Source organism: Bradyrhizobium ganzhouense (assembly GCF_049949285.1).
GTDB lineage: Bacteria > Pseudomonadota > Alphaproteobacteria > Rhizobiales > Xanthobacteraceae > Bradyrhizobium > Bradyrhizobium ganzhouense.
Window position 1 is genome coordinate 3,330,587 of sequence record NZ_CP181318.1, and the last position, 56,693, is coordinate 3,387,279.

52 protein-coding genes and 2 pseudogenes (2 of these 54 running past the window's edge) are annotated in these 56,693 nt (G+C 64.6%); 44 read left to right on the forward strand and 10 right to left on the reverse strand.

Annotation, left to right across the window (positions count from 1 at the left end; translation table 11 throughout):
• The 6 genes from ACLFLU_RS15170 to ACLFLU_RS15195 form a co-directional block, all read left to right on the forward strand.
• Positions 1–64, forward strand: partial view of an NYN domain-containing protein gene (locus ACLFLU_RS15170; RefSeq protein WP_426412971.1) — the end only. 749 nt of this gene lie to the left of the window's left edge; only the last 64 of its 813 coding nucleotides appear in the window; its start codon lies beyond the left edge, outside the window; it ends in the stop codon at positions 62–64.
• An 85-nt stretch (positions 65–149) separates the two neighbouring features.
• Positions 150–1,952, forward strand: coding sequence for an adenine deaminase C-terminal domain-containing protein (locus ACLFLU_RS15175; RefSeq protein WP_426412972.1), 1,803 nt, complete (start codon positions 150–152; stop codon positions 1,950–1,952).
• A 151-nt stretch (positions 1,953–2,103) separates the two neighbouring features.
• Entirely contained in the window at positions 2,104–3,888 is a 1,785-nt protein-coding gene (gcl, locus tag ACLFLU_RS15180) for a glyoxylate carboligase (protein ID WP_426412973.1), read from the forward strand.
• Positions 3,889–3,900: 12 nt separating this feature from the next.
• Complete coding sequence (gene hyi, locus ACLFLU_RS15185) at positions 3,901–4,686, forward strand: hydroxypyruvate isomerase (RefSeq protein ID WP_426412974.1); 786 nt, start codon at positions 3,901–3,903, stop codon at positions 4,684–4,686.
• Entirely contained in the window at positions 4,586–5,587 is a 1,002-nt protein-coding gene (locus ACLFLU_RS15190) for a 2-hydroxy-3-oxopropionate reductase (protein WP_426412975.1), read from the forward strand. The genes hyi and ACLFLU_RS15190 overlap by 101 nt, the downstream gene beginning before the upstream one ends.
• 115 nt (positions 5,588–5,702) lie before the next feature.
• Positions 5,703–6,086, forward strand: coding sequence for a DUF1236 domain-containing protein (locus ACLFLU_RS15195; protein WP_334537337.1), 384 nt, complete (start codon positions 5,703–5,705; stop codon positions 6,084–6,086).
• Between the two features lie 75 nt (positions 6,087–6,161).
• On the opposite strand, the gene ACLFLU_RS15200 is transcribed toward ACLFLU_RS15195, so the two are convergent.
• Both ACLFLU_RS15200 and ACLFLU_RS15205 read right to left on the reverse strand, forming a co-directional pair.
• Positions 6,162–6,758 carry a thiamine pyrophosphate-dependent enzyme gene (locus ACLFLU_RS15200; RefSeq protein WP_426412976.1) on the reverse strand — a complete coding sequence of 199 codons (597 nt, stop codon included), beginning with the start codon at positions 6,756–6,758 and terminating at the stop codon, positions 6,162–6,164.
• 8 nt (positions 6,759–6,766) lie between these two features.
• The gene (locus ACLFLU_RS15205) at positions 6,767–7,333 is read right to left on the reverse strand and encodes a thiamine pyrophosphate-binding protein (protein ID WP_426412977.1); all 567 of its coding nucleotides are present in this window, start codon (positions 7,331–7,333) and stop codon (positions 6,767–6,769) included.
• Positions 7,334–7,588: 255 nt separating this feature from the next.
• Here ACLFLU_RS15205 and ACLFLU_RS15210 point away from each other — a divergent pair, with 255 nt between their 5' ends.
• The 3 genes from ACLFLU_RS15210 to ACLFLU_RS15220 all read left to right on the forward strand — a co-directional run bounded on the left by ACLFLU_RS15210 (position 7,589) and on the right by ACLFLU_RS15220 (position 9,522).
• Positions 7,589–8,638 (forward strand): hydroxyacid dehydrogenase, encoded by a 1,050-nt coding sequence (locus tag ACLFLU_RS15210; RefSeq protein WP_426412978.1) that lies wholly within the window; start codon positions 7,589–7,591, stop codon positions 8,636–8,638.
• A gap of 116 nt (positions 8,639–8,754) precedes the next feature.
• Complete coding sequence (locus ACLFLU_RS15215) at positions 8,755–9,204, forward strand: flagellar basal body rod protein FlgC (RefSeq protein WP_426412979.1); 450 nt, start codon at positions 8,755–8,757, stop codon at positions 9,202–9,204.
• A 105-nt stretch (positions 9,205–9,309) separates the two neighbouring features.
• Positions 9,310–9,522: a hypothetical protein gene (locus ACLFLU_RS15220; protein ID WP_426412980.1), complete on the forward strand. Its 213-nt coding sequence runs from the start codon at positions 9,310–9,312 to the stop codon at positions 9,520–9,522.
• 3 nt (positions 9,523–9,525) lie between these two features.
• On the opposite strand, the gene ACLFLU_RS15225 is transcribed toward ACLFLU_RS15220, so the two are convergent.
• The 4 genes from ACLFLU_RS15225 to ACLFLU_RS15240 all read right to left on the reverse strand — a co-directional run bounded on the left by ACLFLU_RS15225 (position 9,526) and on the right by ACLFLU_RS15240 (position 14,420).
• Entirely contained in the window at positions 9,526–10,104 is a 579-nt protein-coding gene (locus ACLFLU_RS15225) for an N-acetyltransferase family protein (RefSeq protein WP_426412981.1), read from the reverse strand.
• A 6-nt stretch (positions 10,105–10,110) separates the two neighbouring features.
• Positions 10,111–12,468 carry an Orn/Lys/Arg decarboxylase N-terminal domain-containing protein gene (locus ACLFLU_RS15230; RefSeq protein ID WP_426412982.1) on the reverse strand — a complete coding sequence of 786 codons (2,358 nt, stop codon included), beginning with the start codon at positions 12,466–12,468 and terminating at the stop codon, positions 10,111–10,113.
• 81 nt (positions 12,469–12,549) lie between these two features.
• Entirely contained in the window at positions 12,550–13,737 is a 1,188-nt protein-coding gene (locus ACLFLU_RS15235; protein WP_426412983.1) for a cupin domain-containing protein, read from the reverse strand.
• A 203-nt stretch (positions 13,738–13,940) separates the two neighbouring features.
• Entirely contained in the window at positions 13,941–14,420 is a 480-nt protein-coding gene (locus ACLFLU_RS15240) for an Lrp/AsnC family transcriptional regulator (RefSeq protein ID WP_426412984.1), read from the reverse strand.
• 133 nt (positions 14,421–14,553) lie between these two features.
• Here ACLFLU_RS15240 and ald point away from each other — a divergent pair, with 133 nt between their 5' ends.
• Positions 14,554–15,669 (forward strand): alanine dehydrogenase, encoded by a 1,116-nt coding sequence (ald, locus tag ACLFLU_RS15245; RefSeq protein ID WP_426412985.1) that lies wholly within the window; start codon positions 14,554–14,556, stop codon positions 15,667–15,669.
• 122 nt (positions 15,670–15,791) lie between these two features.
• Here the strand turns inward: ald and ACLFLU_RS15250 are convergent, their stop codons facing one another.
• The gene (locus ACLFLU_RS15250; protein WP_426412986.1) at positions 15,792–17,702 is read right to left on the reverse strand and encodes a flavin-containing monooxygenase; all 1,911 of its coding nucleotides are present in this window, start codon (positions 17,700–17,702) and stop codon (positions 15,792–15,794) included.
• A 281-nt stretch (positions 17,703–17,983) separates the two neighbouring features.
• Between ACLFLU_RS15250 and ACLFLU_RS15255 the strand changes: the two genes are divergently transcribed.
• Complete coding sequence (locus tag ACLFLU_RS15255; protein WP_426412987.1) at positions 17,984–18,202, forward strand: hypothetical protein; 219 nt, start codon at positions 17,984–17,986, stop codon at positions 18,200–18,202.
• Positions 18,203–18,314: 112 nt separating this feature from the next.
• Positions 18,315–19,373 (forward strand): YeiH family protein, encoded by a 1,059-nt coding sequence (locus ACLFLU_RS15260; RefSeq protein WP_426412988.1) that lies wholly within the window; start codon positions 18,315–18,317, stop codon positions 19,371–19,373.
• A 181-nt stretch (positions 19,374–19,554) separates the two neighbouring features.
• On the opposite strand, the pseudogene ACLFLU_RS15265 reads toward ACLFLU_RS15260, so the two are convergent.
• A pseudogene (locus tag ACLFLU_RS15265) lies at positions 19,555–19,984 on the reverse strand (ABC transporter ATP-binding protein); the annotation flags it as partial.
• Between the two features lie 14 nt (positions 19,985–19,998).
• Between ACLFLU_RS15265 and ACLFLU_RS15270 the strand changes: the two are divergent.
• From ACLFLU_RS15270 to ACLFLU_RS15415, 30 genes and pseudogenes are all read left to right on the forward strand, one after another.
• A pseudogene (locus tag ACLFLU_RS15270) lies at positions 19,999–20,433 on the forward strand (HEAT repeat domain-containing protein); the annotation flags it as partial.
• A gap of 134 nt (positions 20,434–20,567) precedes the next feature.
• The gene (locus tag ACLFLU_RS15275) at positions 20,568–21,740 is read left to right on the forward strand and encodes a fumarylacetoacetate hydrolase family protein (protein ID WP_426412989.1); all 1,173 of its coding nucleotides are present in this window, start codon (positions 20,568–20,570) and stop codon (positions 21,738–21,740) included.
• Positions 21,741–22,130: 390 nt separating this feature from the next.
• Positions 22,131–23,096 carry a galactofuranose ABC transporter, galactofuranose-binding protein YtfQ gene (ytfQ, locus tag ACLFLU_RS15280; protein ID WP_426412990.1) on the forward strand — a complete coding sequence of 322 codons (966 nt, stop codon included), beginning with the start codon at positions 22,131–22,133 and terminating at the stop codon, positions 23,094–23,096.
• A 116-nt stretch (positions 23,097–23,212) separates the two neighbouring features.
• On the forward strand, positions 23,213–24,754 hold the full coding sequence (locus ACLFLU_RS15285; RefSeq protein ID WP_426412991.1) for a sugar ABC transporter ATP-binding protein: 1,542 nt from the start codon (positions 23,213–23,215) through the stop codon (positions 24,752–24,754).
• A complete protein-coding gene (locus ACLFLU_RS15290) occupies positions 24,751–25,743 on the forward strand; it encodes an ABC transporter permease (RefSeq protein ID WP_426412992.1) in 993 nt (330 codons plus the stop codon). The genes ACLFLU_RS15285 and ACLFLU_RS15290 overlap by 4 nt, the downstream gene beginning before the upstream one ends.
• A complete protein-coding gene (gene yjfF / locus ACLFLU_RS15295) occupies positions 25,740–26,720 on the forward strand; it encodes a galactofuranose ABC transporter, permease protein YjfF (RefSeq protein WP_426412993.1) in 981 nt (326 codons plus the stop codon). Before ACLFLU_RS15290 ends, yjfF begins: the two co-directional genes overlap by 4 nt.
• Positions 26,717–27,487, forward strand: a complete 771-nt coding sequence (locus ACLFLU_RS15300; protein WP_426412994.1) for a FadR/GntR family transcriptional regulator — start codon at positions 26,717–26,719, stop codon at positions 27,485–27,487. The genes yjfF and ACLFLU_RS15300 overlap by 4 nt, the downstream gene beginning before the upstream one ends.
• A gap of 2 nt (positions 27,488–27,489) precedes the next feature.
• Positions 27,490–28,416 carry a Gfo/Idh/MocA family protein gene (locus ACLFLU_RS15305; RefSeq protein WP_426412995.1) on the forward strand — a complete coding sequence of 309 codons (927 nt, stop codon included), beginning with the start codon at positions 27,490–27,492 and terminating at the stop codon, positions 28,414–28,416.
• Between the two features lie 2 nt (positions 28,417–28,418).
• A complete protein-coding gene (locus tag ACLFLU_RS15310; protein ID WP_426412996.1) occupies positions 28,419–29,495 on the forward strand; it encodes an aldose epimerase family protein in 1,077 nt (358 codons plus the stop codon).
• A complete protein-coding gene (locus ACLFLU_RS15315) occupies positions 29,495–30,373 on the forward strand; it encodes an SMP-30/gluconolactonase/LRE family protein (protein WP_426413998.1) in 879 nt (292 codons plus the stop codon). Before ACLFLU_RS15310 ends, ACLFLU_RS15315 begins: the two co-directional genes overlap by 1 nt.
• Before the next feature lie 74 nt (positions 30,374–30,447).
• Entirely contained in the window at positions 30,448–31,521 is a 1,074-nt protein-coding gene (gene chvE / locus ACLFLU_RS15320; RefSeq protein ID WP_426412997.1) for a multiple monosaccharide ABC transporter substrate-binding protein, read from the forward strand.
• A gap of 89 nt (positions 31,522–31,610) precedes the next feature.
• Positions 31,611–33,188: a multiple monosaccharide ABC transporter ATP-binding protein gene (gene mmsA, locus ACLFLU_RS15325; protein WP_426412998.1), complete on the forward strand. Its 1,578-nt coding sequence runs from the start codon at positions 31,611–31,613 to the stop codon at positions 33,186–33,188.
• Positions 33,185–34,375, forward strand: coding sequence for a multiple monosaccharide ABC transporter permease (gene mmsB, locus ACLFLU_RS15330; protein WP_426412999.1), 1,191 nt, complete (start codon positions 33,185–33,187; stop codon positions 34,373–34,375). The genes mmsA and mmsB overlap by 4 nt, the downstream gene beginning before the upstream one ends.
• 196 nt (positions 34,376–34,571) lie before the next feature.
• On the forward strand, positions 34,572–35,813 hold the full coding sequence (locus tag ACLFLU_RS15335; RefSeq protein ID WP_426413000.1) for a sensor histidine kinase: 1,242 nt from the start codon (positions 34,572–34,574) through the stop codon (positions 35,811–35,813).
• Positions 35,814–35,852: 39 nt separating this feature from the next.
• Entirely contained in the window at positions 35,853–36,515 is a 663-nt protein-coding gene (locus tag ACLFLU_RS15340; protein WP_426413001.1) for an HAD family hydrolase, read from the forward strand.
• A 6-nt stretch (positions 36,516–36,521) separates the two neighbouring features.
• Complete coding sequence (locus tag ACLFLU_RS15345) at positions 36,522–37,472, forward strand: sugar-binding transcriptional regulator (protein ID WP_426413002.1); 951 nt, start codon at positions 36,522–36,524, stop codon at positions 37,470–37,472.
• A 309-nt stretch (positions 37,473–37,781) separates the two neighbouring features.
• Positions 37,782–39,092 (forward strand): ABC transporter substrate-binding protein, encoded by a 1,311-nt coding sequence (locus ACLFLU_RS15350; protein WP_426413003.1) that lies wholly within the window; start codon positions 37,782–37,784, stop codon positions 39,090–39,092.
• 87 nt (positions 39,093–39,179) lie between these two features.
• The gene (locus ACLFLU_RS15355) at positions 39,180–40,052 is read left to right on the forward strand and encodes a carbohydrate ABC transporter permease (protein ID WP_426413004.1); all 873 of its coding nucleotides are present in this window, start codon (positions 39,180–39,182) and stop codon (positions 40,050–40,052) included.
• A gap of 4 nt (positions 40,053–40,056) precedes the next feature.
• Positions 40,057–40,887, forward strand: coding sequence for a carbohydrate ABC transporter permease (locus ACLFLU_RS15360; protein ID WP_148755539.1), 831 nt, complete (start codon positions 40,057–40,059; stop codon positions 40,885–40,887).
• Positions 40,888–40,902: 15 nt separating this feature from the next.
• Positions 40,903–41,910 carry an ABC transporter ATP-binding protein gene (locus tag ACLFLU_RS15365; protein WP_426413005.1) on the forward strand — a complete coding sequence of 336 codons (1,008 nt, stop codon included), beginning with the start codon at positions 40,903–40,905 and terminating at the stop codon, positions 41,908–41,910.
• 20 nt (positions 41,911–41,930) lie between these two features.
• Complete coding sequence (locus ACLFLU_RS15370; RefSeq protein WP_426413006.1) at positions 41,931–42,704, forward strand: SDR family NAD(P)-dependent oxidoreductase; 774 nt, start codon at positions 41,931–41,933, stop codon at positions 42,702–42,704.
• 38 nt (positions 42,705–42,742) lie between these two features.
• On the forward strand, positions 42,743–44,389 hold the full coding sequence (locus ACLFLU_RS15375) for an FGGY-family carbohydrate kinase (RefSeq protein WP_426413007.1): 1,647 nt from the start codon (positions 42,743–42,745) through the stop codon (positions 44,387–44,389).
• A 5-nt stretch (positions 44,390–44,394) separates the two neighbouring features.
• Positions 44,395–45,330, forward strand: coding sequence for a carbohydrate kinase family protein (locus ACLFLU_RS15380; protein ID WP_426413008.1), 936 nt, complete (start codon positions 44,395–44,397; stop codon positions 45,328–45,330).
• Positions 45,331–45,444: 114 nt separating this feature from the next.
• Complete coding sequence (locus ACLFLU_RS15385; protein ID WP_426413009.1) at positions 45,445–46,866, forward strand: amidase; 1,422 nt, start codon at positions 45,445–45,447, stop codon at positions 46,864–46,866.
• Between the two features lie 86 nt (positions 46,867–46,952).
• The gene (locus tag ACLFLU_RS15390; protein ID WP_426413010.1) at positions 46,953–47,903 is read left to right on the forward strand and encodes an ABC transporter permease; all 951 of its coding nucleotides are present in this window, start codon (positions 46,953–46,955) and stop codon (positions 47,901–47,903) included.
• Complete coding sequence (locus tag ACLFLU_RS15395) at positions 47,900–48,793, forward strand: ABC transporter permease (protein ID WP_426413011.1); 894 nt, start codon at positions 47,900–47,902, stop codon at positions 48,791–48,793. Before ACLFLU_RS15390 ends, ACLFLU_RS15395 begins: the two co-directional genes overlap by 4 nt.
• A 2-nt stretch (positions 48,794–48,795) precedes the next feature.
• Positions 48,796–49,809 carry an ABC transporter ATP-binding protein gene (locus ACLFLU_RS15400; RefSeq protein ID WP_426413012.1) on the forward strand — a complete coding sequence of 338 codons (1,014 nt, stop codon included), beginning with the start codon at positions 48,796–48,798 and terminating at the stop codon, positions 49,807–49,809.
• The gene (locus ACLFLU_RS15405) at positions 49,806–50,810 is read left to right on the forward strand and encodes an ABC transporter ATP-binding protein (protein WP_426413013.1); all 1,005 of its coding nucleotides are present in this window, start codon (positions 49,806–49,808) and stop codon (positions 50,808–50,810) included. The genes ACLFLU_RS15400 and ACLFLU_RS15405 overlap by 4 nt, the downstream gene beginning before the upstream one ends.
• 57 nt (positions 50,811–50,867) lie before the next feature.
• Complete coding sequence (locus ACLFLU_RS15410; protein WP_426413014.1) at positions 50,868–52,361, forward strand: ABC transporter substrate-binding protein; 1,494 nt, start codon at positions 50,868–50,870, stop codon at positions 52,359–52,361.
• A 363-nt stretch (positions 52,362–52,724) separates the two neighbouring features.
• On the forward strand, positions 52,725–53,699 hold the full coding sequence (locus ACLFLU_RS15415; protein ID WP_426413015.1) for a magnesium transporter CorA family protein: 975 nt from the start codon (positions 52,725–52,727) through the stop codon (positions 53,697–53,699).
• A gap of 46 nt (positions 53,700–53,745) precedes the next feature.
• Here ACLFLU_RS15415 and ACLFLU_RS15420 read toward each other — a convergent pair whose 3' ends face one another.
• A complete protein-coding gene (locus ACLFLU_RS15420) occupies positions 53,746–54,366 on the reverse strand; it encodes an alpha/beta hydrolase (RefSeq protein WP_426413016.1) in 621 nt (206 codons plus the stop codon).
• Positions 54,363–55,301 (reverse strand): ring-cleaving dioxygenase, encoded by a 939-nt coding sequence (locus ACLFLU_RS15425; protein WP_426413017.1) that lies wholly within the window; start codon positions 55,299–55,301, stop codon positions 54,363–54,365. The genes ACLFLU_RS15420 and ACLFLU_RS15425 overlap by 4 nt, the downstream gene beginning before the upstream one ends.
• A gap of 129 nt (positions 55,302–55,430) precedes the next feature.
• On the opposite strand from ACLFLU_RS15425, the gene ACLFLU_RS15430 reads away from it, so the two are divergent.
• Positions 55,431–56,345 (forward strand): LysR substrate-binding domain-containing protein, encoded by a 915-nt coding sequence (locus ACLFLU_RS15430; protein WP_426413018.1) that lies wholly within the window; start codon positions 55,431–55,433, stop codon positions 56,343–56,345.
• Between the two features lie 330 nt (positions 56,346–56,675).
• Positions 56,676–56,693, forward strand: partial view of an aldo/keto reductase gene (locus ACLFLU_RS15435; RefSeq protein WP_426413019.1) — the start only. Its footprint extends 837 nt past the window's final position; the window shows 18 of its 855 coding nt (coding positions 1–18); the start codon lies at positions 56,676–56,678; the stop codon falls past the right edge of the window.

Consider the following 56,693-nt stretch of genomic DNA (forward strand, 5'->3'; position numbering starts at 1 on the left):
GCGCAGGCCTTCAAGTCGACATGCAAAGTCAGGGCCGGCGGGCGGTTCGCCGCCTAAGGCATAAGCAGGGCCTGCCGTTATATTTGAGCTTGCCCCGTCTGGCGCCCGGCGTAACCATCGCCCGGCCGTAACGCCACGCGAGGGTCCTGATGACCAGACTTACCCGCTTCGCCGTCGCTCCGCTGCATACGATGACCCGGCGCCTTGCCGACGTCGCCTCGGCGCGCCTCGCGCCCGATCTCGTCATCACGGGCGCGCGGGTGCTCTCGACCTATTCGGAGCGGATCCATCCGGGACGGGAGGTCTGGATCACCGGTGGCCGCATTGCCGCGGTGAAGGCCGCTGGCACGGCGAAGAAGGCGTGGAGCGACGTCGCGGTTTACGACGCCACCGGCGGTATCATCGCGCCGGGGCTGGTCGATCCGCACATCCACATCGAATCCTCCATGGTGACGGCCTGCGCCTATGCCGAGGCCGCGCTGCTGAACGGCACCACCACGATCTTCTGCGACAGCCACGAGATCGGCAATGTCATGGATGTCGCCGGCGTTGAGGCGATGCTGGAGGACGCACGTGAGGCGCCGCTCTCGATCTTCTTGACGGTGCCGTCGACCGTGCCGGCAACTTCGGCCGCACTGGAGACCGCGGGCGGCGATCTTACGCCGGACAAGATCGCCGGCCTGTTCGACCGCTGGCCGGAAGCCGTCGGGCTCGGCGAGAAGATGGATTTCGTGCCGGTGACGATGGGCGACGAGCGCAGCCACGCGATCCTCGCAGCCGCCCTGAAGCGCGGTCGGCCGGTGTCCGGCCATGTCTACGGCCGCGAATTCGTCGCGGCTTATGCGGCTTCCGGTGTCACGGACACGCATGAAGCGATCGACCGCGACATCGCCGACGATCTGCTCGATGCCGGCGTCTGGGTGTTCCTGCGCGGCGGGCCGCCGACGACGCCGTGGCATTCGCTGCCGCAAGCGATCCGGACGATCACCGAGCTCGGCGCCTCGCACAAGCGCACTGCTGTCTGCACCGACGACCGCGACGCCGACGACCTCTTGCTGTTCGGCCTCGACTGGGTGGTGCGCGAGGCGGTGAAGACGGGGATGTCGCCGGAGCAGGCCTGGTCGATGGGCTCGCTGCATGGCGCCACGCGCTTCGGCATGGAGGGCGACATCGGCGGGCTCGGCGGAGGCCGTCGCGCCGATCTCGTGCTGATGGACGATCAGCTCAAGCCGCAATCGACCTGGTATGGCGGCGAGCTGGTGGTCGAGAACCGCAAGATTACGCCTCGGCTCGATCAGGCGCTGTCGCAGCGCTATCAATATCCGAAGTCCGCCTATGTCACCGTGAAACTGCCGGAGAAGCTGAAGCTGACGCCGGAGCTGCCGGTGAAGGCCTGCATCGTCAACGCGATCAAGACCGCGCTGCCCGGCATTACGCTGATCCATGAAAAGGTCGCGATCGAGCCGGCCCAGGACTGGCCGTCGCTGTTTGCGCGCTACGGCCTGTGCTTCGTCACCGTGGTCGAGCGTCACGGCAAATCGGCGGGCAATGTCGCCTATGGCCTGCTCAAGGATTTCGGCCTGAAGCGCGGCGCGGTAGCCTCCAGCGTTGGCCACGACAGCCACAACATCATCGTCGCCGGCACCAACGAGCCCGATATGCAAGTCGCGATATCAGCCATCAAGGAGCAGCAAGGCGCCGTCTGCGTCGTCGCCGACGGTAAGGTGAGGGCGCTGGTTCCGCTGCCGATCGCAGGCCTGCTCTCCGACAAGCGCGTCACCGAGGTCGCCGAAGAGGTCAAGGTGCTGAAGAAGGAATGGGCGGAGGCCGGCTGCACCATCCCCTACATGGGCTTTAATCTCATTCCGCTATCGGTCATTCCGGAAATTCGCATCACCGACAAGGGCTTGGTGCTGGTACCGCAGATGAAGCTGGCACCGCTGTTCGAGTGATTTCTTTCATCCGCTTCTCGATGTAACCAATTGAGGCTGCCGCGATTTTTCCACGGCTGCCGCATCGTGGAAAATAAAATCGATCTCGTTGAGATCGCATCTCGCGCACCCGATGATCTCGCTCGCTGACTTAAACCGAGCGAGGTCCGATATGGCGAAGATGCGAGCCATCGATGCAGCTGTCCGTATTCTGGAGAAGGAAGGTGTCTCCACCGCCTTCGGCGTTCCCGGGGCTGCGATCAATCCGCTCTATTCGGCGCTGAAGAAGCGAGGCTCGATCCGCCACATCCTCGCGCGCCATGTCGAGGGCGCTTCGCACATGGCGGAGGGCTATACGCGGGCCAAGGCCGGCAATATCGGCGTGTGCATCGGCACCTCGGGGCCGGCCGGCACCGACATGATCACCGGGCTGTATTCTGCGATCGCCGATTCCATTCCGATCCTCTGCATCACCGGGCAGGCGCCGCGGGCGCGGCTCTACAAGGAGGATTTCCAGGCGGTCGACATCGAGTCGATCGCAAAGCCGGTGACCAAATGGGCCGTGACCGTGCGTGAGCCGGCGCTGGTGCCGCGCGTGTTCAGCCAGGCCTTTCATGTCATGCGCTCGGGCCGGCCGGGGCCGGTGCTGATCGACATGCCGCTCGACGTGCAGCTTGCCGAGATCGAGTTCGACGACGAGACCTATGAGCCGCTGCCGGTCTACAAGCCGACCGCCTCGCGAAAACAGGTCGAGAAGGCGCTGGAGATGCTCAATGTGGCCGAGCGGCCACTGATCGTGGCGGGCGGCGGCGTCATCAATGCCGATGCGTCCGACCTGCTGGTGGAATTCGCCGAGATCGCCAACGTGCCGGTGGTGCCGACCCTGATGGGGTGGGGCGCGATCCCCGACGATCACGTGCTGATGGCCGGCATGGTCGGACTTCAAACGAGCCACCGCTACGGCAATGCCACGCTGCTGGAGTCCGACTTCGTGCTCGGCATCGGCAATCGCTGGGCCAACCGTCACACTGGCTCGGTCGAAACCTACACCAAGGGCCGCACCTTCGTACATGTCGACATCGAGCCGACCCAGATCGGCCGCGTGTTCAATCCCGATCTCGGCATCGTCTCGGATGCAAAAGCTGCACTCGAGCTCTTCGTCTCCGTCGCCAGGGAGTGGCGGCGGTCAGGCAGGCTTCGCGAGCGCCAGGCGTGGCCCGCGGCCTGCCGCGATCGCAAGCGCTCGATGCTGCGCAAGAGCCATTTCGACAACGTGCCGATCAAGCCGCAGCGCGTTTATGAGGAAATGAACAAGGCGTTCGACCGCGACACCACCTATGTCACGGTGATCGGCCTGTCGCAGATCGCCGGCGCGCAATTCCTCGGTGTCTACAAGCCGCGCAACTGGATCAATGCGGGGCAGGCGGGGCCGCTCGGCTGGACACTGCCGGCAGCGCTCGGCGTGCGCGCGGCGTGTCCGGATCGCGACATCGTCGCGCTGTCGGGCGATTACGACTTCCAGTTCCTGATCGAGGAGCTTGCGGTCGGGGCGCAGTTCAATCTGCCTTACATCCACGTCGTCGTGAACAATTCCTATCTCGGTCTGATCCGTCAGGCCCAGCGCGGCTTCGAGATGGACTATCACGTCCAGCTCTCTTTCGAGAATATCAACGCGCCTGAGCTGGGCGGCTACGGCGTCGACCATGTTGCAGTTGCCGAAGGCCTTGGCTGTAAGGCGATCCGTGTCACCGATCCCAAGGATTCGCAGGCCGCATTCGCCACAGCGCGCGAATTGATGAAGAAGCACCGCGTGCCCGTGGTGGTCGAATTCATCCTGGAACGCGTCACCAACATCGCGATGGGGACCGAGATCGACAACATCGTCGAATTCGAGGAGGTGCTGGACCTGCCGCTCGATGAGGTCGGAAGCACACGCGTGCTGCAGCCGGCGGAATAGGGGGACAACATCATGCCGAAATTCGCCGCCAACCTCACCATGCTCTTCAACGAGATGCCGTTCATCGACCGCTTTGCCGCGGCGAAAGCGGCGGGCTTTGCCGGGGTCGAGTATCTCTTTCCCTATGATTTCGACAAGGCGCTCCTGCGCGAGCAGCTCGAGGCCCACGGGCTGACGCAAGTGCTGCACAACCTGCCCGCCGGCAACTGGGCGGCCGGCGAGCGCGGCATCGCGATCATGCCCGATCGCGTTGCCGAATTCCGCGATGGCGTGTTCCGCGCCATCGACTACGCCAAGGCGCTCGATTGCGAGCAGCTCAACTGCCTCGTCGGCATCGCGCCTATCGATGCCGATCCGCGCGAGCTTCAGGAGACGCTGGTCGGCAATTTGCGCTTTGCGGCCTCGACGCTGGCGCGCGAGAACATCAAGCTGCTGGTCGAGCCGATCAACACGCTGGACATTCCCGGCTTCTTTCTCAACGGCACCGAGCAGGCGGTGCAGCTGATCTCCGAGGTTCGGTCGAACAATCTGTTCGTCCAGTACGACATCTATCACATGCAGATCATGGAGGGCGATCTCGCCCGCACCATGCAGGAATATCTCCCGCAGATCGCGCACATCCAGCTCGCCGACAATCCGGGCCGGAATGAGCCGGGCACCGGCGAGATCAACTATCCCTTCCTGTTCCGTCACCTCGATGCCGTCGGCTATCGCGGCTGGATCGGCTGCGAATACAAGCCGCGCACGACGACGCTGGAAGGCCTGTCCTGGCACGCAGCGCAGACATTCGATACTTGAGGAAACGCAGACCATGATTGACATCGGCTTCATCGGACTTGGCACCATGGGACGGCCGATGGCCGGCCATCTTCTGGCCGCGGGCCATCACGTTCTTCTGCACGACGTCGCGCCGGTCGCGTCGGATCTGATCGCGGCCGGCGGTGTCGCGTGCAAATCGGCGAAGGAGGTTGCGGAGGAGGCGGATGTCGTCATCATCATGGTGCCGGATACGCCGCATGTGGAGGCCGTGCTGTTCGGCAAGGACGGCGTTGCGAGCGGCATCTCCAAGGGCCAGATCGTGGTCGACATGAGCTCGATCTCGCCGCTGGCAACCAAGGAGTTCGCGAAGAAGATCGAGGCGCTCGGCGCGGACTATCTCGATGCGCCGGTGTCGGGTGGGGAGGTTGGCGCCAAGGCCGCGAGCCTCACCATCATGGTCGGCGGTCCCGAGCGGGCCTTTGGCACCATGAAGCCGATCTTCGACAAGATGGGCAAGAACGTCACCCATGTCGGCGCCAATGGCGACGGTCAGACGACAAAGGTCGCCAACCAGATCATCGTCGCGCTGACGATCGAGGCGGTGAGCGAGGCACTGCTGTTCGCATCCAAGGCCGGTGCCGATCCCGCGCTGGTGCGCAAGGCGCTGATGGGCGGCTTTGCCTCGTCGCGGATTCTCGAAGTGCATGGCGAGCGCATGGTGAAGCGCAATTTCGAACCGGGCTTCCGCATCGAGCTGCACCAGAAGGATCTCAACCTCGCGCTCGAAGGGGCGCGATCGCTCGGCCTGTCGCTGCCGAGCACGGCGGTGGCGCAGCAATTGTTCTCGTCCTGCACCGCGCATGGCGGCAAGGGCTGGGATCATTCGGCGATGGTGCGGGCGCTGGAACTGATGGCGGGCCACGAGATCGCCGCGGCCTGAACTGTTACGCGGTAACACTCTCCAGGTTTGGCGCGTCTTTCACCACGGGAGGAACCGGAACAATGCTCCGGCCCCGCGGTTGAAGGCGCATCTGCAAACACTGGAGAGTGTGGACATGAAGACCCGTCTTGCGATTTCGTTGGTTGCCGCGTCGTTGCTCGCGTCGAGTGCAGCCTTTGCCCAGTCGACGACCGAACAGGGCGCCAGGAACGGCGCACGCGCGGGCGGCGACGTCGGTGGTCCGGTCGGCGCGATGGTCGGCGGCACCGTTGGTGCGGCCGTCGGGGCTGGATTGGAAATTCCGAATGCGATTCTCGGCGGCATCCCGCGCGATGATTCCGTCGTGGTTCAGGAGCGCGTCGTGGTCGGCGAGCCGCTGCCCCCGACCGTGGTGCTGCGGCCCGTGCCGAACTACACCGAGTATCGCTATGCGGTCGTGAACGATCGCCGCGTGATCGTCGAGCCGCGCACGCGCCGCGTCGTCAAGATCATCGATTGATCGGCGAATAAGCAACTGGAATATCGAGCCCCGCGGAGCGACGCTCCGCGGGGCTCTGTCGTCGGTGACGAAAGCTTAAAGCGGCTCGCGCACGCCGAGGCCGTGCATGAAGCGCTCGCGGATCTGCACGGGATCCCTGCGGGTGGTGCCGACGCCGGGCTTGTCGTCGATGCGCACCGAGATCAGGCTGGGCTCGTCAGCCGACATCGCTTCGTCGACCAGCCGCTCGAAATCTTCCTCGTCCGCGGCCCAGGCGCTGTTGGTGAGCCCTGAGCCCGAGGCGATCGCGACGAGATCGGCGACACCGGCGGCCGGCGTCGGCTGCGCGCCGGTGATCTGGTAGATGCCGTTGTCCATCACGATCATGATCAGGTTTTTCGGCTTCAACGCCGCGATGGTCGAGAGCGCGCCGAGCTGCATCAGCAGCGATCCGTCGCCTTCGAGCGCGAAGACGCGGCGGTCGGGCTGTGCCAGCGCCACGCCAAGCGCGATCGGGAAGGCGAGGCCCATGCTGCCGAGCATATAAAAGTTCTGCGGGCGGTGGCCGGCGGCCCAGAGGTCGAAATTGGTGTTGCCGATGCCGCCAACGACCGCTTCCTCATGCTTGAGCTTTGCGATCAGGCGCTTCGTCACGTCGAACCGGTTCATCACCTTGGTGTTGCGCGTATCCATGGCGGGGCTCACTTGTCGAAGGTCTTGCCGCCGGTGAGCAGCGGGTTGAGGATCAGCGCCACCGGCGCTTGCGTGGTGACGGCCTGCTTGATCGAGCGGTCGGCGATGAATTCGAGCTCGTCGAGCCGGGTGATGGTGTGGTGCTCCAGCGCCAGCGAATCCAGCACCGGGCGCATGGTGCGACAAACCAGCGACTGGCCGTAATTGAACTCGCCGAGCGTGCCGCGCTCGGAGACGAACATGATCAGCGGGATCTGGTAGGGCACCGCGAGCGAGGCGAGCGTATTGGCGAGCGTGGCAAAGCCCGAGGTCTGCATCAGCACCGCGCCGCGCCGCCCGCCCATCCAGGCGCCCGAAACGATGCCGACCGCCTCTTCCTCGCGGGCGGTCGCAAAGGTCGTGAAGAAGGGATCGGCGTGCAGATTCTTGATCAGCGGCGTCAACACCCGGTCGGGCACGTAAGGGATGAGGCTGATCTCGTTCCGCTTCAAGGTTTGCAGGACGATGCTATGCCAGCTTCTGTCGCCGGACCCCGGTCCCGCCTGGGACGAGGTCTGCTGTTCCGCAACCGCCATCGTATTCTCCCTCGTGCCGCGCAGGTTTCTTGATCTTGACCATTGTCTTGGTCGTCGCGGCGGTCTGCCGAAACTTGACGGAGCGGGCAGGATTGTCAACATGTCCGGGCCGGCACCGTGATCTGCGCCAGACGGCCTGCCAAGGCCGGCACCGCCATGTCATAAGCGGGATAATGAGAAAACGGAGGGACGCAGGAACGGGGCGCGTATTGCGCTGACCTTGCGGGTCTCCATGAGAGAGCCGGAAGGGTCCTGATGTTGGTCAACAGCAAACGCGTCTTCTACGTTAAATACCTGGCCAACCCGATCTACATCGACATCCTGAAGGCACGGTCCGACGTCCGGCTCGACCGCATCGAGAACGAGAGCCCCGCGGATTTTTACGCCCCGATTCTGAGCGCGGCCCATGTCTACCAGATCGGCGCCGCCCGCGACGAGCTGGCGCCGCATTTCCATGTCGACGCTGCCTTCCTGAAGCGCACGCCGAACCTGCTGCTGGTCTCCAGCAACGGCGCGGGCTTCGACCCCGTCGACGTCGAGGCCTGCACGGATGCGGGCGTGCTGGTCGTGAACCAGTCGGGCGGCAATGCGCATTCGGTGGCCGAGCACGCGCTGGCGATGATGCTGACCTTGTCCAAGCGCATCATCCAGTCCGACCGCCGCTTGCGCCGTGAGCCCAATGTCAACCGCAACGAGCTCGTCGGCAACGAGGTCGAGCACAAGACGGTCGGTATCATTGGCCTCGGCAATGTCGGCCGCCGTATCGCCGCGCTATGCAAGGGTCTGCTCGGCATGAAGGTGCTTGCTTACGACCCGTACCTCTCAGCCGAGGTGATGGCCGAGCGGGGCGGCGAGAAGGTCGAGCTCGACGAGCTGCTGCGCCGCGCCGATTTCGTCTCGATCTCCTGCCCGCTCAACAAGGGCAGCCGCAACATGATCAGCGTGCGCGAGTTCGGCCTGATGCAGCCGCACGCCTATTTCATCACCACCGCGCGCGGCTTCATCCACGACGAGGACGCGCTGCTGCAGGCGTTGCGCGACAAGCGCATCGCCGGTGCCGGTCTCGACGTCTGGTCCAAGGAGCCGCCGCCGCCGGAGCATCCGCTGCTGCAGTTCGACAACGTGCTGGCGAGCCCGCACACCGCAGGCGTCACGATCGAGGCGCGTCAGAACATGGGCCGCATCGCCGCCGAGCAGGTCCTGGAGACGCTCGACGGCAAAAGGCCGCCGCGCATCATCAATCCCGAGGTCTGGCCTGTTTATGCCGAGCGCTTCAAGCAAGCCTTTGGCGTGACGCCGGGGTAGGGCGCGCGAAGGGCCGTTGCGCGCCAGTCATTGGTTACTGCGATGAAAATGCAATGCGCCGCATCTTAGTGATCGCATGAATGAACGCGTATGACTTGTCCCTGTAAATTGGGGGCATGAGCATACTTTCGATTGCGACATCCGGACTTTCTGCGGCGAGCTTGCGCGTGAACGTGGCCGCGAGCAACATCGCTAATATCAGTGCGACCGGCCCGCTACCCGCGTCAGGCGGATCGAGCACCTCGGCCGGTGCCGGCAGTTCGAGCACGAGTTCGACGTATCCCGCGGCTTATACGCCCTTGCGAGTCGATCAGGTCGACCAGTCGAGCGGCTCGTCGCCGGGTGGTACGGTCGCGACGGTGTCGACCGTTTCGCCGAGCTATACCGCGCAATCTGACCCGAGTGCTCCCTTCGCAAACCAGGACGGCCTGGTCGCCGCCCCGAATGTCGATCTCGCCAGCGAGCTCGTTCAACTGGCGGCCGCAAAGTACAGCTTCATCGCCAACGCGAAGGTGATTCAGGCCTATTCCGAAACGACAGAGTCGCTGATCGATATCAAGGCGTGATGGCTGGCGGATCGAACTCTCGCTGCTGTTGATCTCGGTCAAAATCTGCTTCCCCGAAACCGGGTAAATGGGATTAGATTGCTGCCAGGGCAGCAGGGAGGTCCCATGTCAACTTATGTCGTCAAGTTCATGAAGGACGTGCTCGGCCAGTATGGCCGGCAGATCGAGGTCTGTCAGGGCGCGCTCGAGATCGACGCCTCCGACGAGGACGAAGCCAGGGAGCGGGCGAAGGCCAAGTTTTGCAAGGACCAGGCGTTGTGTCACTGGTCGCTGCATGCCGACCGTATTCAGGTCAGGCCGGCTGACTTTTCCTCGTAAGGTTTAACGTCCCGGTGCCGTGAGCGATGGCGGCGCGGTGACGCCGGCGCCGAGCGAACGCTGCACCATGGCGGTATCGGACCAGTGGCCGTGCCGATAGGCGACGCCGCAGAGCAGGCCGACGCGCGAAAATCCAAATTTCTCGTGCAGCGCCAGCGAAGGGGCGTTGTCGGCATCGATATAGCCGATCAACTGGCGGAAGCCGGCCGCCGCACATGCGTCGATCAGCTCCTGTAGCAACAGCCGGCCGACACCGCGGCCGAGATGCTCGTGGTGGACATAGATCGAGTGCTTGGCCGTGTAGCGATAGGCCGGGCGCTTGCGAAACAGCACCGCATAGGCATAGCCGACGACCTCGCCGCGCCAGGTCGCGACCAGATGCGGCAGCCGGGTCTGCTTCAAATTCTTGCGGCGGTCGCGCAGATCGTCCGGCTCCGGCGCGCCGGTTCCTTCGACGTCACGGGGCACGCCGTTGCGGACGTGATGGCGGTAGATCGCCAGCATCGCCTCGATATCGCTCTCGCGCGAGGGCCGGACCAGGACCGGCTCGTCATCGGCGCGTGCAATCGCTGTTTCGTTCATCGGCGCCTACTCGGAAACGACGTAAGTATAGAGCCCGATGCGGCCGCGCGCATCGACCTCCTTGTAGACGCCCTGGATTTCCACATCGAAGCCCGGAAACGTATTGAAGCAGGTCTCGAACATCTTGAGATAATCCACCATGGGCTTGGCCCGCTCCGTCAGCCGCTCGCCGGGGACAATGGTGGCGATGCCGGGCGGATACACCACGAAGGGCGTGGTGGCGATGCGGCCGGCGATTGCCTCGATCGGCAGGTAGTCGACATCGTTCTTGAACAGGAAGCGCGCGGCATCGCGCGGAGACATGGCGATCTCAGGCATATGCTCGGGCATGAACTGCCGCGCTTGAAGCGCGCTGACATCGGCGGCGCGGAAGAAGCGGTGCATCTCGCCGCAGAGATCGCGCAGCCGCACGCCGGCATAGCGCGCCTGCCGCCGCTGATAGAATTCCGGGATCGCGTCAGCCAGCAGCGCATTGTCGTCGTGCAGTCTCTTGAACGCAACGAGACCGGAGATCAGCGTGCCGGCCTTGCTCGCCTCGACGCCCGGCGTGAGCAGGAAGAGTAGGGAGTTGAGATCGTTCTTTTCAGGGACGATACGGTTTTCGCGCAGATACTGCGCGACAACCGGGGCAGGGATGCCGTGCTCGGCATAGGCGCCGGTGGCGCGGTCGAAGCCGGGGGTGAGGAGCGTCAGCTTGTTCGGATCGGTCATGGCAAAGCCCTCGGCCATGCCGGGGAAGCCGTGCCAGTTGCTGTCGGGGCTGAGCTGCCAGAGCGCGGGATTGGTCGCGAGCTCATCGGTCGCCAGCGTCTCCCAGGCGACATTGTGTGCGGTGCCAGGGCGGCTCACGTCGGGGATGGCGACGCGATCCGGAACGAACGGCTCAAAGAACCAGCGCCGATCCGAATTCTGCTCCTTCTCCTCGAACTCCCGGCGCATCGCGCGGATTTTCTTTCGCAGCTCGATGCCCAGCCGGATCGTGTCGTCCCACAGCACTTCGCCGGAGCGGCCCTTCATCATCTGTGCGCCGACGTCGAGCGAGGCGAACAGCGGATAAAACGGCGAGGTCGAGGCGTGCTGCATGAAGCTTTCGTTGAAGCGGCGGTGCTCGACGCGCCGCTTCTGACCGCGGATGTGGCGGTCCTTGATATGGATCTGCGAGGCCTGCGAGAAACTGGCGAGCTGTTTGTGGGTCGATTGCGTCGCGATGATGCCCGGCGCTTCCGGAGGAAGATTTGACAGGCCCATTGCGAAGCGGCCGGCATAGAGCGGGTGGAATTTCATGAAGCCGGCCCAGGCCTCGTCGAACAGGATGTACTCGCAGAGATGGCCGATGCGCTTCAGGATCATTTCGGCATTGTGGATCGTGCCGTCATAGGTGCATTGCTCGACCACGGCGACGCGGAACGGCCGTTCCTTGCGCCAGGCGTCCTTGTCCGTGACCAAGGGATGGTTGCGGATCGCCTCGCGTAGCGCCTTCTCGTCCAGCACGTCCCAGCGCATCGGGCCGATCAGGCCCCAGGCATTGCGGATCGTCGGAACATAGACCGGGATGCCGCCATTGATCATCAGCGCGCCGTGATGGGCGGCCTTGTGGTTGTTGCGGTCGAACAGCACGAGGTCGCCGTCGGTGACGAGCGCGCCGAGCGCGACCTTGTTCGAGGTCGATGTGCCGTTGAGCACGAAATAAGTCTTTTCCGCGCCGAAGATCGCGGCCGCTTCCTTCTGCGCCTTCAGCGCCGGACCCTCATGGGTGAGGAGGTCGCCGAGATCGAGCACGGAATTGTCGAGGTCGTCGCGGAACACGGATTCACCGAGATGCTCGACGAAGACCCGGCCGATCGGGCTGCGGTTGTAGAACACGCCGCCATTGTGGCCCGGGCAGGTCCAGAGCTGGTTGCCTTCCTCGGCATAATCGACCAGCGCGCCGAAGAACGGCGTCTTCAGCGTCTCGGCATATTGCTTGAGCCGGCTGATCAAATTCTTGGCGATGAAGGTCGGCGTCTCCTCAGACAGAAAGACGTAGCCGTCGATGAAGTCGAGCACTTCGACCGGCAAATCCTCGAATCGCTTGCGCCGGATCAGGAGGATGATCGGGAAGTCGAGGCCGCGGCGCCGCATCAAATTGATCAGTGCCGAGGTCTTGCCCTCAAGCCCCTTCTTGCCCCAGTCCACCACCATGCAGCCGATCGCGGCATCGGTCTGCACCGCCATTTCCGCGTCTTCCAGCTTGCGGGCCCGGACCACCTCGAAGCCGGAGCGCTGGATCTCCTCGATGATCTGGTTGAAGCGGACGCCCTCGAGGTCGTCGGTGTCGAAAACAGGTGCGGCGAACAGAAAGTTGAAGCGCTTGAAATAGTCCATGTCAGGTCCCGAATGTGCCCAGTCACACGTCTCGGCACATTCGATGACAGTTCTATGACAGCATTCGGGTCGGAAGCGCGCTCAGCTCGCGCTGGCGATGATCATGCGCTTTCGCCCGAAATTCGCCACCGCCGCCTCCGGAACGCCGAAATTGTTGGCGAGCAGATGCCGCGGCGCCTTCGCCAGCCAATCGGTCAGGCTGCTTTCACGATACGTACCGCTGTCGAGCACGCCGACCATTTCGGCGTCCTCTTTGCCGATATTCTCGATCGAGTGGCCGCAATTGCGCGGGATATAGGCGCAGTCCCCGGGCGAAAGCTCGGCGACGGCGACACGCTTGTCGAATGCGAACAGTGTCACGCGCGTGCGTCCCTTCAGCACGTAGTGCCACTCGTTGGCCTCGGTATGCCAGTGTGGTTCGTGCATCGCGCCGGGCTTGAGCTTGAGGACCAGCCCGGTCATGGCGCTCGAAACCGGAAATTCCTTGGCGGAGGCCACATAGAGTGCGCCGCCGGGCGTGCTCACCTTCGGCTTCTGCGACATCAGCGGGAAGCGGTGCGTCCGATCGCGATCCAGCGGGCGGGCAATTTTCGCCTGCGGACCGTCAAGTGCCAGCACCTCACCCTGCATGATGTAGGTTTCGGCCTTTGGATTGGCACTGAATATCTCCGTGGAGACGCCCAGCGCCTGCGACAGGGTCGGGGCGTCGTAGCGGCTCATCCAGTCGCTGATCCCGAATGTGCCGTGCTCGGAGTAAAGTCCGTCATCGAAGGCGAGGACGGCGTGACAGGGCAAGGCCCCCAGCGTCTGGATGGCGTGGCCGTGGCCTGTCGGAAAATACCAGAGATCGCCGGGCCCCAGGTTGACGACCTCGAGCTGACCGTCGGGATCGACCACCGTCACCTGGCAGTGGCCGTCGACGACGTAGGCCCACTCGGCCGAATTGTGCCAATGCATCTCGCGGGCGCCGCCGGCATTGATGTAGAGATGGGCGCCGGCAATCCCGGTCGCGAGCGGAAGGCCTCGGGTCGTGACCTCGCGCGCCCAGCCTCCCGACGTGGCCTTGATCGGCCCCTTGTCGAGCGACGCCGTGAACACAACGGGGTCGCCGGATTTCCGCGGAATGGTCTTGAGGAATTCCGATGCCGGAGCAACATCGTACCCGGCCGCATGTCCGTCCGGGGACGCAAGAGCGGATTTGGTGGCGCCCAGGACGGCGGCACCGAACGCAACGGATTGAATGAAGATACGGCGGTTGGATTTGATCATCGAAGACCTCGAAATCAGATGGTTGTATGAAATGGAACCGCGAAATCGGCTACGTCGCGCGGCCTCTTCATTTGGGTCTGATGAACACCCCTTTGCGCCTCAACCGTTCGGATGAACGGCACCTCAAATATCGTTGATGAGGAAATGAAAGTGGCTGTGAAGTCACGCGCTTGACAGCGCGAACCGCGGCGCCGTCGACCTGATCAGCGCTTCGCCTCGCCGAACACCACGGTCGGCACCGCGCGGTTGACAACCTCGCGCAGTGCGAAGCTCGATTGCACGCGCGCCACGCGCGGCAACCGTGACAGCTCGGTGCGGTGAATGCGCTCGAAATCCTGGATATCACGGGCGAGCACGATCAGGATGTAGTCGTCGGCGCCCGACATCAGGAAGCAGCGCACGACGGAGGGGCACTTCACTACCTCGGCTTCGAACGCCTTCAATGCCTCGTCGCTCTGGCTCTCCAGCGCAATGCGCACCAACACCGTGGTGGTGAGACCGAACTGCGCCAGATCAAGCGCGGCCTGATAGGCCTGGATGTAGCCGTCATCCTCCAGCGTCTTCTGCCGCCGCGCGAGCGCCGTGCTTGACAGCCCGACCTTGGTGGCGAGTTCGGTGTGACTGGCCCGCGCGTTGGTCGTGAGTTCCGCGAGGATGGCGAGGTCTTTCCGGTCAAGGGCCAAGGTTCTGTTTCCGGCGTGAAAGGGCGTTTGCGCGCCCGAAATCGGCGCGGGACGGCCAAAGCTAGCGGATATTTGCACGAAACCAAACTGCCTGCGTCGCTACCATCACAGGGTGAATCAAAAGGAGCCCAGAATGCGTGTCGGTGTGCCCAAGGAGATCAAGGTCCAGGAATATCGCGTCGGGCTCACCCCGGGCGCAGTCCGCGAATATGTCGCGGCCGGGCATCAGGTCACGGTCGAGACCGGCGCCGGCAGCGGCATCGGCGCGTCCGACGAGGTCTATCAGCGGGCAGGGGCCTCCATCGCTGCGAGCGCGCGCGACATCTTCGCCGAGTCCGATATGATCGTGAAGGTGAAGGAGCCGCAAAAGAGCGAATGGGCCCAGCTTCGCGAAGGCCAGATCCTGTTCACCTATCTCCATCTTGCGCCGGATCCCGAGCAGGCTAAGGGCTTACTCGCCTCCGGCTGCACTGCGATCGCCTATGAGACCGTCACCGACGCGGCCGGTCACCTCCCCCTGCTCGCGCCGATGAGCGAAGTCGCCGGCCGCCTCGCCGTCGAGGCCGCCGGCGCCGCGCTCAGGCGATCGGCCGGCGGTCGCGGCCTGCTGCTGGGTGGCGTGCCCGGCGTGCAGCCGGCGCGCGTCGCCGTGCTCGGCGGCGGCGTGGTGGGAACGCAGGCCGCGCGGATGGCCGCAGGCCTCGGCGCCGAAGTCACCGTGATCGATCGCTCAATTCCCCGGCTGCGCGAACTGGATGATGTCTTCCTCGGGCGGGTGCGCACCCGCTTCTCGACCATCGAGGCGGTCGAGGAGGAGGTGTTTGCCGCCGACGTCGTGATCGGCGCGGTGCTGGTACCGGGCGCGAGCGCACCGAAGCTCGTCACGCGGGCGATGCTGAAATCGATGAAGCCGGGCGCCGTGCTGGTCGACGTCGCCATCGACCAGGGCGGCTGCTTCGAGACCTCACATGCCACCACGCACACCGATCCGACCTACGAGGTCGACGGCATCGTCCACTACTGCGTCGCCAACATGCCGGGTGCCGTGCCGGTGACGTCGAGCCAGGCGCTGAACAATGCGACCCTGCCGTTCGGCCTGATGCTCGCGAACAAGGGCTTTGCCGCGGTGCTGGAAAACCCTCACTTGCGCAACGGGCTCAACGTCCATCGCGGCCGCATCACCAACAAGGCGGTGGCGGAAAGTCTCGGGATGGACTTTGCGCCGGTGGGAAGCGGGCTCGCTGCCTGATAGGGCCGTCATTGCGAGCGTAGCGAAGCAATCCAGAACCCCTCAGCGGATTGCGTCGCTGCGCTCGCAATGACGATGCGGGACGAGCGCGGCGCAAGCCAGAGTCAGTGTTGGCGAATTGTCTACGCCTTCGTCAGCCTGTACTGCCCCAGGTCGGGATCGTGCGTCATGCGCCAGTAGTCCACGAACCGCCAGGGCATCGCCGAAAACACGCGGCCGCTCGAATTGCGGTAGTAGGTACTCATGCCTGGATGGGTCCAGATCATCGCCTCGTGCTCGGTATCGACCTTGCGGACATAGTCGTCGAGCACGTTCGGGTGGACGTCGATGGCGGCGACGTTGTGCTCGATCATGTCGACGAGACAGGCGGAGATGTAGCGGCTCTGGCATTCGGACTGGAAGATGACGCTGCCGCCATGGGCCGGCCCTGAGTTCGGGCCGAGCATGCAGAAGAAGTTCGGGAAGTCCGGCACGGTGAGGCCGAGGAACGCAATCGGATTGTCGTTGCTCCAGGCCTCGCGTAGGTCTTTGCCGTCGCGGCCGCTGATGTTGAGGCGAGCGGCCATCTCCGTGACCTTGAAGCCGGTCGCGACGACGATGATGTCGGCGGGACGCCGCTCCCCATCGGCGGTGACGATGCCGTTGTCATCAAAATGGTCGATCGCGTCAGTGACCAGCTCGACATTGTCCCGCCTCAAGGTCTTGAACCAGTTGTTGTCGAGCAGGATACGCTTGCCGTAGGGCGGATAGGTCGGCACGCATTTTTCGATCAGGTCGGGCCGGTCCTTCAGCTCGGTGAGGATGAAGTCGGTCAGCTCCTGGCGATGCCGGTCGTTGCCCTTGTTGACGGCGCGCTCCGGATGCGGCCAGGCCGGGTCCTTGCGCAGGAAGGGCAGCAGGCCGTCGCCATAGCGCCAGAACATGTTGAAGCGGTACCACTGCACATAGAACGGAAGGTGCGCGAGCAGCCAGCGGGCGCCTTCGCTGATCGGGTCGGCATAGCCCTTAACCGGCCGCGCCCATTGCGCGCTGCGCTGATAGACGGTGACCGAGGCGACGCGGCCGGCGATCGCCGGCACCAGCTGCATCGACGTCGCGCCGGTGCCGATCACGGCGACATGCTTGCCGTCGAGCTTGATGTCGTCCGACCACAGCGCCGAATGCAGGATCGTGCCTTTGAAGTTTTCTTCGCCCTTGAAGTGCGCGCGGGAGGGGTCGTTGAGCTGCCCGATGGCCGAGACCAAGGCGGTGGATTCGAAGGTTTCTTCGCCGTTGCTTGTCTTCAGCGTCGAGATCCAGCGCCTCTTGCTGTCGTCCCAGCGCGACGCCGTCAGCTCGGTGTTGACGCGCAGATGCTTGCGGATACCGTATTCGTCGGCGACCTTCAGGAGATAACCGAGCAGCTCCTCGCGCTGGCAGAAATAGCGCGTCCACGCATTGCCCGAGCCGAACGAGTAGGAATAGGAGTGGTTCGGCGTGTCGACGCCGCAGCCGGGATAGCGGTTGATCCACCAGGTGCCGCCAAGCTCGGCGTTCTTCTCGACGATCGTGTAGGGGATGCCGAGATGACCGAGGGCCACACCGAGTGCGATGGCGCAGACGCCGGCGCCGACGATCAGCACGTGCTGCGCGGCGAGCTTTTCGTCCGACGGACGCACCGTCCAGCGCGCCTCACGCGGCACAAAGCCCATCTCCTCGCGCATCAGCGGCGCATATTCCGGCGCGACGTTTTCGCCGAGGCAGGCGCGCATCATCTTCAGCAGCAGCTCTTCGCCGGGATCGGTGATGACGGGCTTCGGTGCGCGGTCGGCAAATAGCTCGACTACGGCGGCGCGGATTTCGTCCTGGATCTCGCGGGGCACTCCGGCCTCGGGATCGGGAATGAGACGGATGTCGCGCTTGGGCAAATAGGGCGGCTCGAGCCAGCGCGCGTCGCCGGTCATGTGCACCAGCACCATCAGCAGGCAGCGGATGTCGGCTTCGGCAATCGCGCGGGCGAGGTCGAGCGGCTGGCGGGGAGATGCGATGTTCATCGTCTTCTTCTGATCTCCGGCGCTCGCTTGCGTCCGATCCTGGAGGCGCGAACGAAGGACTTGCGGGCACAGCACGGTAGTCGACCAGCGCTGGGTCGTCTACGCGGGGGGCGTCCGGCCGCGCTGGCGTGTCCAAATAAGCCAAAAGAATAAAACTATTGCCTCATCGGCACCCAGCGGAAGGAGTTTCCCCTTCGGGGAGCAAATACGCCAATCGCTTCCATTGCCGTTTGGGGCCGAAACGACGACATTCCATCCAGAATTGATGGATTGGCATAGCCATGGAACGCACTGGATTTGAGCCCTTCGGCGAGCAGCTGGTATCCGCAACGGATACCCAGCCAAAGTCGCGCGCCGCCAAGCTCGTGCTGCGGGCCGGCACGGGCCTGTTTTGGTCGCTGGTCGCCGCCATCGTGGTGGCGCGCGCGGCCTTCTTCGAGCCGGGCGTCTATGACAGCTTCAGCCACGTGGCCTCGCTGGCCAAGAACCTGCTGTTCTGAGCCGGATTATTCCAGGGCTGAGGATAGAACTTCCCTCGGCCCTGATATGCCGAAAACTTATTCCCCAACCCGCGCGCCGTGCGTATAAATCTTTCTCCTCTGGGAGAGATTTGTGTCGCAGAATCAAGCATCCAGCCCGGCCGATTCCAAGCCGACCACTGCCGTCAGCCGCATCCTTGCGCTGATTCCCGGCATTCTCCTCTGCATCGCCGTGGCCGGCGTCTCGGCCCTGCTGGAGCGGGCCGAACTCGGCGTGTTCGAGCACCCCTATGTCGAGGCGCTGGTGATGGCGATCCTGCTGGGGATGGCCGTGCGCAGCTTCTGGAAGCCGGCGCCGCGCTGGCAGGCCGGCATCGCCTTCAGCGCCAAACAGCTGCTCGAAGTCGCCGTCATGCTGCTCGGCGCCTCCATCAGCTTTGCCGCGATCGCGGCCTCGGGCATCGCCCTTTTGGCGTCGATCGCGGCTGTGGTCGTGGTGGCCCTTTGCGTCTCCTTTGGTCTTAGCCGTTTGCTTGGCTTGTCGACGCGGCTCTCGATCCTGATTGCCTGCGGCAATTCGATCTGCGGCAATTCTGCCATCGCGGCGGTGGCGCCGATCATCGGCGCCAACAGCGACGAGATCGCATCCTCGATCTCCTTCACCGCCATCCTCGGTGTGATGATGGTGCTGGGCTTGCCGCTGCTGATCCCGCTGTTGCAGCTCACCGCCACGCAATACGGCATCCTCGCCGGCCTGACCGTCTATGCCGTCCCACAGGTGCTCGCCGCGACGGTGCCGGCTGGCCTGATCTCGACGCAGATCGGCACGCTGGTCAAGCTGATGCGCGTGCTGATGCTCGGCCCCGTGGTCGTCGGCCTCTCGCTGGTCGCCTCGCGCTGGCAGACTGGCGCCAAGAAGGCCAATGTCGGCTTCTTCCGCCTGGTCCCGTGGTTCATCCTCGGCTTCCTCGCGCTGGCGACGCTGCGTTCCCTGGAGATCGTGCCGGGCACGGTGGTGGCTCCGATCACGCGGATCACCGGCTTCCTCACCGTCGTGTCGATGGCCGCTCTTGGCCTCGGCGTTGACGTGAAGGTGCTTGCCAATGTCGGGGGACGGGTGACGGCCGCCGTCACGCTGTCGCTGATGCTGCTGCTGGGGATCAGCATCGCACTGGTGCATTGGTTCAAGTGAAAATCACACCGCGACGGCGGTGCACCCTCTCCCCCTGTGCGAGAGGGTGGCTTCGCGAGAGCGAAGCCGGGTGAGGGGTTCTATCCGCGAGCGACTCTGTTGCAGTAATTACGCGGAGATAACCCCTCATCCGGCGCTTCGCGCCACCTTCTCCCACAAGGGGATAAGGGAAGGAAGATCTCTAAATCACATCCGCGAGCGAGTGCCCGTGCAGCTCGATGTTGAGCCCCTGCATGCCCATGTCGTTAATCTCGCCGCCCATGGCTTTCAGGCTTTCCTCGCGGATCAGCGACATCAGCCCGCGGCGGAGCGCTAGGAATTCCGACGACATCATCATCGATTGCTGCCGCGGCCGCTCCAGGGGAATCGGGATTTCGGCCTTGATTGAGCCTGGACGCGCGGTCATGCAGTAGACTCGGTCGGTCGGAGAGGAAGATCGCCTCGTCGATGTCGTGGGTCACGAACAGCACCGAGATTTTCAGCCGCTGCCACATGTTGGTGAGGATCTGCTGCATGATGACCCGGGTCTGCGCGTCGAGCGCGCCAAAGGGCTCGTCCAGCAGCAACACCTTTGGGCCCGTCGCGAGCGCGCGGACGATGCCGACGCGCTGCGAACGCTGCATGCCGCGCCGCCGTGAGCGCGTTGGCCTTTTCGCAGATGAAGCCCGCGGCCGAGACGATTACGCGAGCCTTGAAGGACGCCGACTGGATGGTCCGCGAGATGGCGGCGGAAACGCTTGGTCTCAACGTCAACGGTTCGATCGCCGCCGACCAACTCGTCGGCGCGCTCACTGATGAGTTCTGGCAAGTGCGGTTGAAGGCGATCCGCAGCCTCGGCAAGATGAAGATCGAGCGCGCGGTGCGCCCGATCGGCCATTGCATCAATCACGATCAAGCGAATTTGCGCAAGGAAGCGGCCGCCGCGCTCGGCGAGATCGCCCATCCCGACGGTGAAGCGTTCCTGGCCGTCATCGCCGACGATGCCGATCCCGATGTGCGCAAGAATGCACGCTGGGCACTGCAGCAGATCGCGGCCCGCAAAGCGCGAGCGAGCGCATAAAGGCGCGGGGCAGGGGCATAGCGGCTCATCGCTGCCGGTCTGGACTTCCCCCGCCAGACGTTTATTTGTCTTCGCCAACGTGATCGGCCGCTGATTGAACGCGGCCGATCCGAAAAACAGCGAGGACGCCGGCCATGACGACACTGTCTGTTAAAGACCTTCTCCCCGAGGATGGAACGAAGGGAACACTGGTCGGCCGCGTCTGGCTGCCGCAGGTCAATGGCCCCGCCGTGGTCGCCGTGCGCAGCGACGGCGTCTTCGATGTCACCGCGAAATTCCCGACCGTCAGCGCGCTCTGCGAGGAAGACAATCCCGCCAAGGCGCTTGCCGCGACCAAGGGCGAGCGCATCGGCGATCTCGACGCCATCGTGGCCAATACGGCCCCCGATCGGCGCGACCCCAAGAAGCCATGGCTGCTCGCGCCGGTCGATCTCCAGACCTTGAAGGCTGCAGGCGTCACCTTCGCCATCTCGATGCTGGAACGCGTGATCGAGGAGCGGGCCAAGGGCAATCCGGCCTCGGCCGAAGCGATCCGGAAAGAGGTGACACGGCTGATCGGCGACGATCTGTCGAAGCTGAAGCCGGGCTCGGACCAGGCGATGCATCTGAAGCAGGTGCTGATCGACCAGAACGCCTGGAGCCAATATCTCGAGGTCGGCATTGGCCCGGATGCCGAAGTCTTCACCAAGGCGCCGACCTTGTCCTCGGTCGGCACCGGCATGGACGCTGGGCTGCATCCGAAGTCGACCTGGAACAACCCCGAGCCGGAGCTGGTGCTGTTCGTCTCCAGCCGCGGCAACATCGTCGGCGGCGCGCTCGGCAACGACGTGAATCTGCGCGACTTCGAGGGCCGCTCGGCGCTGCTCTTGTCGAAGGCCAAGGACAACAACGCTTCGTGCTCAATCGGACCGTTGCTGCGCCTGTTCGACGATACCTTCACGCTCGACGATGCGCGCAAGCTCGACATCAGTCTGAATGTGAAGGGCGCAGACGGATTCGTGCTCGACGGCCATTCCTCGATCAGCATGATCAGCCGCGATCCGACCGATCTGGTCGCGCAGACCATCGGCAAGGTGCATCAATATCCTGATGGCTTCGTTCTGTTCCTCGGCACGATGTTCGCGCCGGTCAAGGATCGCGATGCGCCGGGGCAGGGCTTCACCCACAAACGCGACGACATCGTCACGATATCAGCACCCCAGCTCGGCAAGCTCGTCAACCGCATGCGCACCAGCGACGAGTGCGAGCCGTGGACGTTCGGTATCGGCGCACTGATGAAGAGCCTGGCGCAGCGCAAGCTGATCTAGCGTTTCGTCTCGCTACGAGTCGATTTGGTCGACACACGCAGCTCTGTTCACGTCGTCGTTGCGAGCGCAGCGAAGCAATCCAGAGTCCGTCCGCGGACAGATTCTGGATTGCTTCGCAGCGCTCGCTATGACGAGGAGGAGAGGCTTGCGCACCGCCACATCCACAAACCTCCCTTCATCTCCGCGTTGCATCGGTGGAACAAGATCGCGCTTGGCGTGTCACCTCGCGCCGTCGTCGGCATCCCCGCGTCATTCGTCCTAATAGTCAAATAATATTACTATACGGCCGCGAGCTTCCGTGAAATAGTCCCTCCCGCCGCCTCAAAGGCCGGCCTGAGGGTGCCATGCTACCGATCGGCACTCGGGACAACATTTTGGGAGACACGCCTGATGACCTTCAAAGCCCTTTTTGCGGCCAGCGCCACGGCCGCGTTGTTGCTCGCGCTGCCGGCCAATGCGGCCGAGCTCACCGTCGGCTTCTCGCAGATCGGATCGGAATCCGGCTGGCGCGCGGCCGAGACGTCGGTCTCCAAGCAGGAGGCCACCAAGCGCAAGGTCAATCTCAAGATCGCCGATGCGCAGCAGAAGCAGGAGAACCAGATCAAGGCGATCCGCTCCTTCATCGCGCAGAATGTCGATGCGATCTTCCTCGCGCCCGTGGTCTCGACCGGCTGGGATTCGGTGCTGAAGGAAGCCAAGGAAGCCAAGATCCCGGTCGTGCTGCTCGACCGCGACATCGATCCGTCCGGCAAGGACCTCTATCTCACCGCCGTCACGTCGGACAGCGTGCATGAAGGCGCGGTCGCCGGTGAATGGCTGGCGAAGACCGTCGGCGAGAAGGCCTGCAACGTCGTCGAATTGCAGGGCACGGTCGGCGCCAGCGTCGCTGCCAACCGCAAGAAGGGTTTTGACACCGTCATTGCCAAGCATCCGAACCTGAAAGTGGTGCGCAGTCAGACCGGCGACTTCACCCGCGCCAAGGGCAAGGAAGTGATGGAGAGCTTCATCAAGGCCGAAGGCGGCGGCAAGGCGATCTGCGCGGTCTATGCGCATAATGACGACATGATGGTCGGCGCGATCCAGGCGATGAAGGAAGCCGGCCTCAAGCCGGGCAAGGACATCCTCACCGTCTCGATCGACGCGGTCCCCGATATCTTCAAGGCGATGGTGGCCGGCGAAGCCAATGCCACGGTCGAGCTGACGCCGAACATGGCGGGCCCGGCCTTCGATGCCGTTGCGGCGTTCAAGGAGAAGGGCACCGTTCCCCCGAAGTGGATCCAGACCGAATCCAGGTTGCTCACCGCCGCCGACGATCCGCAGAAGGAATACGACGGCAAGAAGGGCCTCGGTTACTGAGCTGGCGCCTTGCCGGACCGCTCTTTGCGGTCCGGCAACCCCCTTCGCATCCGCCGCACGAACGAATAGGCTGGGTGTCCGCAGCATAAGCGGGCGCCGGTGGGAGTGACGTCGTTATGGAGAATAGCCTTGATCCGGCTTCTTCCCTGTTGGAGGTGCGCGGGATCAGCAAGAGCTTCGGTGCGGTGCGCGCGTTGCAGGAGGTCGATTTCACGCTTCGCGCCGGCGAGATCCATGCGCTGCTTGGCGAGAACGGCGCCGGCAAATCGACGCTGATCAAGGTCGTCACCGGCGTGTTCCCGCGCGATGCCGGTGTCGTCCGTTTGGGCGGCGAAGGGGTCGCGCCGCGCTCGGCCAAGGCTGCACTGCAAGCCGGCATTGCCACCGTCTACCAGGAGGTCAACCTGCTGCCGAACCTGTCGGTGGCGCAGAACCTGTTCCTCGACCGCCAGCCGATGCGCTTCGGCATCGTGCGCGAAGGCGAGATGCGGCGCCGTGCCAAAGCGCTACTCACGGAATTCGGCCTCGATATCGATGTCGCCGCGCCGCTCGGCAATTATTCGGTAGCCATACAGCATGTCACCGCGATCGCGCGCGCCGTCGATCTTTCCGCCCGCGTGCTGATCCTGGACGAGCCGACCGCGAGCCTCGACCGGCATGAGGTCGAGATCCTGTTCGGCATCATGCGCCAGTTGGCCAAGCGCGGCATCGGCATCGTCTTCGTCAGTCATTTTCTCGACCAGGTCTACGAGATCTCCGACCGCATCACCGTCTTGCGCAACGGGCGCCTGGTCGGCGAGCGCGAGACCGCCTCGCTGCCGCGGCTCGAGCTGATCCGGATGATGCTCGGCCGCGAATTGGCGGAGACCACCGGCGCGCGTGCATCGACAGGCGAGCACAAAGCGCGCGAGGTCTGCGCCAGTTTCGAGAATTACGGCAAGGCTGGCTATGTCACCCCGTTCAATCTCGAGCTGCGCCATGGCGAGGTCGTCGGCCTGGCTGGCCTTCTCGGCTCGGGCCGCACCGAGACGGCGCGGTTGGTGTTTGGCGCCGAGCGCGCCGATGGCGGGCAGGCGAGGGTCGAGGGCGCCTCCGTGCGGCTGCAGTCGCCACGCGATGGCGTGCGCCACGGCTTTGGCTATTGCCCGGAGGAGCGCAAGACCGACGGCATCGTCGCCGAACTTACCGTGCGCGAGAACATCGTGCTGGCGCTTCAGGCCAAGCGAGGGCTGCATCGGCCGCTGTCGCGTCGCGAGCAAGACGATCTCGCGCGCCGTTACGTCAAGATGCTCGACATCCGCCCGCCCGATGCCGAACGGCCCGTCGGTCTGCTCTCCGGCGGCAATCAGCAAAAGGTTCTGCTGGCGCGCTGGCTCGCGACTTCGCCGCGGCTCCTCGTGCTGGATGAACCTACACGCGGCATCGATGTCGGCGCGCATGCCGAGATCATCCGCCTGATCCGCGAGCTCTGCGACGACGGGCTGGCGCTGCTCGTGATCTCCTCGGAGCTCGACGAGATCGTGACCTATTCCGACCGTGTGGTCGTGCTGCGCGATCGGGCCCATGTCGAGGAGCTCTCGGGCGAGGCCATCGACGTCACCAACATTCTCGCGGCCATCGCCGCCGATGGCGCGGCGATGCAAGAGGCCCGGGCATGACAGCGCTGTTGCCGCGCCGCGGCCTTGCCCAGATCTTGGCATTGATCGTTATCCTCGCGGTCGACCGCGTGGTGTCGCCGCAATTCTTCGACCTGCGTCTCCAGGACGGCCGGCTGTTCGGCAGCCTCATCGACGTGCTTAACCGCGGCACGCCGGTGGCGCTGCTCTCGCTCGGCATGGTGCTGGTGATCGCGACGCGCGGCATCGATCTTTCCGTCGGCGCGGTGATGGCGATCTGCGGCGCGATCGCGGCGAGCCTCGCCGACACCCACGGCCTGCCGGTGGTGCTGGCGGCAGCGCTCGGCGCGGGGCTCGTCTGCGGATTGTGGAACGGCTTCCTCGTCGCCGTGCTTGGCATGCAGCCGATCGTGGCGACGCTGATCCTGATGGTGGCGGGGCGCGGCATCGCCCAGCTCATCACCGAAGGTCGCATCGTGACCTTCACCTCGCCGGATCTGGTCTGGCTCGGCAACGGCGCCATTCTCGGCGTGCCGGTGCCGATCGCGATCGCGCTCGGCATGCTGATCCTGACCGGGGCGGTGGTGCGCGGCTCGGCGCTTGGACTCCTGATCGAGGCGACCGGCGGCAATGCGCGGGCGAGCGAGCTTGCCGGCGTCGGCACGCGCGCGATGATTTTGGCGGTCTATGTCTGGTGCGGCGTCTGCGCGGCGCTCGCCGGCGTGATCGCCGCGGCCGACATCATGGGGGCGGATGCCAACAATGCCGGCCTATGGCTCGAACTCGACGCCATCCTCGCGGTGGTGATCGGCGGTACATCGCTGTTCGGCGGCCGCTTCAGCCTTGTCCTGGCGGTGCTCGGTGCGCTGATCATCCAGACCATGAACACCGGCATTTTGCTGTCAGGCTATCCGCCGGAATTCAACCTGCTGGTCAAGGCTGTGGTGGTGCTCGCGGTGCTGCTGCTGCAATCGCCAAAACTGTCCGGCTTTGCCGGCATCATGGCGCGGCTGCGGAGGACGAAACCATGAAAGGCCTGCCGCCCGTCCTGATCACGGCCATCGTCCTCGTCGCAGGCTTTATTCTCTGCGCGCTGCAGTTTCCTAACATCGCCTCGACCCGCGTGGTCGGCAATCTCCTCACCGACAATGCCTTCCTCGGCATCGTCGCGACCGGCATGACCTTCGTCATCATCTCCGGCGGCATCGATCTCTCGGTCGGCTCGGTGATCGGGTTCACCACCGTGTTCGTGGCGCTCGCAATCGAGCGCTGGGGCGTGCCGCCGCTGGTCGCTTTCGTCGCTATCCTCGTGCTCTCGGCGGCCTTTGGCGCCGCGATGGGCGCGGTCATCCACGTCTTCGACCTGCCGCCCTTCATCGTGACGCTCGCCGGGATGTTCCTGGCGCGCGGCGCGAGCTTCCTGCTCTCGACGGAATCGGTGCCGATCACCGCGCCGGTCTATTCGACCGTGTCGGACTTCGCGTTGCGCATGCCGGGCGGCGGGCGGCTGACCGCGATCGCGATCATCATGCTCGCGATCGTGATTGGCGGCGCGTTGCTGCTGCGTCTCACCCGGTTCGGCGCCAATGTCTATGCACTTGGCGGGGGCCGGGCCACCGCAAGCCTGATGGGCGTTGCGGTCGGCAAGATGACGGTGAAGATCTACATGCTGTCGAGCCTGCTTGCGGGCATCGCCGGCATCGTATTCTCCTTCTACACCAGCGCCGGCTATTCTCTCTCCGCCGTCGGCGTCGAGCTCGATAGCATCGCGGCCGTGGTGATCGGTGGCACGCTGCTCACGGGCGGGCAGGGCTCGGTGATCGGCACTTTTCTCGGCGTGCTGATCCAGGGCATGATCCAGACCTACATCAATTTCGACGGGACGCTGTCGAGCTGGTGGACCAAGATCGCAACCGGCGTCTTGCTGTTCGCCTTCATTGCCCTGCAGCAGGGGCTGGTCGCACTGGCGCGCCGGCCGGTGGCGAAACGCGCGGGAGCCGTCTCATGACCTCGCGCCTCGTCGTCATCCCGACACGGCGGGCCCATTCCAACCACGCTGAGGTCGCCCGCTCAATTGGCGTCGACATCATCTCTGGCCGCTATGCGGAAGGAGCGCGGCTTCCGGGCGATGCCGAGCTGATTGCGATGTTCGGCGTGTCGCGGCCTGTGCTGCGCGAGAGCGTGAAGACGCTGGTGGCCAAGGGATTATTGACCACCAAGGCGCGGGTCGGCACCGTCGTGCGCGAGCGCACCGCCTGGAACATGTTCGACGCCGATGTGCTGGCCTGGCATCTCGACGCCGGCATCGACAAGCGCTTTCTCAACGACCTCGCCGAGATCCGCCTCGCGGTCGAGCCGCGGGCTGCGGCACTGGCGGCAGAACAGCGGTCCGAGGAGGATATCGCGGAGCTTCGCCGCAGCATGGAACAGATGCGGCTCGAGGCTTCCGATTCCGTCGGCTTCGCCGATGCCGATCTCGCGTTGCACGTTGCGGTGGCGCGGGCATCGGGTAATCTGTTCATGCGCTCGATCGGGCATGTGATCGAGGCCGCTTTGCGCGCCTCGTTCCTGCTCAGTGCCCCGGTCGAGCCGGAGGACCGCGACACCGTGCTGCTCTGGCATCAGAAGATCGTCGATGCGATCACGTCCGGCGATGCCGTGACAGCGTCGGAGGCGATGGTCTATGTCATTCACAACGGCATGAGCCGCCATGAGGGCACTGTGATCGAGACGGCCCCTGCCGGGTCGCTGCCGTCTGCGGAAAGTGGAGAATGAGCGTGACTGAACTTCGCATCGCCATCGTCGGCTTCGGCAAGATTGCGCGCGACCAGCATGTCGGCGCGATTGCCGCAGTGCCAGGCGCGGTGCTCACCGCAATTGCCAGCCGCAATGCGTCGCTGCCGGGCGTGCCACATTTCGCGACCGTCGAGGAGCTGCTGGAGAAGGCGCCGCAGATCGACGCCGTGTCGCTCTGCACGCCGCCGCAGGTGCGTCGTGCCCAGGCCGCCACGGCGCTCGCCGCCGGCAAGCATGTCATGCTCGAGAAGCCGCCCGGCATCGGGGTCGCCGAGCTTGATCCGTTGATCGCGATGGCGGCGGAGGCAAAGCGCACCCTGTTTGCGACCTGGCATTCGCGCTATGCGCCCTCAGTCGAGCCGGCCCGCGAATGGCTGGCCGCGCGCCGGATTAGATCGGTGCACATCAATTGGAAGGAGGACGTTCGCGTCTGGCATCCCGGCCAGGCCTGGATCTGGGAGCCGGGCGGGCTCGGCGTGTTCGATCCCGGCATCAACGCGCTGTCGATCCTGACCCGTATCCTGCCGAAACCGGTGTTCGTCACCGCGGCCGAGCTCGCCTTTCCGGCCAACTGTCAGTCGCCGATTGCCGCCAATTTGACGTTGACCGATATCGGCGGCCTGCCGATCACGGCCGAATTCGACTTCCGCCAGACCGGACCGCAGAGCTGGGATATCCTGGTCGAAGCCGACGAGGGCCGGATGACTTTATCCCGCGGCGGCAGGATCATGGCGATCGACGGCAAGGTTGTTGCCGATGCGCCCGATGAGGAATATCGCGAGCTGTATCGGCACTTCGTCAAGCTCGCCGCGACCGGCGCGAGCGACGTCGATCTGGCACCGCTTCGTCTCGTTGCCGACGCTTTCCTGCTCGGCAAGCGCAACATCGTCGAACCGTTTGTGGACTAGACATGGCTGGCTCAAGAATAACAAAAGACGTTTTTGGAACGCTGCCTGACGGACGCAAGGTCGAGCGCATCGTGCTGCGCGGGGAGGGCGGGTTCGAGGCTCGCATCATCACCCATGGTGCGGTGATCCAGGCGCTGATCGCGCCGGACGCGAAGGGCAGTTACGACGACGTCGTGCTCGGCCATGATGCCTTTGACGGCTATCTCGCCGAACGGAAGTTTTTCGGCGCGACCGTCGGCCGCTACGCCAACCGCATCGCCAACGGGCAGTTCTCGCTCGATGGCGAGACTTTCCAGCTTCCCATCAACAACGGCCCGAATGCTCTGCATGGCGGCCTCGACGGCTTCGACCGCAAGCTCTGGGACATTGCCGAGCTCGACGATGGCGCCAGCCCTGCGGTCACGCTGACCTACACCAGCCCGCATGGCGAGGAGAATTATCCCGGCAAGCTCGATGTGCGCCTGACCTATCGCGTCACCGGGCCGGCCGAGCTGTCGTTGACGATGGAGGCACGGACCGACCGTCCGACCATCGTCAACCTGACCAACCACAGCTTCTTCAATCTGGAAGGCGCAAGCTCAGGCACGCCCACCCTCGATCACAGGCTGACGGTCAAGGCCGACCATTTCCTGGCCATCGATCCCAGCGCGATTCCGCTGCCGGAGCCGCCGCGCGCCGTGGCCGGCACGCCGTTCGATTTCCGCGAGGCCCGCGCCGTCGGCGCGCGGATTCGCGAGAGCGATCAGCAATTGCGCAACGGCAAGGGCTACGACCACACCTATTGTCTCGCGGGCGACGGCAAGCTCGCGCTCGCGGCCCGGCTGGAGGCGCCGCGCTCGGGTCGCATCATGGAGCTGTTGACCGACCAGCCCGGCTTGCAAGTCTATTCCGGCAACTATCTCGACGGCACGATCTCGGGCAAGGGCGGCAAGCTGATCCGGCAGTCGGACGCGTTGTGCCTGGAGCCGCACATGTGGCCCGATTCACCGAACCGGCCTGATTTCCCGAGCCCACGCCTCGATCCCGGTGGCGTCTATCGGCATCACACCGTCTATCGCTTTGCCGCGGGGACGCCATGATGGAAGAGGTGCCGACCTCCGTTCTCTCCGCCGAACACTGTCACCTCGGCGAAGGCCCGACCTATGATGTCACCACCGATATAGCGTGGTGGTTCGATATTCGCGAGGGGCGCCTGTTCGAGGCGTATCTTGGCAGCGGCACGATCCGCATCCATGCGCTTGGCCGTATGGCGAGCGCACTCGGGCGGATCGATGCCGAACGCCAGCTGGTCGTCGCGGACGATGGTTGTTACATCCGCAGCGTGGCCGACGGCGCGATGACGCTGTTCTGTCCGCTCGAGGCGGATAATCCCGCGACGCGCTCCAATGATTGCCGCGTGCATCAATCAGGCACGTTCTGGATCGGCACCATGGGGCGCAAGGCCGAGCGGGGGCTGGGGGCGATCTACGCGCTCCACCGCGGCAAGATCTCCACGCTGTTTCCCGGCATCAGCATTCCCAACTCGATCTGCTTCTCGCCGGACGGTGCGATCGGCTATTTCACCGATACAGCGCGCGCCGTGCTCTATGCGGTGCCGCTCAATCCCGCCACCGGCCTGCCGCGCGGCGAGCCGGAGGTGCTGCTGCGCCACACCGGCATCGGAGGCCTCGACGGCTCGGTGTGTGACGCCGACGGGCAAATCTGGAATGCCTGCTGGGGCGCGGGCCGCGTCGATGTCTACTCGCCGCAAGGCGAGCGCGTGCGCTCGCTGCGCGTGCCGGCCGGGCAGGCGAGCTGCCCCGCTTTCGTCGGCCCGGATTTGTCGCGTCTGCTCGTCACCTCCGCATGGCAGGGTATGGACGCCGAGGCACGCGCGGCCGATCCGCAAGCCGGCTGCACCTTCCTGCTACAAGCATCCGCGCACGGTCGCGCGGAGCCCGATGTCAAGCTCGCATAGGAGATCCGAAGCCGACCTTTACCTCTGTTCTCGACGACACTAAGAATCAGTCTGATACCCAAAGGGAGTGAAGCATGTTGAAATTGAAGACGACATTTCTCGCATTGGCGCTGGCCGGCGCCGCAACCATGGCCACAGGCGTCGCCGCCTCCGCGCAGGACAAGGCGACCGTGGGCATCGCGATGCCGACGAAATCCTCGGCGCGCTGGATCGACGACGGCAACAACATGGTCAAGGTGCTGAAAGAGCGCGGCTACAACACCGACCTGCAATATGCCGAGGACGACATCCCGAACCAGCTCTCGCAGGTCGAGAACATGGTGACCAAGGGCGCGAAGGCGCTGGTGATCGCCGCGATCGACGGCACCACGCTGTCCGACGTGCTCAAGCAGGCGAAAGCAAAGGGCATCACCGTGATCGCCTATGACCGCCTGATCCGCGGCACGCCGAACGTCGACTATTACGCGACGTTCGACAATTTCCAGGTCGGCGTGCTGCAGGCGGAATCGATCGAGAAGGGGCTTGGCCTCAAGGAAGGCAAGGGTCCGTTCAACATCGAGCTGTTCGGCGGCTCGCCGGACGACAACAACGCCTACTTCTTCTACAACGGCGCGATGAGCGTGCTGAAGCCGTATATCGACAGCGGCAAGCTCGTGGTCGCCTCTGGTCAGATGGGCATGGACAAGGTCGCGACCTTGCGCTGGGACGGCGCCACCGCCCAGGCCCGCATGGACAATCTGCTCAGTGCCTACTACGGCAACAAGAAGGTCAACGCGGTGCTGTCGCCCTATGACGGCCTCTCGATCGGCATCATCTCCTCGCTGAAGGGCGTGGGCTATGGCAGCGCCGATCAGCCGATGCCAATCATCTCGGGCCAGGACGCCGAGGTGCCTTCGATCAAGGCCATGCTGCGCGGCGATCAGTACTCGACCATCTTCAAGGACACCCGCGATCTCGCAAAGGTGACCGCCGACATGGTCGACGCCGCGCTGGCCGGCAAGCAGGTGACGGTCAACGACACCAAGACCTATGAGAACGGCGTCAAGACCATCCCGTCCTATCTCCTGAAGCCGGTCGTGGTGTACAAGGACAATTGGGAGAAGACCCTGGTCGACAGCGGCTACTACAAGAAGGCGCAGTTCCAGTAAGACTCTCTCTTCTCTCCCTCTCCCCGTTCTTGCGGGGAGAGGGTTGGGGTGAGGGGCTCTCTCTACACGGACACCAAGGGACAACGACGATGACCGCGATGCTGGAGATGCGCAACGTCAGCAAGAGCTTTGCCGGTGTGCAGGCGCTGCGCGACGTCAACTTCTCGGTCGAGGCTGGCCAGATCCACGCCCTGGTCGGCGAGAACGGCGCCGGCAAATCGACGCTGATGAAGGTGCTGAGCGGCGTCTACCCGGCGGGCAGCTACGAAGGCACCATCGTCTTCGAAGGCGAGGAGCGCCGCTTCCGTGACATCAACGATTCCGAGGCGCTCGGCATCATTATCATCCACCAGGAACTGGCGCTGATCCCGCTGATGTCGATCGCGGAAAACATCTTCCTGTCGCATCCGCCGTCGAAGCTCGGCGTGATCGATCGCGACGAGGTGTACCGGCGGACGCGCGAACTGCTTGCGCAGGTCGGCCTGAAGGAATCGCCGGATACGCTGATCACCGATCTCGGTGTCGGCAAGCAGCAGCTCGTCGAGATCGCCAAGGCGCTGTCCAAGCGCGTCCGGATGCTGATCCTGGACGAGCCGACCGCGAGCCTGAACGAGGCCGACAGCGCAGCGCTGCTCGAACGCCTCATGAAATTCCGCGAGCAGGGCATCGGCTCGATCCTGATCTCGCACAAGCTCAACGAGGTCGCCCGCGTCGCCGACCACATCACCGTGCTGCGCGACGGCCGCACCGTGGACGGCATCGACTGCCGCGCCGAACCGATCCAGGAAGACCGCATCATCCGCAGCATGGTCAATCGCGATCTCGCCCATCGCTTCCCCGAGCGTAGCGCGAAGATCGGCGAGCCCGTGCTCGAGGTTTCGAACTGGTCGGTCTATCACCCCATCCATCCCGATCGGCAGGTGATCAAGAACGTCAATTTCGGCGTCAAGCGCGGCGAGGTCGTCGGCATCGCCGGGCTGATGGGCGCCGGCCGCACCGAGTTCGCCATGAGCCTGTTCGGTCGGTCCTGGGGCACCAATATCAGCGGCCGCATCGCCCTCGAAGGCCGCGAGATCGCGCTGACAAGCGTCGCGGCTGCGATCGATGCCGGCCTCGCCTATGTCACCGAGGACCGCAAGCAGCTCGGCCTGATCCTGGCCGACGACGTCCGCAAGAACATTACGCTGGCGAGCCTCGACCAGGTCGCGCCGGGGCGGGTGATCGACGACATCGCCGAGCTGAAGGTCGCCAGCGACTATCGCAACCGCATGCGGATCCGCTGTTCCGACGTCTACCAGGAGACCGGCCAGCTCTCCGGCGGGAACCAGCAGAAGGTCGTGCTGTCGAAATGGCTGATGACCGACCCCAAGGTCCTGATCCTGGACGAGCCGACAAGGGGCATCGACGTCGGGGCCAAATACGAGATTTACTGTATCATCAACGAGCTTGCGGAAGCCGGCCGCGGCGTGGTGGTGATCTCCTCGGAGATGCCCGAGCTGCTCGGCATCTGCGACCGCATCTGCGTCATGAACGACGGCGCCTTCGTCGGCGAGTTCCCGGGCGCCGAGGCGACACAGGAAAAGATCATGCGTGCCATCATGCGCAACGAACGAAGCAATGGAAACGGCGCGGTCGAGGCCGCGGAGATGGGAGGATCGCAGCTATGACCGACAAGACGGTTTCGCTGCCCGAGGAGCGCCGGCACGGCAGCTTCATCAAGAACAATCTGCGCAACTACGGCATGCTGATGTCGCTGATCGCGATCATGCTGTTCTTCCAGGTCATGACCGGCGGCACGCTGCTGCAGCCGCTCAACCTGACCAATCTGGTGCTGCAGAACAGCTACATCGTCATCATGGCGCTGGGCATGCTGCTGGTGATCGTCACCGGCCACATCGACCTGTCGGTCGGTTCGGTCGCGGGTTTCGTCGGTGCGGTCGCCGCTCTCCTCATGGTGACCTACAAGGTCGACTACACGCTCGCCTTTATCATCTGCCTCGCGGTCGGCGCGGCCATCGGCGCCGCGCAGGGCTATTGGGTCGCCTATTTCAAGATCCCGTCCTTTATCGTGACCCTGGCCGGCATGCTGGTGTTCAAAGGCCTCGCACTTGCCGTTCTGCAGGGCCAGTCGCTCGGCCCGTTCCCGTCGACATTCCAGAAGCTGTCGTCGGGCTTCATTCCGGAGCTGCTGCCAGAGGCCGGCACGCTGCATCCGACCTCCATGCTGATCGGTGCGATGCTGGCGCTGGGGCTGGTCTATGCCAGCGCCAAGGGCCGCGCGCGCGAAGTGTCGCACGGTATCGAGGTCGAGCCCTACGCGTTCTTCCTCGGCAAGAGCGTCGTGCTCGCCTGCGCGGTGCTGTACTTCACCTATCTGATCGCGACCTATCGCGGCCTGCCCAACGTGCTGGTGATCATGAGCGCCCTGATCGCGCTCTATGGTTTCGTCACCCGCCGCACCGTGATCGGCCGGCAGATCTATGCCGTCGGCGGCAACGCCAAGGCGGCAGGCCTGTCGGGCATCAAGACCGAGCGGCTGACCTTCTTCACCTTCGTCAACATGGGCGCGCTGGCCGCGCTCGCCGGCCTGGTCTTTGCCGCGCGCCTCAACACCGCAACCCCGAAAGCGGGCCTCGGCTTCGAGCTCGACGTCATCGCCGCCTGCTTCATCGGCGGCGCCTCGGCCTATGGCGGCGTCGGGCGCGTCGGCGGCGCCGTGGTCGGCGCCATGATCATGGGCGTGATGAACAACGGCATGTCCATCCTCGGCATCGGCATCGACTACCAGCAGGTCATCAAGGGCCTGGTGCTGCTGGGGGCGGTCTGCATCGACGTGTATAATCAGCGGCGGTAGCCACGCCGGCGGTTCCGTAGGGTCGGCAAAGGCGCCGTAGCGCCGTGCCCACCATCTCGCTCTGCCCACCCTGCGGGCTCATTGAGTCCGCGGCATCTCCCGGGCTGAGCCCGCGTGCATTGTTGATTTAGATCAACCGACAAGCCAACTCCGTGCTAATTTGATGCGTCTGACGTGGCGTACACGGGGAACTTGCGTGACGAGTACACCGCTTTCGCTGCCGGCGTCGCCCGCGTTGCAACTGATCTACGATACCGCACCGATCGGGCTTGCCTGCCTGTCGCGCGACTGCCGCTATCTCCTGATCAACCAGCGCCTTACCGAGATCTGCGGCATATCGGTTGAAGGCCATCTCGGGCATTCCGTCAGGGACTGCGTGCCCGCTCTGGCGGATTCCGTCGAGGAGATCGTGCGTTCGATCATCGAGACCGGGGAGCCCGTCATCGGCATCGAGGTCGCGGGACAGCGCGCGGATCAGGTCGAGGAGCGCTCCTGGGTCACCTATTGGCATCCGCTGCGAACGCAGGAAGGCGAGATCATTGCGGTCAATGTCGCTGCGGAGGAGATCACGGAACGCAAGCGCGCCGAGCGGGAAATCCGCAGTGCCAGGGATGCAGCCGAGACGGCGCTTCGCCATTTGCGCGACATCCAGGCCTCGCTGATCGAGGCGGAGAAGCTCGCCGCCCTCGGGCGAATGGTCGCCGGCGTTGCCCATGAGATCAACACGCCACTTGGTAGCAGCCTGACAGTTGCCTCGACGCTTCAGCGAAAGGCCGAGTTGTTTGCGGCGGAAGTCGCGCGGGGCGATCTCAAGCGTTCGACCTTGATCCGGTTCCTGAAGCTGGTCAGCGAGGCTTCGGCACAACTGGTCACAAATCTCGACCGAGCGGCCGAGCGTGTTCAATCCTTCAAGCAGGTGGCGGCCGATCAGACCGTGTCCTATCGGCGAAATTTTGACGCGGGCGAACTGACAGGCCAGGTTCTCTCCCAATTCGAGCGGCAATTTCGGCAGCGTGACATCGCGCTCAGCCTCCGCTGCGAGCCGGGTCTTGCGATGGACAGCTACCCCGGGCCATTCGGGCAGGTCCTGACCAATCTCGCCGTCAACGCCATGACACACGCGTTCCCGGGCGACGGACGAGGGGCGATTCGAGGGACTATCAATGTCTCGCTCGGCGCGGCCGGCGACGGGCTTGTTGCGCTTTCGTTTGCCGACGACGGCTGTGGCATGCCGCCAGATGTGGAGCGGCGGGCCTTTGATCCTTTCTTTACGACGCGCCGCCACGATGGTGCGAGCGGTCTCGGTCTGCACATCGTCCACAGCATCGTCGTGGATCGATTGGGCGGACAGCTCCAGCTCGAAAGCAAGCCGGGTGCGGGCACGGTCCTTCGGCTTGTTCTGCCCAGGATTGCCCCGGACCGAGGCGGCGAAGCTTGAGCTATTGCTCATCAATTGGGTATATGATCGAATGGCAGGATGGACCGGAGCCGGCCAAAACCCGATCTCATCATCTTCGATTGCGACGGCGTGCTCGTCGACAGCGAGCTGCTGAGCTGCCGCTGCCTGTCCGAGGTTCTGGCGGAGTTCGGCCTTCAGCTCAGTGTGGATCAGGCGCTCGCGCTTTTCCTCGGACGCAGCACCAAGGCGATCGAGCAGCACTATCGCGATCTCGGGCAGGCCCTGCCTGACGACTTCTTTCCGCGCCTGAAGGCGCGCGTGCTCGAGACCTTTGCGGGGGCGCTCCAGCCGATCCCCGGCGTCGGCGCGGTGTTGTCCGAACTGGAGACGCCGCGCTGCGTGGCATCGTCGAGCGACCTCGACCGCGTCTCGTTGTCACTTGATGTCACCGGCCTTGCGCCGCATTTCGGCGACCGGCTTTACACCGCGCAGATGGTCAGGCACGGCAAGCCGGCGCCGGATCTCTTTCTTCACGCTGCCGGGAAAATGCAGGCCAGCCCTTCGCGCACGCTGGTGATCGAAGACAGTGTCAGCGGCGTGCAGGCTGCCAAGGCGGCCGGCATGATGGTCTGGGGATTTGTCGGTGGTGGCCATTATCGCGCACGCGATGGTCGCGCTATATTGTCCGCCGCCGGGGCCGATCGGGTCTTCGCGCGCATGAGCGAATTCTGGGAGGCGTGAGGCCGCATGGCCGTCGAGAACGAAAAATCCAGGCTCGACGACGCCGCGCGTGCCGGCTGGCTCTATTTTATTGCCGGCCACACTCAGGACGAGATCGCAAAGATGCTCCAGGTGTCGCGCGCCTCGGCGCAGCGGCTGGTGTCGCTGTGCCTCGCCGAGCGGCTGATCACGTTCCGGCTCGAGCATCCGATCGCTGCCTGCATGGAATTGGCCGCGCAGCTCAGGGAGCGGTTTGACCTCGGCCATTGCGAGGTGGTGCCGGCCGATCCTGCGGCGCCGCAGGCCACCGCCGGCATCGCCGAGCGCTGCGCCAATCTGCTGGACGCGACGCTGCGTTCGGAGACGCCTGTGATCGTCGCGCTCGGCACGGGGCGGGCGGTGCGCGCCGCGGTCGAGCGCGTCACGCCGATCGACCGGCCCAACCACCAGATCGTCTCGCTGGTCGGCAACATCTCCGCCGACGGTTCGGCGAGCTTCTACGACACCGTCGGCCGGCTCGCCGACCGCACCGGCGCGCGGCATTACCCGATGCCGCTGCCGTTCCTGATGTCGTCGGAGGACGAGCGCAACAAGATGGTCCGCATCGAGCCGATCGCGAAGGTCAAGGCGGTCGCCGCCAAAGCGGATCTGCGTCTCGTCGGCATCGGCCAGATGGACCAGAAGGCGCAGGTGCACATCGACGGCTTTGTCACCCGCGACGAATTGTTCGAGATGATGCGGCAGGGCGCCATCGGCGAGATCACCGGCTGGGCCTATGATTCTAAGGGGCGCCTGCTCAAGGCCGGCACCAACAAGCGCCTGACCAGCATTCCGCCGGAAGTGCCGGCGAAGACCACGACGATCGGTGCCGCGGTCGGTGCGGCCAAGGTGCCGGCGATCGCGGCTGCGCTGAATGGGGGTCTGATCAACGGCCTGATCACCGACGAGGCGACGGCCAGGGCGATCCTGGAGCGGTAAGGCGGGGCGTTTCCAGCATCGGCGAGGTGGGCGGTCTCGCCACCTACGACACGGTCATCATCCGCCTTGTACGCAATTGCGTACTGGAGCGGATGATCCAGTACGCCACGGCCTATCCGAAGCAAAACCAACTCACGACACGGCGTACTGGATGCCCGCCTTCGCGGGGCATGACGGGAAGGCTGCCGCACCGCAGCACTCATAAGTTGCGGGGATACGCGCGCGCCTGCTTGACAAGCTCGTCACCTCGTCCGAACATACGCCCAACGCGTGGGCATATGCTCAAAAGCGCGGGCTAGGGAGGTCACCGTGAAACAATTTCTGGGCGCCGTCTGCGGCGCGTCCGTACTGCTTGCCGTCCCCGCGATGGCCGAAACGACCCTGACGATCGCCACCGTCAATAACGGCGACATGATCCGCATGCAGGGCCTGACCAGCGAATTCACCAAGGCGAACCCCGACATTTCGGTGAAATGGGTGACGCTGGAGGAGAACGTGCTGCGCCAGCGCGTCACCACCGACATCGCCACCAAGGGCGGCCAGTTCGACGTGCTGACCATCGGCACCTACGAAGTGCCGATCTGGGCCAAGAAGGGGTGGCTGGTGCCGCTCGCCAATCTCGGCGCCGATTACGACGTCGCCGACCTCCTGCCGAAGATCAAGGACGCGGTCTCCGTCGACGGCAAGCTCTATGCCGCGCCGTTTTACGGCGAGAGCTCGATGATCATGTACCGCACCGACCTGTTCGAGAAGGCCGGCCTGAAGATGCCGGAGAAGCCGACCTGGGAGTTCGTCATCGATGCCGCCAAGAAGCTGACCGACAAGAACGGCGGCGTCTACGGCATCTGCCTGCGCGGCAAGGCCGGCTGGGGCGAGAACATGGCCTTCCTCTCGGCGATGGCTAATTCCTACGGCGCACGCTGGTTCGACGAGAAGTGGGAGCCGCAGTTCAATACGCCGGAATGGAAAACGACGCTCACGACCTACGTCAATCTGATGAAGGACGCCGGCCCTCCCGGCGCGAGCTCGAACGGCTTCAATGAAAATCTGGCGCTGTTCAATGCCGGCAAGTGCGGCATGTGGATCGACGCGACGGTGGCGGCATCCTTCGTGACCAACCCGAGTCAGTCCACGGTTGCCGACAGGGTCGGCTTCGCGCTTGCGCCCAACACCGGGCTCGGCAAGAACGCCAACTGGCTGTGGGCCTGGAACCTCGCGATCCCCGCCGGCTCGAAGAAGACTGAAGCAGCCGAGAAGTTCATCGCCTGGGCGACAAACAAGGACTACACCAAGCTCGTGGCCTCGAAGGAGGGCTGGGCCAACGTGCCGCCGGGCACACGCACCTCGCTCTACACGAATCCTGACTACCTGAAGGCCGCGCCCTTCGCCAAGATGACGTTGGCCTCGATCGACGCGGCTGATCCGAACAAGCCGACCGTGAAGCCCGTGCCTTACGTCGGCGTGCAGTATGCCGCGATCCCCGAATTTCAGGGCATCGGCACGCAGGTGGGGCAGCAATTCTCCGCAGCACTTGCGGGCTCGATGACGGTCGATGCGGCGCTCACCGCTGCGCAATCAGCGACCGAGCGCGAGATGAAGCGCGCCGGTTACATCAAGTAGGCCCGAGCTCTCCCTGAGCTCACACTTGCGGCCATCCTCCACCCCGGGTGGATGGCCGCCTTCTTCCTCCAAGCGGAGAGTCCGAGGATGGCAACCCGGCAGACGCAATTCCTTGCGCGGTCGCTCCTGACCCCGGCCGTCGGGCTCCTGTTCATCTGGATGATCGTCCCGCTCGCGCTCACGATCTATTTCTCGACGCTGCACTACAGCCTGCTCGATCCCGGCTCGGAATCGTTCGTCGGGCTGGAAAACTTCCGCTATTTCCTCACCGATCCCGCCTTCCTTGCTTCCCTTCAGAACACGCTGGTGCTGGTCGGTTCGGTGCTGGCGCTCACGATCCTGCTCGGTATTCCCCTGGCGCTGCTGATGGATCAGCCGGTGATCGGCCGCAATATCGTGCGGCTGATGGTGATCGCGCCGTTCTTCGTGATGCCGACGGTGAGCGCGCTGGTCTGGAAGAACCTGCTGATGCACCCGGTGTCCGGGCTGTTCGCGTGGCTCGCAAAACTGGTCGGGCTGACGCCGATCGACTGGTTCACGGACGCGCCGTTGTTCGCCGTGATCCTGATCGTGGCCTGGCAATGGCTGCCGTTCGCGACGCTGATCCTGCTCACCGCGCTGCAATCGCTCGACGAGGAGCAGAAAGAGGCGGCCGAAATGGATGGCGCCAGCGCCGTCTCGACCTTCATCTACATCACGCTGCCGCATCTGGCGCGCCCGATCACGGTGGTGATCCTGATCGAAACCATCTTCCTGCTCACCGTGTTCGCCGAGATCTTCGTCACCACCGGTGGCGGGCCGGGCCTGCAAACCACCAACATCGCCTTCCTGATCTATTCGCAGGCGCTGATCCAGTTCGACGTCGGCAGCGCCTCGGCGGGCGGCCTCGTGGCTGTGGTCATCGCCAATGTCGTTGCCTTCTTCCTCGTCCGCATCGTCGGCCGCAACCTGGAAGCCTGAAATCATGGCGCGCAAGTCAACGACGCAGCGGGTGGTGGTCTCGACGATCGGGGCGTGGTTCTTCGGCTTCCTGATCTTCTTCCCGATCCTGTGGATGGTGCTGGCAAGCTTCAAGACCGAGCTCGAAGCCTTCGCCATTCCGCCGTCCTTCCTGTTCTTCCACTGGACCACGGAAAACTATGCGACGGTGCAGGAGCGCAGCGACTATCTGCTGCATGCGATGAACTCGATCATCATCGCCGGCGGATCGACCCTGATTGCGCTCTTGATCGCGATCCCCGCAGCCTGGTCGATGGCATTCTCGCCGACCAAGCGCACCAAGGACATCCTGCTCTGGATGCTCTCGACCAAGATGATGCCGCCGGTCGGCGTGCTGGTGCCGATCTACCTGATCTACAAGAGCTTTGGTTTGCTCGATTCCCGCATCGGTCTTGTCTTCATCCTCTGCCTCGGAAACTTGCCGATCGTGATCTGGATGCTCTTCACCTACTTCAAGGAGATCCCGCGCGACATCCTGGAAGCCGCGCGCATGGACGGCGCCACCATCGGCCGCGAGCTCGTCTATGTCCTGACGCCGATGGCGATCCCGGGGCTGGCGTCGACCATGCTGCTCAATCTGATCCTGGCCTGGAACGAGGCGTTCTGGACACTCAATTTGTCGACCTCGAACGCCGCGCCGCTCACCACGTTCATTGCGTCCTATTCCAGTCCGGAAGGACTGTTCTGGGCAAAGCTGTCGGCAGCCTCGACGCTGGCGATCGCGCCCATTCTCGTCCTCGGTTGGTTCAGCCAGAAGCAGCTCGTGCGCGGGCTCACCTTCGGCGCGGTGAAGTAAAGGGGCTGCCGGATCATGGGTCAGATCACACTTCAAGGCGTGCAGAAATCCTTCGGCCCCGTGCACATCATCAAGGGCGCCGATCTCGACATCGCGGACGGCTCCTTCGTGGTGTTCGTCGGTCCCTCCGGCTGCGGCAAAACCACGCTGCTGCGGTTGATTGCGGGCCTCGAGGACGTCACAGGCGGCGCAATTCTGATCGACGGCAAGAACGTGGTCGACACGCCGCCTGCCAAGCGCGGGCTGTCGATGGTGTTCCAGTCCTACGCGCTCTATCCGCATATGAGCGTGCGCGGTAATATTGGTTTCGGCCTGAAGATGGCGGGCCTTTCCAAAGACGAGACGAACCGCAAGGTCGAGGCGGCCGCCGCGACCCTGAACCTTACGCCCTATCTCGACCGCAAGCCGCGCGAGCTTTCCGGCGGCCAACGCCAGCGCGTCGCGATCGGCCGTGCCATCGTCCGCGAGCCCAAGGGATTCCTGTTCGACGAGCCGCTCTCCAATCTCGACGCCGCACTGCGCGTGCAGATGCGTATCGAGGTGACGCGGCTGCAGAAGCAGCTCGGCACCACCGCTATCTACGTGACGCACGACCAGGTCGAGGCCATGACCATGGCCGACAAGATCGTCGTGCTCAATGCCGGCAAGATCGAGCAATACGGCTCGCCGCTGGAGCTCTACGAGCGGCCCGCCAATCTGTTCGTCGCCGGCTTCATCGGTTCGCCCAAGATGAATTTCGTCACCGGCGACAGCGCCGCGCAGCAGGGCGCGGCCACGATCGGCGTGCGCCCGGAGCATCTCAAGATCGAGCGCGAGGGCGCCGGCGGCTGGCAGGGCACGATCGCGGTCGCCGAACATCTCGGCAGCGACACCTTTCTCTATGTCGACGCCGGGCCGCTCGGGATGCTGACGGCGCGCTACATCGGCGAACTGAGCCTGCACGCCGGCGACCGTGTGTCGCTGGTGCCGGACCCCGCGCGCATTCACCGCTTCGACGCGAGCGGCAACGCGCTTCGGAACTAACAAGAAACGGAAAGACGACCATGTACCTGGAAAAATTCAAGCTGAGCGGCAAGACCGCGTTCATCACCGGCGGCGGGCAGGGCATCGGGCTTGCCTGCGCGGAGGCGCTGGCCGAGGCCGGCGCCAAGGTCATCATCGGCGACCGCGACAGCAAGGTCGCCGGCGACGCCAAGGCCAGCCTCAAGGCGAAGGGTTTTGACGTCGAGACCGCGATCATGGACGTCACCGACACCAAGCGCGTGGCGGAGGTCGCCAATGATCTCGTCGCCCGTCACGGCAAGGTCGACATTCTGGTCAACAATGCCGGCATTGCGCGCAGCGAAACCCCGGCCGAGACCGTCACCGACGAGCACTGGCTCAACGTCATCGACGTCAATCTCAACGGCACCTTCTGGTGCTGCCGCGAGTTCGGCAAGCACATGCTCAAGGCCAAGAGCGGCGCCATTGTCAATGTTGGCTCGATGTCCGGCTTTATCGTCAACAAGCCGCAGGAACAGTGCTTCTACAACGCCTCCAAGGCCGGCGTGCACCATCTGACCAAGTCGCTGGCCGCCGAATGGGGCGCCCGCGGCATCCGCGTCAATGCGGTGGCCCCGACCTATATCGACACGCCGCTCAACGCCTTCGTGAAAAGCACCCCGCGAATGTATGACGCCTGGATCGGCGGAACCCCGATGGGGCGGATGGGGCAGGTCGAGGAGATCGCCTCGGTCGTCCTGTTCCTGGCATCCGAGGCTGCGAGCCTGATGACCGGCAGCATCGTGCTGGTGGATGGCGGCTACACTTGCTGGTAGGCTTGCGTCAAAATTGACGAAAGCTTCCGGGAGCGACAATGCCGCGAGCGTATATCGGCGTCGACGTGGGGACCACGAGCACGCGAGCAGGGGTGTTTGACGAGGCGGGCACGTTGCTTGCGACCGCCAAGCATCCGATCCGGATCTGGCACGAGGCCGGCGACATCGTCGAGCAGTCGTCCCAGGACATCTGGGAGGCCTGTGTCAAATCGGTGCGGGCGGCGATGGCGGAAGCGGCCATCTCGCCCGACAGCGTCGGCGGCATCGGTTTCGACGCGACCTGTTCCCTGGTGGTGCTCGATATCGAGGGCGAGCCGGTCACGGTCAGCACCTCCGGCGACAAGCAGCGCAACGTCATCGTCTGGATGGATCATCGCGCCACTGCCGAAGCGAGGCTGATCAACGAGACCGGGGATTCAGTGCTGCGCTATGTCGGCGGCTCGATCTCGCCAGAGATGGAGATGCCGAAACTGTTGTGGCTGAAGCGGCATCTGCGGGCGAGTTTTGACGCTGCCGGGCATTTCTTCGATCTGGCGGACTATCTGACCTGGCGCGCGACCGGTTCGCTGCAGCGCTCGACCTGCACCGTCACCTGCAAATGGAACTACCTCGCGCATGACGGTGGCGGCTGGAGCGCGCCGTTCTTTCAGCGCATTGGCCTGTCCGACTTCGTCAGCGAGACATACGCCCGCATCGGCACCGAGATCGTCGCCCCCGGCACGCGGCTCGGCGCCGGTCTCACCCGCGCGGCCGCCGCCGATCTCGGCCTGTCCGCGGGCACGCCGGTCGGCGCCTCCTTGATCGACGCCCATGCCGGCGGCATCGGCGCGATCGGCGGGCGTGACGGATCGGGCGGAACGATGGATGTCAGCGATCGCCTGGCCTACATCATGGGGACGTCGGCCTGCATCATGGCAACGACGAAAGAGCCGTGCTTCGTGCCCGGCGTCTGGGGTCCGTATTACTCCGGCATGGTGCCGGACTTCTGGCTCAACGAAGGCGGCCAGTCGGCCGCGGGCGCCGCGATCGACCATCTCCTCAAGTCGCATCCGGGACACGCCGAGGCGAGCGCGGCAGCGCGCAGCGAGGGCGTTGACCTGATCGAGTTCCTCGAGCGCCGCATCATCGCGCGCGCAGGCGATGCCAGCCGCGCCGCGCTGCTCGCCCGCGACGTTCACGTGCTTCCTGAGTTCATCGGCAACCGCTCGCCTTACGCCGACCCCGACACGCGCGCGGTGATCGCAGGCCTCGATCTCGACACCGATGTCAGCTCGATGGAGCGGCTGTTCATTGCTGGTCTTTGCGGGCTGGCCTACGGGCTCGCCGAGGTGATCGAGGCCTTTGCCGCGCATGGCGTCCATGCCGGCATCATGATCATGGGCGGCGGCGCCAGCCGCAGTCCGCTAGTGCGCCAGATCATGGCCGATACCACCGGGCTTACTGTCGCGCTGCCGCAAACCAGGGAGCCGGTACTGCTGGGCGCCGCAATGTTAGGGGCTGTCGCCGGCGGGGCCTATGCCTCGATCGGCGAGACCATGGCAAAAATGTCGGCGCTCGGACGCAAGAGCGAGCCGACCGCGCCCGACATGGCCGCGTTTCACACCAGGAAGCGCGAGGTCTATAAGCTGTTGCGCGAAGTCGATCGCGGCAGCCGGGCCGCGATGGCTGACCTCGCCAAGGGTTGAAACGGATGCTGATTTCCTGCGGCGATGCGCTGATCGATTTCGTGCCGACGAAAAACGCCGACGGCCGCGAAGCGGTGATGCCGGCGGTCGGCGGCTCCTGCCTCAACGTCGCGATCGGCATTGCGCGGCTCGGCGCATCGACCGCTTTCGTCGGCGGCGTCTCGACCGATCTGTTCGGGCGCATGATCGCAGATCATGCCGCGGCCTCGAACGTCGAGCTTGGTCTCGCCACCCGCAGCGATCATCAGACCACGCTTGCCTTCGTCCGCATCGTCGCCGGCGAGTCGCACTACGCTTTCTACGACGCCGAGACCGCGACGCGGAATTGGACGTTTCGGCGCGGCACTATGCCGTTCGATAGGGTCGAAGCCGTCCATGTCGGCTCGACCACGCTGGTCAATGATCAAGGCGCCGCCGAGACCAAGGCCCTGATCGCAGATGCGCGGGCCTCATCAACGATCTCGTTCGATCCGAACTGCAGGCCCAATCTGGTCAAGGACAAGCCGGCCTATCTTGCGCGTATGGTCGAGTTCGCCGCGAGCGCCGATCTCATCAAGATGTCAGACGTCGACTTCGCCTATCTCTTCGGCGAGGAGCCTTATCAGCAACGCGCAAGTGCGCTGCTGGGGCAGGGCACAAGCCTCGTCGTCATCACCCGCGGCAACAACGGCGCCGTCGCCTGGCATGCGAAGGCGGGGCAGGTCGAGGTCGAGGCGCCGAAGGTCGAGGTCGCCGACACCATCGGCGCGGGCGATAGCTTTCAGGCCGCACTGCTGTTCGCTCTGCGCAAGCAGGGGCGCCTTGCCCGGCAACAATTGAAGGGCATCGGCGCAGACGAGCTTCGCCGCGCGCTCTCCTTTGCCGCCAACTGCGCCGGCCTGACCTGCACCCGTCCGGGTGCCGATCCGCCCTGGAGCCACGAGATCAGCTGGAGCTGGTAGGCCGCACGTCAGGGCCTCGGGATGTCCGGGCGGACTGTGGCCATGCGCCGGCCGAATTGGACAGGGGAGGTGCGCGCTGGCAAGGTCCGCGCGTCCCGACGCGAGCCTGTCCTGATGAGCAACGATCTCTGTTTCCTCTCCGCCACCGAACTGCGCGAACGGATTAGCACCAAAAAGGTGTCGCCGGTCGAGGTCACCAGCGCTGTGCTCGCGCGCGCCGAGGCGCTCCAGCCTGAACTGAACTGCTTCATCACGCTCTGTGGTGACGAGGCGATGGCAGCGGCACGCGAGGCCGAGCGCAAGGTGATGGCGGGTGAGCCGCTCGGCCTGCTGCATGGGCTTCCAGTCACCGTCAAGGACATCGTCAATACCAAGGGCGTGAAGACCACGTTTGGCGCCGTTCCCTACAAGGACAACGTCCCCACCGAGGATGCCGTCGCGGTCGCAAAGTTGAGGGCGGAAGGTGCGATTCTGATCGGCAAGACCACGACGCCCGAGTTCGGCAGCAAGTGCCTGACCGATTCACCGCTGTTCGGCCGCACCCGTAACGCGTGGAGTGCGGAGCGTTCGTCCGGTGGCTCCAGCGGCGGCGCGGCCGTGGCGGTGGCGAGCGGCATCGCGCCGCTTGCGATCGCCACCGATGGCGGCGGCTCGACGCGGATTCCCGCCGCCTGCAACGGTGTGGTGGGTTTGAAGCAGAGCAACGGCGTGATCGCGCACAGCCAGGCGCTCGATGCGTTCGGCAACCAGACGTATGTCACGCCGACCACGCGCAACGTCGCCGACACCGCATTGATGATGCAGGCGATGGCCGGCGAGGATGCTTGTGATCCCTGGTCGATCGGTCTGCCCGTGCCTGACTTTATCGGCACCGCCGCGCCGCGCGGCGATCTGCGCGGCCAAAAGATCCTGTTCTGCGCGTCGCCGCCCGGCCGCCCAGTGTCGGCAGATGTTGCCACAGCGTTCAAGGCGAGCCTCGATCGGCTCGCGAGCCTGGGTGCGGAGCTCGAAGAATTCTCCGGCGAGGGATACGACGTCGAGCCGATCTGGCGCGCCATCAACCATACCGTCTGGCGCTCGCGGTTTTCGAAGCTGGTGGCGGAGCATGGCGATGCCCTGAGTGAGGCCTTCGTCAAGCAGATCGCGCTGGCAACCAATGTGAGCGGCGTTGACTATCAAGAGGCGATGTTCGCGCGCACGGCGTTGTTCCGCCGCGTGCAATCCTTGCTTGCGCGCGGGCATCTGTTGGCGATGCCGACCATCACCCGCACCGCGCTGCCGATCGACCAGGATCTGTTCGGCACCATCGAGATCGACGGGGCGCAGTTCGACAGCGTCCGGCCGCACTGGTTCCCCTGGACCATGCCGTTCAACATGACCGGCCACCCCGCGATCAGTCTGCCCTGCGGTTTTGGTCGCGACGGCCTGCCGATCGGGCTCCAGCTCGTCGGCCGCTTCCGGGCCGACGCGGAATTGCTGCGCGTCAGCGCGCTGTTCGAGGCCTCGCACGACCTTCTCGCCCGCCGGCCGGCTTGAGGAGTTGACGATGAGCCGCAAAAGGCTTGCGTCCGGCGTCCGGACATGTTGATCGTGCCGCTGATGAGCCCTGAATCCGACCGCGCATGAGCGTATTTGTCCTCCGACGTGTCCTGACTTTGCTGGCGACGCTGGTCGGCGCATCCGTGATCATTTTCCTGGTGCTGGATGCGCTGCCCGGCAATGCCGCGCAGATGCTGATGGGCGCCGACGCCTCGGCCGACGCGGTGCGCGCGCTCACGGTCAAGCTGGGGCTCGATCAGCCGCTGGCGGTCCGCTACCTGCAATGGATCAAGGGGCTCGTCGTCGGCGATCTCGGCAATTCCTATGTCTATGGCACGCCGGTCGGCAGCCTGATCGCGGAGCGAATGGTGCTGACCATTCCGCTCGCGATCATGTCGATGCTGATCACGGTGGTGCTGGCGCTCTCGGCCGGCATCTACACCGCGGCGAACCACAACAAACTCGGCGACGTCGGCGTGATGTCGCTAACCCAGATCGGCATCGCGCTGCCGAACTTCTGGTTCGCCATTCTCCTGGTGTTGCTGTTCGCCGTGCGGCTGCAATGGCTCTCCGCGGGCGGCTTTGCAGGCTGGGATGACGGCATCTGGCCCGGCGTCAAATCGCTGCTGCTGCCGTCAGTCTCGCTTGCCGTGGTGCAGGCCGCGATCCTCGCCCGCGTCACGCGCTCGGCCGTGCTCGAAGTGCTGCGCGAAGATTTCGTCCGCACCGCGCGCGCAAAGGGGCTCGGCAGGCGCGAGGTGCTATGGAGCCACGTGCTGCGCAATGCGATGATCCCCGTGATGACGGTGATGGGCCTGCAATTCGCGAACCTGCTCGCCGGCACGATCGTGATCGAGAACGTGTTCTATCTGCCGGGCCTCGGTCGTCTCATATTCCAGTCGATCGCCAACCGCGACCTGATCGTGGTGCGCAATTGCGTGATGCTGCTCGCAGCCATGGTGGTCATCGTCAATTTCGTGGTCGATGTGCTCTATGCCTTCATCGATCCCCGCATCAAGGTGCACGACCTGTGAGCGCGCAGCTTTCCACTCCGGTTGACGCGCCGGTCGCAACGCGGCCTCTCCCGGCCAAGACGTTCTGGGGCCGCGCGCTGCGGCATCGCAGTTTTGTGCTGGGCGGCGTGCTCAGCCTGCTGGTGGTCGCCTCGGCCGCGCTCTCGCTGGTGTGGACGCCGTGGTCGCCCTACGAGATCGATATTGCCTCGAAACTGCGGCCGCCCTCGGCCGCGCATTGGCTCGGCACCGATTCCTTTGGCCGCGACATCGTCTCGCTGCTGCTCGCCGGCGCGCGTTCGACCATCCTGGTCGGCATCATCGCGGTCAGCATCGGCCTCACCTTCGGCGTCTGCCTCGGCCTGATCGCGTCGGCCAAGCGCGGCTGGACCGAAGAGATCATCATGCGCTTCTCCGACTTCACTTTCGCCTTTCCGGCGGTGCTCTCGGCGATCATGCTCGCCGCGGTCGCGGGGCCGGGCATGCTGACCTCGATCATCGCGATCGGCATTTTCCAGATCCCGACCTTGACCCGGCTGACGCGCGGCTCGGCCAACGCGATCTGGGCGCGCGAATTCGTGCTGGCCGCGCGCGCCTCGGGCAAGGGCGCCTTCCGCATCACCATCGAGCACGTGCTGCCGAACATCCTGTCGATCCTGATCGTGCAGGCGACCATCCAGTTCGCGCTCGCCATTCTCGCCGAGGCGGCGCTGTCCTATCTCGGCCTCGGCACGCAGCCGCCGCAGCCGTCCTGGGGCCGCATGCTGAATGACGCGCAGACCATGCTGTTCCAGTCGCCGATGCTCGCAGTTTATCCGGGTGCGGCGATCGCGATCGCCGTGCTCGGTCTCAATCTGCTCGGCGACGGCCTGCGCGATCTGCTCGATCCCCGACTGGCGCGGGAGCGGTGACCATGGCTGATCCTGCAACCATGCCGCTGATCGAAGTCGACAATCTCGGCGTCCGCCTCAATACCAGCCGCGGCCCGGCGCAGGCCGTGCGCGGCGTCAGTTTTGCGCTGAAGCGCGGCGAGACGCTCGGGCTCGTCGGCGAATCCGGCTGCGGCAAGTCGGTCACGGCGCTGTCGCTGATGGGATTGCTGCCGGATAGCGCGCTCATCACCGGCAGCATCAAGCTGGACGGCAGCGAGCTCGCGCGGCTCCCGGATGCGGACTATTGCGGCTTGCGCGGCAACCGCATCAGCATGATCTTCCAGGAGCCGATGACGGCGCTCAACCCGATGCACACGATCGGTCATCAGGTCGCCGAGCCATTGCGGCGTCACAAGAAATATTCCGGCGCACAGGCGCGGAAAGAAGCGATCGCCTTGCTCGACCGAGTCGGGCTGCCTGATCCTGCCAAGCGCATCGATGCCTATCCGCACCAGTTCTCGGGCGGCCAGCGCCAGCGCGTCACCATCGCGATGGCGCTGGCCTGCGAGCCTGATCTCCTGATCGCGGACGAGCCGACCACCGCGCTCGACGTCACCATCCAGGGCCAGATCCTCGATCTCATCGCCGACCTCGTCGAGGAGCGCGGCATGTCGATGATCCTGATCTCGCACGATCTCGGCGTCATCGCCGAGAACGTGCAGCGTATGATGGTGATGTATGGTGGCACCGTCGTCGAGAGCGGGCCGACCGACGAGGTGTTCCGCCGCATGGGCCATCCCTACACGCAGGGCCTGTTCCGCGCGCGTCCGCGGCTTGGCGCGCGCAAGGGGACGCGGCTGACGACGATCTCGGGTACGGTGCCGGAGCTCGCCGATCTGCCGGTGGGCTGTGCCTTCGGCGAGCGCTGTCCGCTGGTCGAGGACAAATGCCGCGCGGCGCTGCCGCCGATGGTTGAAGTCGGCCCCGGTCACGTCGTGCGCTGCGTGCGTACCGACGTCTCGATGGCCGCGCATGTCGGGGCGCTGTCCGCATGACCGCAGCACCGCTTCTCGACGTCAGAGATCTCGAGCAGCGCTACACGCTGCCGCGCGAAAGCCTGTTCCGTCCGCCCGGCCAGGTGCGTGCGCTTAACGGCGTGAGCGTGCAGGTCTCTGCCGGCAAGAGCCTCGGCATTGTCGGCGAGTCCGGCTCCGGCAAGTCGACCTTTGCGCGCGTCGTGATGGCGCTGGAGCGGCCGACCGCGGGACAGGTCACGCTGCTCGGCCGCGATCTCAACCGCATCTCTCCGGATGAATTGCGCCGTGCGCGGCGCGATTTCCAGATGGTGTTCCAGGACCCGTATGGATCGCTCGACCCGCGCCAGACCATTGCGCGCATCGTCGCCGAGCCGCTCACGGTGCTCGATGACGCCGACCGCACCACGTTCCGCGCCCGCGTCGCTGCGGTGCTGAAGCAGGTCGGCTTGCGCGACGCGGACATGGACAAATACCCGCATGAATTCTCCGGCGGACAGCGGCAGCGCATCGCTATCGCGCGCGCGCTGATCACCCAGCCGAAGCTGATCGTCGCGGACGAGCCGGTCTCCGCGCTCGATGTCTCCGTGCAGGCGCAGGTGCTGAACCTGATGCAGGACCTGCAGGAGCAGTTCGGCCTCAGCTACATCCTGATCAGCCACGACCTCGCCGTGGTCGATTATCTCTGCGACGAGGTCGCGGTGATGTATCTCGGCCGGGTCGTCGAGCAGGGGCGGCCGGAGGATCTGTTCGAGCGCTGCGCTCATCCCTATACGCGGGCGCTGCTGGACGCGGTGCCGCGCGCACGCGCCGGCGGCGGCCGGCGGCGGCGCGGGGCCCAGGCGATCGCCTCGCAATCGGCGGCCGCGACTGGATGTCCCTATGTCGCGCGCTGTCAGCTCGCCGATCAGCATTGCCGCGAGGTTCCGCCCTTGCTACGCAGGGTGGGCGAGGGACACCTTGCCGCCTGCCACAAGGCGGAGGCCGTGATGGCATTGCCGCAGGCGGGCATGGAAGGTTAATGTCGGCTGCAGGTTGGCATAGCCTCAGGACGACAGAAGAAGGCCGGGGAGTTAGGCATGTTGAAGAAGCTATCGATCGTCGTTTTTGCCGCAGCATTGGCCGCGGCGCCGCTGCCGGTGCTGGCGCAGAGCAAGAAGGACAGCGTCGTCATGGGCATGACGCTGGAGCCGCCGGGGCTCGATCCCACCAACGCCGCCGCCGCCGCGATCGCCGAGGTCACGCTCTACAACATCTACGAGACCCTGACCAAGATCAACGAGGACGGCTCGGTCTCGCCGCTGCTCGCCGAGAGCTGGACGGCATCGCCCGACCTGAAGACCTATACGTTCAAGCTGCGCAAGGGCGTCAAATTCCACAACGGCGAAGCCTTCGATTCCGCCGCCGTCAAATTCTCGTTCGAGCGCAACGCGGCCGCGAACAGCACCAACAAGGACAAGAGCCTGTTCCAGGCCTTCGAGAAGATCGACGCGCCCGACGCCGAGACGATCGCGCTCACGCTGAAATATCCCGAGCCGAACCTGCCGTTCCTGCTCGGGCAGGCGAGCGGCTCGATCGTCGAGCCGAAGAGTGCTGCGACCAACGTGACGCAGCCGGTCGGCACCGGACCGTACCAGCTAGGGGCCTGGGTCAAGGGCTCTTCGCTCACGCTGAACAAATGGGCCGACTATCGGGGCGCCTCCGCGATCAAGCTGTCCAAGGTGACGATCCGCTTCATCGGCGATCCCGCCGCGCAGATCGCGGCGCTGCTGTCCGGTGACGTCGACGCGTTCCCGCGCGTCACCACCCGCGGCGTTGCGCAGTTCAAGAGCGATCCACGCTTCACCGTGCTGGTCGGCGGCTCCAAGGCCAAGACCATCGTCGCCATCAACGAGAAGAAGAAGCCGCTCGACGACGTGCGGGTGCGCCGCGCGATCCTCGCCGCTATCGACCGGAAGTCGATGATCGACGGCTCGGTCGAAGGTTTCGGCACGCCGATCGGCAGCTTCTACACGCCGGGTTCGCTCGGCTATGTCGACACCACCGCGGTCAATCCCTACGACCCCGAGAAGGCGAAGAAGCTGCTGGCCGAGGCCGGCATCACCACGCCGCTCGAGCTCAGCCTGAAGCTGCCGCCGCCGCCTTACGCGCGGCAGGGCGGCGAGATCCTCGCAGCCCAGCTCGCCAAGGTCGGCATCAACGCCAAGATCGAGAACGTCGAGTGGGCGCAGTGGCTGTCGCAGGCCTTCGCCCCCAACGGGCCGCACAATTACGACCTCACCATCGTCTCCCATGTCGAGCCGTTCGATCTCGTCAAGCTGACCGAGCCCGACTTCTACCTCGGCTACAACAGCGAGGCGTTCAACGCGCTCTACAAGCAGATCGTGTCGACGCCGGATGAGGCCGGCCGCGCAAAACTGCTCGGCGATGCCCAGAAAATGCTGGCGACCGACGCGGTGGCCGGCTTCCTGTTCCAGCCGCAATGGCCCACGGTCATCAACAAGAAGCTGAAGGGCGTCTGGAAGGAAGTCCCGCAGTTCGAGAACGATTTCTCGGCCTGGTCCTGGGAATAGACCCGGTCACCCAAGTTAAATCTGACATCGAAATTTTGACCTCTCCCCGTCGGGGAGAGGTCATTTTTCTTGGTTGCATCAAAACAAGACCCGCAAAACAACCCCATGCACAGTAGCCGGGGCCAGTTCTTTCAATGGCTTGCGCGACCCACTCAGTGGTTTGCGCAAGTCGGCCGTACCATTTGACCCGTCGGGCAAAACACTGGCATGATGGCATCATCGAAGAAGGCCGCGCCCGCTTCCATCTGAGGGCGCCCCTCTGCTGATCCCCCGACGTTGAACGATTGAAACCCTCATGCGTTGGCCCGGCGCAGGTTGGCCGTATCCGTACGATCCGGCGCGAGGGCAAACGGAGTTCGGTCATTGCTGAAGCTGCACAGGTGGCCGTCCGACGACTGGCAAGGCATCGGCGCGGAAATGCCCTCGGAGATCATCTGGGCCGATCTCTTGAACGCGACCGCGGAGGAAAAGCGTTTCGTCGAGCAAATGCTCAAGATACGGATTCCGTCCGAGGAATCGCTCAGCGAGATCGAGGCGTCCAGCCGCCTGATTTTCGAGCATGGCACGCTCTATCTCAGCACGCCGGCGGTCCGGCTCAACGAGGACAACGAGGCCGAGATCACGCCGGTGGGGTTCGTCATCGGCCCGCATGTGCTGGTGACGGTGCGCTTTGCGGAGCTCCCGATCTTCGACCAGATCAGCAAGCGCGTCGCCTCCGACGACAGCCTCGAGAACGGCATGTGCGTGTTCACCAGCCTGCTCGAGGCCATGATCGACCGCGGCGCCGACGCTCTGGAGCACCTCGGCGCAAAGGTCGACCAGCTCTCGCGCGGCGTCTTCAAGGGCGGCCTCGTTCGCACCAGGCGGCCCGTTCGCTCCAGCCGCAGGATGCGCGAGGCGCTGGAGAATGTCGGCGAGCTGGCCGACCGCCTCGCCAAGGCGCGCGATGTCCTGCTCGGCGTCGGGCGTATCGCATCCTATGCCGACAATGTCGGGAGCGATTGGATTACGGCGGCGTCGAGGAAACGCCTCGAAGCTGTCTCGAAGGACGTCGCTTCGCTCGGCGATTACGAGACGCGACTGTCGGACAAGATCCAGCTTCTGCTCGATGCCGTGCTCGGCTTCATCAACATCCAGCAGAACGAGATGTTCAAGGTGCTCACGATCGTGTCCGTGGTCGGTGTGCCGCCCACGATCCTGGTCGGTGTCTGGGGCATGAACTTCAAGAACATGGCGGAGCTGAGCTGGACGTTCGGTTATCCGTTGTCGCTGCTCGCGATCGTCGCCAGCGGCGTGCTGCCGCTGATCTGGTTCAAGCGGCGCGGCTGGTTCGAGTGAAGTAAAGCAGCGGCGCACCGTCCGAAACGGTGCGCCGCTTGCTGGATTATGCCGCTTTCGCGTCGACGCTGCCGATCCAGGCGCGGGCGAGGGTGACGTCGGCCTGCGATAGCTGATGACCTGCCGGCAGGACCTTGTGGTCGACGCGCGCTCCTGCCTCGGACAGCAGCGCTGCCAGCCGCGCCGAATTGCTCGCCGGCACGATCGGGTCAGCCTGCCCGGACAGCAGAAGCACCTGCTTGCCGCCAAGCTCCGCCTTCGGCGGATCGGACAGCGGCACCATGGCGCGCAGCAGGATCGCGCCAGCAAGCACGTCCGGCTTGAGTAGCAACAGCGCGGCCGCGATGTTCGCGCCGTTGGAGAAGCCGACCGCAACCGGTGCTGCGATGCCGTACTGCTTCCGTGCGTCGGCGACGAACTCGCCGAGCTCGAACGCACGCCGGCGCAAATCCTCCTCGTCGAAGACGCCTTCCGCAAGCCGGCGGAAGAAGCGCGGCATGCCGTGCTCGAGCACCCGGCCGCGCGGCGAGAGCAGGGCGGAGCCGGGCGAGATCATCTTGCCGAGCCCGAGCAGATCGTTCTCGTCGCCACCGGTGCCGTGCAGCAGCAGGAGCGGGGGAGAGCCCGCGTTGGTCGCGGGCTCGAAACGATGGATGAAGTCGGTCATGACGCGGTCTCTTCCAAATTCGGCAGGACGCCCTCGATCTGCTTGCGATGCTGTTCGAGGCTGCTCGGCAGCTTCAGGTCGCGTCCGAGCGTCGCGACGGGTTCGTCGACTGCGAAGCCGGGGATATCGGTCGCGATCTCGAACAGCACGCCGCCGGGCTCGCGGAAATAGACAGAGCGGAAGTAGTTGCGATCCTTCTGCTCGGTCGGATGCAGGCCGTGATTGCTCACGAGCTTTTGCGCCATCTTGCCCTGCTCGGTATCGTCGGCCGCGCGGAACGCGATGTGATGCACGGAGCCGCCACCCTGATGTCCCCGCAGAAAGCCCTTGGCTTCGTAGATGTCGACGACGCTGCCCTCGGCATCGCCCGGCGCCTTGAAGCGGATCACCGAGCCTTCGCGCCCGGTCTCCTTGAAGCCGAACACGTCGGTGAGGACGGCGGCCGTCTTCGCCGCGTTGTCGAGCAGCAGCGTCACGCCGTGGAAGCCGCGGATCGCGTGCTCCGCCGGGACGTCGCCATTGCTCCAGCCCGGCTCGTTCTCGGCGCCGGGAATGCCGACGAGCGCGAGCGCCATGCCATCGGGATCGGTGAACGGCAGCACGGCTTCGCCAAAGCGCTTCTCCAGCGCCTCATAGGCGATGCCCTTCTCGATGAAGCGCTGCGTCCAGTAGCCGAGCGAGCGCTGCGGCACGCGGAAGGCGGTCTGATGGGTCTCGCCGACGCCGCGGCGGCCGGGCGACACGCCGGCCCACGGAAAGAAGGTCAGGATGGTGCCGGGGCGGCCGGTCTCGTCGCCATAATAGAAATGATAGGTGCCAGGATCGTCGAAATTGACCGTCTTCTTGACGAAGCGCAGGCCGAGATCCCTTGTGTAGAAGCCGAAATTGCGGATGGGATCGCCGGCAATCGCGGTGACATGGTGCAGTCCAGACATTGTCGTCCTCCAGATCTAGCGGAGCGGTCTTGCTCTGGACCGAAATATCGTTCCGCTTTGGATTGGAGACAATCCATGCAAATATGACGGCTATGTCTACGATTTGGAAACAATCCGCCGGATGTCCCCGTGGATAAGGTCGGCAGCCTCCGGGCCTTTGTGAAGGTGGTCGAAAGCGGCAGCTTTGCCGAAGCCGGCCGGCAGCTCCGGCTGTCGCGCTCGGCGATCAGCAAATACATCGCCGACCTCGAAGAGAGCCTCGGCGTCCAGCTCTTGAACCGGACCACGCGGCATGCGAGCCCGACCGAGAACGGCCAGCGCTATTTCGAGCGTGCGGTCGTGATCCTCTCGGAGATCGAGGCGGCCGATCAGGCCGTGACGCAGGCACAGTCGGCGCCGCGCGGCCTGTTGCGCGTCAATGCGCCGATGTCGTTCGGCACGATGCGGTTAGGTCCCGTGCTGGCCGACTTCATGAAGCAATACCCGGAGCTTCAGCTCCAGATCGTGCTCAGTGATGATCTGCTCGATCCCGTGCAGGACGGCTTTGACGTGACGCTGCGCATTGCGGAGCTGGAATCCTCCAGCCTGATCGCACGCAAGGTCATGCCGGTGCCGCGGAAGATCTGCGCCTCGCCCGACTACCTGGCGCGCCACGGCACACCGAGACATCCGCAGGATCTACGCAACCACGCATCGCTGACTTACGGTTTTCTGCTCACCGGCAATCAGTGGAAGCTGACTGGCGCCGACGGAGACCACTGGATCCAGCCGGCCTGGTCGCTCTGCGTCAACAATGCCGAGGTGCTGCGCGATGTCGCAATCAAGGGCAGGGGGCTTGCGCTGCTGCCCGAGTTCATTGCCGCGGATGCCTTGCGGAAAGGCGAGTTGCGGACCGTGCTGGACGATTATTCCGCGCCGCCGCTCGCGCTCTATGCGGTGTATCCGCCGACGCGGCACCTGTCGGTGAAGGTGCGGCTCTTCATTGATTTTCTGGTCGAGCGGTTTGGGCGTGAGGAGGAGGAGGCGCGCGTGGCGACGCGCTGAAGCTGGGCGCGCGTGCTCATGAAATCCGCGATGTCCGCTTATCCTAGCAGCGGTGGAGGGGCGAACGTTTTGCATAAGGCCCGAGAAGGGCCATAAGCTGACTACTCGCTGTAAGGGCGCTTGGCATCGCAGGCTAAAAATTGCAATTTCAGCCAGTGTAGATGCAACTCCCGCGGGCGTAAAGACGGCCCACAGCTTAGCTCTTATGCTTGTCTCTCGCTTGACGATCGACGTCGCCCAAACGATCCTTTGCGCGCGACCACTGGCAAGTTGATCTGTTCTGAGAGTGCATGGGATGTGCGTTGCGAATGCTACAAAATGGAGTTGCCGGTGAAACAGTCATCCCTC

What these genes read in the sequence shown, in the direction of transcription:
- ACLFLU_RS15175 (WP_426412972.1), top strand. Translation starts at nt 150, where the DNA reads ATGACCAGACTTACCCGCTTCGCCGTCGCTCCGCTGCATACGATGACC.
- gcl (WP_426412973.1), top strand. Translation starts at nt 2,104, where the DNA reads ATGGCGAAGATGCGAGCCATCGATGCAGCTGTCCGTATTCTGGAGAAG.
- hyi (WP_426412974.1), top strand. Translation starts at nt 3,901, where the DNA reads ATGCCGAAATTCGCCGCCAACCTCACCATGCTCTTCAACGAGATGCCG.
- ACLFLU_RS15190 (WP_426412975.1), top strand. Translation starts at nt 4,586, where the DNA reads ATGCCGTCGGCTATCGCGGCTGGATCGGCTGCGAATACAAGCCGCGCA.
- ACLFLU_RS15195 (WP_334537337.1), top strand. Translation starts at nt 5,703, where the DNA reads ATGAAGACCCGTCTTGCGATTTCGTTGGTTGCCGCGTCGTTGCTCGCG.
- ACLFLU_RS15200 (WP_426412976.1), bottom strand. Translation starts at nt 6,758, where the DNA reads ATGGATACGCGCAACACCAAGGTGATGAACCGGTTCGACGTGACGAAG.
- ACLFLU_RS15205 (WP_426412977.1), bottom strand. Translation starts at nt 7,333, where the DNA reads ATGGCGGTTGCGGAACAGCAGACCTCGTCCCAGGCGGGACCGGGGTCC.
- ACLFLU_RS15210 (WP_426412978.1), top strand. Translation starts at nt 7,589, where the DNA reads ATGTTGGTCAACAGCAAACGCGTCTTCTACGTTAAATACCTGGCCAAC.
- ACLFLU_RS15215 (WP_426412979.1), top strand. Translation starts at nt 8,755, where the DNA reads ATGAGCATACTTTCGATTGCGACATCCGGACTTTCTGCGGCGAGCTTG.
- ACLFLU_RS15220 (WP_426412980.1), top strand. Translation starts at nt 9,310, where the DNA reads ATGTCAACTTATGTCGTCAAGTTCATGAAGGACGTGCTCGGCCAGTAT.
- ACLFLU_RS15225 (WP_426412981.1), bottom strand. Translation starts at nt 10,104, where the DNA reads ATGAACGAAACAGCGATTGCACGCGCCGATGACGAGCCGGTCCTGGTC.
- ACLFLU_RS15230 (WP_426412982.1), bottom strand. Translation starts at nt 12,468, where the DNA reads ATGGACTATTTCAAGCGCTTCAACTTTCTGTTCGCCGCACCTGTTTTC.
- ACLFLU_RS15235 (WP_426412983.1), bottom strand. Translation starts at nt 13,737, where the DNA reads ATGATCAAATCCAACCGCCGTATCTTCATTCAATCCGTTGCGTTCGGT.
- ald (WP_426412985.1), top strand. Translation starts at nt 14,554, where the DNA reads ATGCGTGTCGGTGTGCCCAAGGAGATCAAGGTCCAGGAATATCGCGTC.
- ACLFLU_RS15250 (WP_426412986.1), bottom strand. Translation starts at nt 17,702, where the DNA reads ATGAACATCGCATCTCCCCGCCAGCCGCTCGACCTCGCCCGCGCGATT.
- ACLFLU_RS15255 (WP_426412987.1), top strand. Translation starts at nt 17,984, where the DNA reads ATGGAACGCACTGGATTTGAGCCCTTCGGCGAGCAGCTGGTATCCGCA.
- ACLFLU_RS15275 (WP_426412989.1), top strand. Translation starts at nt 20,568, where the DNA reads ATGACGACACTGTCTGTTAAAGACCTTCTCCCCGAGGATGGAACGAAG.
- ytfQ (WP_426412990.1), top strand. Translation starts at nt 22,131, where the DNA reads ATGACCTTCAAAGCCCTTTTTGCGGCCAGCGCCACGGCCGCGTTGTTG.
- ACLFLU_RS15285 (WP_426412991.1), top strand. Translation starts at nt 23,213, where the DNA reads ATGGAGAATAGCCTTGATCCGGCTTCTTCCCTGTTGGAGGTGCGCGGG.
- ACLFLU_RS15290 (WP_426412992.1), top strand. Translation starts at nt 24,751, where the DNA reads ATGACAGCGCTGTTGCCGCGCCGCGGCCTTGCCCAGATCTTGGCATTG.
- yjfF (WP_426412993.1), top strand. Translation starts at nt 25,740, where the DNA reads ATGAAAGGCCTGCCGCCCGTCCTGATCACGGCCATCGTCCTCGTCGCA.
- ACLFLU_RS15300 (WP_426412994.1), top strand. Translation starts at nt 26,717, where the DNA reads ATGACCTCGCGCCTCGTCGTCATCCCGACACGGCGGGCCCATTCCAAC.
- ACLFLU_RS15310 (WP_426412996.1), top strand. Translation starts at nt 28,419, where the DNA reads ATGGCTGGCTCAAGAATAACAAAAGACGTTTTTGGAACGCTGCCTGAC.
- ACLFLU_RS15315 (WP_426413998.1), top strand. Translation starts at nt 29,495, where the DNA reads ATGGAAGAGGTGCCGACCTCCGTTCTCTCCGCCGAACACTGTCACCTC.
- chvE (WP_426412997.1), top strand. Translation starts at nt 30,448, where the DNA reads ATGTTGAAATTGAAGACGACATTTCTCGCATTGGCGCTGGCCGGCGCC.
- mmsA (WP_426412998.1), top strand. Translation starts at nt 31,611, where the DNA reads ATGACCGCGATGCTGGAGATGCGCAACGTCAGCAAGAGCTTTGCCGGT.
- mmsB (WP_426412999.1), top strand. Translation starts at nt 33,185, where the DNA reads ATGACCGACAAGACGGTTTCGCTGCCCGAGGAGCGCCGGCACGGCAGC.
- ACLFLU_RS15340 (WP_426413001.1), top strand. Translation starts at nt 35,853, where the DNA reads ATGGACCGGAGCCGGCCAAAACCCGATCTCATCATCTTCGATTGCGAC.
- ACLFLU_RS15345 (WP_426413002.1), top strand. Translation starts at nt 36,522, where the DNA reads ATGGCCGTCGAGAACGAAAAATCCAGGCTCGACGACGCCGCGCGTGCC.
- ACLFLU_RS15355 (WP_426413004.1), top strand. Translation starts at nt 39,180, where the DNA reads ATGGCAACCCGGCAGACGCAATTCCTTGCGCGGTCGCTCCTGACCCCG.
- ACLFLU_RS15360 (WP_148755539.1), top strand. Translation starts at nt 40,057, where the DNA reads ATGGCGCGCAAGTCAACGACGCAGCGGGTGGTGGTCTCGACGATCGGG.
- ACLFLU_RS15365 (WP_426413005.1), top strand. Translation starts at nt 40,903, where the DNA reads ATGGGTCAGATCACACTTCAAGGCGTGCAGAAATCCTTCGGCCCCGTG.
- ACLFLU_RS15370 (WP_426413006.1), top strand. Translation starts at nt 41,931, where the DNA reads ATGTACCTGGAAAAATTCAAGCTGAGCGGCAAGACCGCGTTCATCACC.
- ACLFLU_RS15375 (WP_426413007.1), top strand. Translation starts at nt 42,743, where the DNA reads ATGCCGCGAGCGTATATCGGCGTCGACGTGGGGACCACGAGCACGCGA.
- ACLFLU_RS15380 (WP_426413008.1), top strand. Translation starts at nt 44,395, where the DNA reads ATGCTGATTTCCTGCGGCGATGCGCTGATCGATTTCGTGCCGACGAAA.
- ACLFLU_RS15385 (WP_426413009.1), top strand. Translation starts at nt 45,445, where the DNA reads ATGAGCAACGATCTCTGTTTCCTCTCCGCCACCGAACTGCGCGAACGG.
- ACLFLU_RS15390 (WP_426413010.1), top strand. Translation starts at nt 46,953, where the DNA reads ATGAGCGTATTTGTCCTCCGACGTGTCCTGACTTTGCTGGCGACGCTG.
- ACLFLU_RS15400 (WP_426413012.1), top strand. Translation starts at nt 48,796, where the DNA reads ATGGCTGATCCTGCAACCATGCCGCTGATCGAAGTCGACAATCTCGGC.
- ACLFLU_RS15405 (WP_426413013.1), top strand. Translation starts at nt 49,806, where the DNA reads ATGACCGCAGCACCGCTTCTCGACGTCAGAGATCTCGAGCAGCGCTAC.
- ACLFLU_RS15410 (WP_426413014.1), top strand. Translation starts at nt 50,868, where the DNA reads ATGTTGAAGAAGCTATCGATCGTCGTTTTTGCCGCAGCATTGGCCGCG.
- ACLFLU_RS15420 (WP_426413016.1), bottom strand. Translation starts at nt 54,366, where the DNA reads ATGACCGACTTCATCCATCGTTTCGAGCCCGCGACCAACGCGGGCTCT.
- ACLFLU_RS15425 (WP_426413017.1), bottom strand. Translation starts at nt 55,301, where the DNA reads ATGTCTGGACTGCACCATGTCACCGCGATTGCCGGCGATCCCATCCGC.